Source organism: Shewanella benthica KT99 (assembly GCF_000172075.1).
Lineage (GTDB): Bacteria > Pseudomonadota > Gammaproteobacteria > Enterobacterales > Shewanellaceae > Shewanella > Shewanella benthica_A.
Genome location: NZ_ABIC01000017.1, coordinates 1 through 57,671, shown reverse-complemented (window position 1 = coordinate 57,671; position 57,671 = coordinate 1). Strand labels below are relative to the sequence as shown.

The following is a 57,671-nucleotide window of genomic DNA, read 5'->3' as shown; positions in this document are numbered from 1 at the left end:
CCCCGGCATCTATTACCAGAAGAAAACTTAACCGCGGACGGGACTCGTGCCGCTAGAGGGCTGACCCTTCTGTTCGGCATCCGTGCTTCTTCCATAAGCTTATGGCCCTACTAAGATGCCAGCTCTCTGGCTCGTAGGGCTTTCACTGGCTCATTTCTAGCAATGTTCACGTCAACAACAAAATACTCAGCTTCAAATGGTCGGCCAAGTTTGAACTTGTCAGTTTTCGGCCGTCCTGGTCACGAGTTTGTCAGAATCTAGCGGCTAATTATCCTTGTCGGTTACCATTTCCTTCTTTATGGCACAAGTATTGCTTTATTGTATGACATCGAGTTCAGGAGGCAATTTCATGGCGATTAATTTTGATAAGGCATTGGGTGTGCATCAATACACACTAGGGATCAGAGCCAAACGTGCTGAAGTCATCGCATCTAATATTGCCAATGCCGATACTCCCCATTATAAGGCTCGTGATGTTAACTTTGATAAGGCATTACAAGCCGCAACCAGTAGGCAAGGTGGCTTGGCTATGAGCCGCAGCGATAGTCGACACTTTGATCTGACAGCGTTATCACAACAAAATTATGGATATAGAGTGCCTAATCAGCCTGATACCGGGGATGGTAATACGGTTGATATGCAAAAAGAACAATCAGAATTTATGAAAAACGCACTCGAATATCAGATGTCACTCGGCTTTCTCGATGGTAAGTTTTCAGGTATGAAGAAAGCATTAAGAGGAAATTAATCATGAGTCTATTTAATATCTTTAATGTTGCAGGTTCCGGCATGTCGGCTCAATCAATAAGATTGAATACCACAGCTAGTAATATTGCCAATGCCGATTCTGTCTCAAGTAGTGTCGATAAGACCTATCGTGCTCGTCACCCCATTTTTGCAGCCGAGATGCTCAAAGCCAGCTATCAGCAGCAATCATCACCCTCTGTCGTGGTGAAGGGCATAGTAGAAAGTGATGCACCCTTGTTGAAAGAGTACTCTCCAAATCATCCTATGGCTGACGGGGATGGCTTTATCTATAAACCTAACGTCAATGTGATGGAGGAGATGGCTAACATGATTTCGGCATCCAGATCGTACCAAATGAATGTTCAGGTGGCTGAAGCAGCAAAGTCTATGCTTCAGCAAACTCTAAGAATTGGCAAACAATAGGAGGTAACAAGTGAGCCTCATTAACCCACTTAATAATCAACCCCTCGGTGGACAGTCTCAAATGTCGACTCAGTCGGTTGCACCGTCGAAACAAGCCACATCGGCAACTGTTCAAGCTGCTGCAACTCAGCAGACATCGACAACAGGGAATCCATTTCTCGATGCAATTCGTCTGCCTGAAGAGAAATCAATACCAGAGGCAAGTAGTCAAGGCTTGAGCCAAGATGATTTTTTCTCTCTCTTGAGTCAACAGTTGTCGATGCAAGATCCTTTTAAACCCGTCGATAACGACCAGATGATTGCACAAATGGCAGCATTTTCTACCGTTGACGGCATCAGTAAACTCAATGATGAGATTATCAATCTTAATGCCGTGATGACTTCTAGTCAGGCTTTGCAAGCTTCAGGTCTTGTGGGGCAGAAAGTATTGATCCCGTCGGACACTGGCTATCTGTCGGAAGAAGGCTCTGTGCTTAAGGGCGTCGTAAGCACGCCGGAGGCTATCGAGACCATAGTCGTACGTATCGAAGATGACAAAGGGCAACTGATCACCACGTTTAACATTGATGGTAGTCAAGGTGGTAATGTCGATGTGTCCTGGGATGGTTTGGACAACAATGGTGAGCCGATGCCAAGCGGCATTTACTCGATTAAAGCCAGCGGTAGAATCGATGGACAGAGTGAGGATCTGGTGGTGTCCACTTATGCTCATGTTACCAGTGTCTCTCTGGGGACGGCATCTACCGGTTCAATCTTGAATTTACGCGGTATTGGCGGCATTAAACTCGGCGATGTCTTGGCGGTTTCTGAGGTGTGATATCGCTTTTAGGCGTGCCGTAATGAATTAAATGTCAATGGTGTGTTTCATTGGCAGAAATAATAAAATGAATTTGAATCGAGGTGAATTATGTCGTTTAACATTGCATTGAGTGGCATCGCTGCTGCACAGAAAGATCTAAATACCACGGCAAATAATATAGCCAACGTTAATAGCATTGGCTTTAAAGAATCCCGTGCCGAGTTTGCCGATGTGTACGCGAATTCCATATTTGCTAACGGTAAAACGGCGGTCGGTGGTGGTGTAACCACCAGTCAGATTGCTCAGCAATTTCACCAAGGCAGTTTACAGTTTACCAATAATGCTCTGGATTTGGCGATCAATGGTGGCGGATTTTTCGTGACCTCGTCAGAGCTCGAAGCTAAAGACCACTCTTTTACCCGAGCGGGCGCATTTAAAGTCAACTCTGCCGACTACTTGGTGGACTCACAAGGCAATTATCTGCAGACATTCCCTGTAGATAAGGATGGAAACTCGACATCGGTTAGTTTAACCACCACTAAGCCGGTGCGGATCCCAGATACGGCGGGTAGTCCGCAGAAGACGGAAAACATTGGCATACAGATGAACCTTAATGCCGCCGATTCTTCGTTAGATCCCGCCTTGTTTGATGCTAATGATCGAGATACCTATAACAACTCCACCGCCGTGACCATGTATGACTCCCTGGGTGAGCCGCATATTCTGACCACCTATTTCGTGCGACCACCGAATGCGGCTTATATCGGTGAGAGCAATTGGGTGGCCTTCTATGCCGTAGATGGTCAACGAGTTGACTTGGCAGAGGCAGGAACATACGATCAAGATGACAACGGCGATGGCGTGGCAAATGTTAGAAGTACAGCTGCTGTTACTGCTGGCGGCTGGAAAGGCGCGGTGATCAAGTTCAATGATACGGGTGCTCATATCGCTACCAATCCTGATCCTATTTTAACTGTGCCGTTGGGGGTTGGCGTTGGTAGTGCAAACGTGCTGGGCCCCGGAACCGATGGCTCCCAAACTCTGACGATAGCGTTTAATAATCCGACTCAATATGCCTCGACGTTCGAGGTGACTGAGTTAAACCAGGATGGTACCACTGTGGGTCGTCTCACCAATGTCGAAGTCGGCGCAGATGGTTTGATCAATGCCAGTTACAGTAATGGCACAACAGTCGCTCTGGCTCGGGTGGCACTGGCGCGTTTCGCCAATGAGCAAGGTCTGACTCAAGTGGGCAACACTTCCTGGAAGGCTAGCCAAGATTCAGGCCAGGCACTGGCGGGTGAGGCAAATAGTGGTACTTTTGGCAGTATACGTTCATCTGCGTTAGAGCAGTCGAATGTAGACTTGACCACACAACTGGTGAATCTCATCTCAGCTCAACGTAACTTCCAGGCGAGTTCAAGAACACTGGAAGTCAATAATACCTTGCAACAGACAATATTGCAGATCCGATAAACTGGAAGTCAATAATACCTTGCACCAGGCAATACTAGACTGCAGATCCGATAACTAGTTCGAGGACACTGGAAGTCAACAATACAAAAAGGCATTGCCGCCCGGCAATGCCTTTCCGTTCTAAACCTTCTTTTTTTGTATCCCTCTTTATTCAAGCGCCAATTATTTGTTTTTATTCTGGCATGATGTTTGCTTTGTTTAGTTATCAACAAGTATTAAACAAATGATTGACGGAGGAACCCAGTGGATAAATTACTCTATGTCGCCATGAGTGGCGCAAAGCAGAATATGAATTCGCTGGCTGTACGCGCAAACAACTTAGCCAATGCCAATACCGATGGTTTCAAGGCGGATATGGCACAAGCTCGTTCGATGCAAGCCTTCGGTGAAGGCTTGCCAACGCGCGTATTTGCCATGACTGAGAGCCCATCGGCTGATTTTACCGCTGGGCCTATCAAGACCACAGGAAGAGATCTCGATATCGCCGTTAAAGGTGATGGTTGGATTGCGGTGCAGAGCGCCGATGGCGGAGAGGCATACACTCGCTCCGGCAGTTTAAGTTTTGACACTACAGGCTTACTGCGTAACGACCGGGGAAATCCCATCATGGGGGATGCCGGTCCTATCGTGTTACCCCTGCCTATCGAGAAGATAGAGATTGCTCAAGATGGCACCATCTCAGTCAGACCCTTAGGCGCTACGGCGGAAGTTATCGAAGTCGTCGGCCGCATCAAGTTAGTCAATCCTGGCAATCAGAATTTGATGCGCGGGGAAGATGGTCTGTTCAGATTAATATCCGGTGACAATGCCCCTGCGGATGCTTTTATTACCTTAGAGAGTGGGGCCGTGGAAGGCAGCAATGTCAATGCCGTCTCTGAGATGGTGGCACTGATTAGTATACAACGTCAATTTGAGATGCAGGTCAAGATGATGAAAACAGCAGAAGAGATGGACAAAGCCTCCTCTGCATTAATGCGTATTTAGCCAGGAATAATATTATGCAGGCAGCGTTATGGATTAGTAAGACAGGCTTAGATGCTCAGCAAACCAATATTTCGGTTATCTCTAACAACCTAGCCAACGCGAGCACGATTGGCTATAAGAAGAGTCGTGCGGTGTTTGAAGATCTCCTCTATCAAACGGTTAACCAAGCTGGCGGCATCAGTGCGTCTAATACCAAGTTACCTAATGGGTTAAATATCGGCGCCGGCACTAAGGTTGTCGCGACTCAAAAGGTGTTTACCCAAGGAAACATGCTGACGACCGATAACTCCCTGGACATGATGATCGAAGGTCCGGGATTTTTCGAGATACAACTCCCCGATGGCACCGCGGCTTATACCCGTAATGGTCAATTTACGTTAGATGACACCGGGCAAATTGTCACCTCAGGTTCGGGCTATGTGGTTCAGCCGGCAATTACCATTCCAGATAATGCCACCAGTATTACCGTGTCTGCCGAGGGGGAAGTATCGGTCAAAATGCCAGGAACCATAGAAAACCAAGTGGTGGGTCAGTTGAGCATGTCTGATTTCATCAATCCGAGCGGCTTAGATCCCATGGGACAGAATTTATACCTGGAGACCGGCGCCAGTGGCACACCCATTCAGGGAACGGCTTCACTCGATGGTATGGGGGCAATTCGACAAGGTGCACTGGAAACGTCGAACGTTAACGTGACCGAAGAACTGGTTAATCTTATCCAGAGCCAACGTATCTATGAGATGAACTCCAAAGTTATCTCGGCCGTCGATCAGATGCTGTCCTACGTGAATCAAAATCTGTAAAGGCAAGGTTATGCATAAACAAGCTTCATTATTAGCGTTATTACTGAGTTTCTTGTTGAGCGGGTGTACTTCGACCAGCGGTCAGAAACCGATCCCTGACGACCCGTATTACTCCCCCGTGTATCCTGAAGCGCCGCCAACTAAGATTGCCGCTACAGGTTCCATGTATCAGGACAGTCAGGCATCTAGCCTCTATTCCGATATTAAGGCACTAAAAGTCGGCGACATCATCACAGTGATTTTGATGGAGGCGACTCAAGCGAAGAAGAGTGCCAGTAATGAGATTAAGAAGGGGACAAATTTAACCCTAGATCCCATCTATGCCGGTGGCGGCAATATCACCATTGGCGGACAAGCCTTGGATCTGAGATACAAGGACAGCATGAATACTAAGCGAGAGTCTGATGCCGATCAGAGTAACAGCTTAACTGGCAGTATTTCGGCCAATGTGATGCAGGTGCTTAACAATGGCAACTTAGTTATTCGCGGAGAAAAGTGGATAAGTATCAATAATGGTAATGAGTTTATTCGCATCACTGGGGTGGTGCGCTCACAAGATATACGTCCTGATAACACCATCGATTCGACTCGAGTCGCTAATGCACGTATTCAATACAGCGGTACTGGCACTTTTGCCGATGTGCAACAGGTTGGCTGGCTCAGTTCATTCTTTATGAGCGGCTGGTGGCCTTTCTAAGCTTGCTATTGAGCCTAATCGTGATTAAGGAATTAACGCTATGAAATATAAATTTATCACTTTTTTATTACTGGTTTTTGTCGCCGCGCCCAGTCAGGCACAAAGGATAAAAGACATGGCCAACGTTCAAGGCGTGCGCCATAACCAACTCATCGGTTACGGTATGGTTGTCGGTCTGCCAGGTACGGGCGAGAAGACGCGTTACACCGAGCAGACGTTTAAGACCATGCTGAAAAACTTTGGCGTTAATTTGCCCGATAATTTTCGGCCCAAAATTAAGAATGTCGCCGTTGTCGTGGTGCATGCGGATATGCCGCCCTTTATCAAACCCGGACAAACGATAGATGTCACCGTGTCGAGTATGGGCGAAGCCAAGAGTCTGCGCGGCGGAACCTTAATCCAGACCTTCCTCAAGGGGGTCGATGGTCATGTCTATGCCATTGCTCAGGGTAGCATGGTGGTCAGTGGTTTCAGTGCAGAAGGTCTAGATGGCTCTAAAGTCATGCAAAATACGCCGACTGTTGGCCGAATTCCTAATGGCGCCATTGTCGAGCGTGCAGTCGCAACGCCTTTTTCTAGCGGCGACTACCTCACATTTAACCTACGTCGTGCCGATTTCTCCACGGCTAAACGATTAGCCGATGCCATCAATGACTTGTTGGGTCCGGGAATAGCAAGACCCTTAGATGCGGCGTCAATACAGGTGAGTGCGCCAAGAGATGTGTCTCAGCGAGTGTCGTTCCTGGCAACATTAGAGAATATTCAGGTTGAACCGGCTGAAGAATCTGCCAAGATCATCGTTAACTCACGGACCGGAACTATAGTGGTAGGCAAAAATGTGCGTCTGTTACCTGCGGCCGTGACCCATGGTGGCTTAACCGTTACGATTGCCGAAGCGACTCAGGTATCACAGCCCAATGCCTTGGCGGGAGGCCAAACCGTGGTGACCTCTGACAGTACCCTAGATGTCAATGAGTCAGACAGGCGGATGTTTATGTTTAATCCTGGCACGACACTGGACGAACTGGTTAGGGCGGTTAACTTAGTGGGCGCGGCTCCCTCAGATGTGCTGGCAATTCTGGAAGCCTTGAACGTGGCTGGAGCGCTGCAGGGGGAACTCATTATCATCTAGTTATCTGTTGTTTTGTTAGCTGCATATCTTTACAACTGGTTAGGGCTCGGTTCCAGGGCCTAACGCTTTCTCTTCATTAGTGTATTACTCTCCAATGCCAGCCTAATAATGCGATGTTTATTGAATTAACATTCAATCTATCGATGATCTGGCATGTGCCTTGCTTTATAAAAACCATACCGTCTGTTTATTGTCGGCACAACCGGGAACTTTTATGCAAAAGCTGTCAAATGCATCACACTTTTTGGACATTGCAGGCCTTGACTCGTTAAGAGCCAAGGCCCTGAAAAATGATAAGGCCGCTTTGAAGGAAGTTGCCCAGCAATTCGAAGGGATCTTCGTGCAGATGCTGATGAAAAGTATGCGTGCTGCCAATGCGGTATTCGAATCTGACAGTCCGATGAACAGCGAATACACCAAATTCTATGAGCAGATGCATGATCAGCAGATGTCTATCAACTTATCAGAAAAGGGCATGTTGGGTCTCGCCGATATGATGATGCAACAACTGTCTCCCGAAACCAGCAAGATCACACCTGCATCTGTGCTCAGAGGCAATATGCATTCTGGCATATCTCAAGCATCTTTAAAATCTCATGTAATGAATCGGGCAATAACGCCTGATGACGTCATCAAAACTGTGGAGAGTGCCGATGTTAGCCCCCTGAATCCTCTAGACAGTATTTTGACAGGCAAGAGTTTGCCATCCGCAGTGAGGCCGGCGGAAATGACCTTCACCGATAGAGATGACTTTGTCGCTAAGCTCTACCCCCATGCGGAAAAAGCGGCGCTTGCGTTAGGCACTAAGCCCGAAGTCTTGATCGCACAATCGGCGCTGGAAACTGGCTGGGGTCAGAAAATGATAAAAGGGGCTCGAGGCGAATCTAGCAACAACCTTTTTAACATCAAAGCGGATAAACGTTGGCAGGGTGATAAGGCTCTCGTCACTACGCTCGAATTCGAACATGGCATTGCGGTACAACAAAAAACCGATTTTCGTGTCTATGACAATATAAAGCAAAGTTTTGATGACTTTGTCAGCTTTATTTCTGCAGGACCTAGGTATCAAGAAGCGTTAAAGAAAGCCGCCAATCCCCACGAATTTATCAGAGCATTACAAGATGCTGGCTATGCCACGGATCCTAATTATGCCGATAAAGTGATTAAGGTGATGCAATCGATTAAGCCGGATCTTCGTCTACTATCTCTGGGAGTAAGGTAATGATTTTGATGGGTAACAGAGTTGAGTTTTCCACTATTCAGCAAGGCGTGCAGCAAAGTGTGCCGTTAGATGAGCCGCAATTAAATAGGAGTCGGGTGTAATGTCTATGGATCTGCTGAATATTGCCCGCACCGGTGTCTTGGCTTCTCAGGCTCAGCTTGCTGTGACCAGTAATAATATCGCTAACGTTAATACCCAGGGATACCACCGGCAAGTGGCCGAACAGTCCAGCCTGGAATCCCAGCGCCTTGGGGACCATTTTTATGGTGCAGGCACCTACATTTCCGATGTAAAACGCATCTATAATGAATATGCCGCTCGCGAACTGAGGATAGGTCAAACTGGTGCCAGTGAAGCGCAGACCACTCAAACTAAGATGAGTGAACTCGATCAACTATTTTCACAAATTGGTAAATCCATACCACAGGGTCTGAATGACTTGTTTGCCAGTTTAAATAGCTTAGCCGATCTGCCCGATGATATGGGCATTCGTGGCATGGTGTTAGGGTCTGCAGGCCAACTGGCGGATAACCTAAACCAGATGCAATCCCATCTAGATGGTCAGATGAAGCAGACCAATGATCAAATCGCCGGCATCACGGACCGAATCAATGAGATCAGTAAAGAGCTGGGTCAACTCAATCAAGAGTTGATGAAGTCTCAGGGTGAAGATGCGCAATTGTTAGATAGGCAAAATGCACTCATTCAGGAGCTGAGCCAATACGCGCAAGTGAATGTCATTCCACTGGATACTGGCGCTAAAAGCATCATGTTAGGTGGCGCTGTGATGTTGGTTTCCGCTGAAGTATCCATGTCCCTTGGCACTATGGTGGGTGACCCACATCCAGGAGAACTGAGAGTCGTGGCTAAGATAGGCAGCCAGAGCCAGGCCATAGATCCGGCAAAGATGGGTGGTCAGTTGGGGGCGTTATTTGCATTTCGTGATGAAACACTCATTCCGGCAGAACTCGAATTAGGCCAACTCAGCTTAGGTGTCGCGGATGCGTTCAATCAGGCCAATAGTCAAGGTTTCGACCTTAATGGTGAGATGGGCCAGAACATCTTTAAAGACATTAACGATGCGGCGATGTCTGTTGGCCGAGTCGGTGGTTTTAGTTCAAATGCAGGAACGGCTAACCTGAGAGTCAATATTGATGATGTCGGCCTCTTGTCCGGCAACAGTTTCGAATTGAAGTATACCGCCCCAGCAACCTATGAGTTGAAAGATACAGTCACTGGCTCTGTCACCCCGTTAACCTTAACTGGCACTCAGCTCGATGGTACTAATGGTTTCTCTATCCATATCGATTCAGGTGCATTTGCTGACGGCGATAAGTTTGAAATAAGACCCTCTTCTGGTGCAGCCGCTGGCATTTCGGTAGTGATGGCCGATGGTAGAGGGATTGCTGCTGCGGCCCCTAAGATCACTGCCGATACGGCCAACTCAGGTAACATCTCGGTAGAGATGGTGAGTGTTAACAGAGGGGATCCAGCTTTCCCTCCCACAGGCTCTGAGCTGACCTTCGAGATCAATACCACCACTAGCATGTTTGAAGTCTTCGATGCCAACGGCACATCACTAGGTGCGCCAGCAGCTTATGCTCCTCCTTCAATTAGTGCTCATGGTTTTAGTTTCGATGTGGCCACAACGGCTGGCGCGACAGATAGATTTACCTTCGATCTCTCTTTTGCCCCGGGTGATAACAGCAATGCGGTCACCATGGCGAATTTGAGTGAAGCCAAGTTGATGAACTCCGGCGGCTCGACATTGAGTGATGTGTACCAAGGCACCAAAATAAGCGTGGGTGGCAAAGCAAAAGCGGCCGACATCGCCGCCGGAACGGCGCAATCAGTTTATCTACAGGCCTATAACCGAGTACAGAGCGAATCTGGAGTGAATCTAGATGAAGAAGCGGCCAATTTAATGCGCTTCCAACAGGCCTATCAGGCATCGGCGCGGATAATGACCACGGCCAATGAAATTTTCGAGACATTACTCAATGCGGTTAGATAAGAGGGCGCGGATATGAGAATTTCAACGGCACAGATGTTCAATCAAAATATCAACAGTGTGCTCGACAGACAGTCCGCTACCAACAGTATCATGGAGCAGTTATCTTCCGGTAAAAGAGTCAATACGGCTGGAGACGATCCTGTTGCGGCCATAGGTATCGACAACTTGTACCAGCAAAATGCCTTAGTCGATCAGTTTGTCAAAAATATCGACTATGCGACCAGTCACTTGGCATTAACCGAGAGTAAGTTAGGCAGCGCTGAAGCGCTGGTGAGCTCAACTAAAGATCAGGTATTGCGTGCGATAAACGGCACAGTGACAGATAACGAGCGGCAAACCATTGCCGATGAATTGAGATCCAGCCTCGAAGAGTTGTTGGCAATCGCCAATTCGAAAGACGAATCGGGCAATTATCTGTTTTCTGGCTACGAAACTGGCACTCAACCGTTCGCGTTTAATACCAGCGGCAACATCGTTTATAGCGGTGACAGCGGGGTCAGACAGTCAATTGTGGCTTCTGGTGTGACGGTAGGCACTAATTCGCCAGGTGACAGTGCATTTATGAATGCCCCCAATGCGATGGGTGATTTTAGCGTCAATTATCTACCGGGCCAAAGCGGTGATTTCATTGTAGAAAGTGCCAAACTTGCCCCTCCAGCGGTTCATATACCAGTAGCGCCAGAAGGCTATACCTTTGACTTTACCGACAACCTTGCTGGTGGCGTACAGCTGGAAGTATTTGATTCGGCAGGGACTTCACTGCAAGTGGTGGCTAATTTTGATCCAAGCAGTCCGGTTGACTTTAACGGTATCTCAGTAAAGCTCGATGGCATGCCGGCTGCAAACGATTCATTCACCATGGCGCCCGCGACCGAAGTCAGCATTTTCGACACCCTTAATCAAGCCATTGCCATACTGGAAGATCCCACTAAGGTGAATACGCCTCAGGGAAACTCAGAGTTGGCACAGATATTGGATAGTATTGATAGTGGCAGAAACAGGATAGATTTTGACAGAGGTATTGCCGGTAATAGCTTAAAGAGCGTTGAGAGTTATAAGTCCGGCCATGCAGATGAAAAGTTAATTAACAGCTCAGCCTTGTCATTATTGGAAGATTTAGACTACGCCGCAGCGATCAGTGAATTTGAAAAACAGCAATTGGCGTTAAATGCAGTATCGACTCTGTTTAGCAGGGTGAGCTCGACCACCTTATTTGATTACATATAAAGGTAATCAACAAAAATGAATACAGCCGACAGTCCTAAGGGACTAGGGCTATTCACAGTTAACAAACTATAGCCAGGCTTGAGCCTTGGCAGTAACACATTAAAGAGGAACTCAAGATGGCTATTTCAGTTAATACCAACGTGACATCGATGAAAACACAGAGCAGTCTTAACCGCGCTCAGTCTAATTTAAGTACTTCGATGGAGCGTCTGGCTTCTGGTATGCGCATTAACAGCGCCAAAGACGATGCGGCGGGTCTGCAGATATCTAATCGTATGACCAGTCAGATAAATGGCATAGGTGTCGCCATGCGTAACGCTAACGACGGTATCTCTATCGCACAAACTGCCGAGGGCGCCATGGGTGAGTCGACTAACATCTTGCAGCGTATGCGTGACTTGTCACTGCAATCGGCTAACGGCTCCAACTCATCGGAAGACCGTGCGGCTATGCAAAAAGAGATTAACTCTCTGCAATCTGAGTTAACGCGTATCGCAGAGACTACCTCTTTCGGTGGTCAAAAATTGCTCGACGGCTCATATGGCACACAATCATTCCAGGTCGGCTCAGAAGCCAATGAGACTATCGATATCTCTTTGAGATCCATCGCCGCAACTAACATAGGTGCATACCAGAGTGATGCTGCGGGTAGTTTGTTTGGTGAAGATTTAGTTGCTGCTGCAGCGGGAACTAACGGCTCGGCCGGTGGTACTATGACTATCACTAAAGGCACCAGCACGACCAATGTAGTCACTGTTGCTAATGATACTGCAACTGAGGTTGCTGCGGCAATTAACCAAGCAGGCACGGGTGTCAAAGCCACTGCGGAGACAAATATTGAAGCTAATTTAACCGCGGCATATGATGTTTCCTTGGTGATGAATGTCGATGACGGTACTAGTACATCGGCGGTAGATTTGACCGGTATTACTAATAATAAAGATCTTGCTGCGGCGATTAATGATGTTTCTGGTGAAACAGGTGTCACTGCTAAAATAGATAACGGCACATTAACAATCACTAGCTCTACCGGTGCCGATATTAATTTCACAGAAGCAGGTAATGGCTCTGGTGGTATGACCCTTATTAACAAAGCTGCCGATGGTACAGCATCAGCCACGACTACTATGGCTAATGCTGGTACTACATTTGTTGCAGCCGGTGCAATTACACTGAGTTCACCTGCTGGTTTTACTGTTGCAGCTGGTATTAGTGCAGAAATAACCACTGAAGCAACCGGTGTGTTTGCCGGTGTCAATACGGTTGATATAGGCACTGCATCAGGTGCTCAGAATGCGATTGCTATCATCGATGGTGCCATTGCCGGCATTGATAGTTCACGTGCCGATTTAGGTGCGGTACAAAACCGTATGAGCTTTACCATCAGTAACCTGGATAATGTCAGGAGTAATGTGACCGATGCACGAAGTCGAATTCAAGATGTAGATTTTGCTAAAGAAACCGCCGAGATGACTAAGCAGCAGATTCTGTCTCAGACTTCTTCTGCAATGCTAGCCCAGGCAAACCAGTTGCCACAGGTAGCACTGTCGTTATTAGGCTAGTAGCAGACTCTAGTTCCTAGCAGAGCAGAAGTTCCTAGGATCAAAGAAGACTCTAGTCCCTAGGTAATAAGTTCTAGGCCCTGGATTTGTAAACCACTTAATTCTTTACCGAGTTAGGTGGTTTTTTGTTTTTATGGCTTCCATTTCCGGCTAGAACGGGTCGTTTTCTTATGTAGGAGCTGCTTTAGCTGCGATGTTTTGTTTTTCTCTGAATCAATCTTTGTTCTGTTTTAATCCTTAATCCCTCCCGGCTGAAGCTGGTCCTACAAAAGCCAGTCATACAACTTTCAATCGAATTGGAATATTTTTCTAAAAAACATTAAAGTAAAAAATAGTGCTGCCGTTAAATACACTGTAACCGAACAGATCCGCCTGGCTTAACGTAGACAGGCACTGTCTACAGTCAGGTATTAAGAGGAAACGAATTATGGCTATTTCAGTAAACACCAACGTCACGTCAATGAAGGCACAGAGCACCCTTAACCGCGCTCAGTCTAATTTAAGTACTTCGATGGAACGTCTGGCTTCTGGTATGCGCATTAACAGCGCCAAAGACGATGCGGCGGGTCTGCAGATATCTAATCGTATGACCAGTCAGATAAATGGCATAGGTGTCGCCATGCGTAACGCTAACGACGGTATCTCGATTGCACAGACTGCCGAAGGTGCGATGGGGGAGTCGACCAACATCTTGCAGCGTATGCGTGACTTGTCACTGCAATCGGCTAACGGCTCCAACTCATCGGAGACCGTTCGGCTATGCAAAAGAGATTAACTCTCTGCATCTGAGTTAACGCGTATCGCAGAGACTACCTCTTTCGGTGGTCAAAAATTGCTCGACGGCTCATATGGCACACAATCATTCCAGGTCGGCTCAGAAGCCAATGAGACTATCGATATCTCTTTGAGATCCATCGCCGCAACTAACATAGGCGCATACCAGAGTGATGCTGCGGGTAGTTTGTTTGGTGAAGATTTAGTTGCTGCTGCAGCGGGAACTAACGGCTCGGCCGGTGGTACTATGACTATCACTCAAGGTACCAGCACGACCAATGTAGTCACTGTTGCTAATGATACTGCAACTGAGGTTGCTGCGGCAATTAACCAAGCAGGCACGGGTGTCAAAGCCACTGCGGAGACAAATGTTGAAGCTAATTTAACCGCTGCATATGATGTTTCCTTGGTGATGAATGTCGATGACGGTACTAGTACATCGGCGGTAGATTTGACCGGTATTACTAATAATAAAGATCTTGCTGCGGCGATTAATGATGTTTCTGGTGAAACAGGTGTCACAGCTAAAATAGATAACGGCACATTAACAATCACTAGTTCTAAGGGTGCCGATATTAATTTCACAGAAGCAGGTAATGGCTCTGGTGGTATGACCCTTATTAACAAAGCTGCCGATGGTACAGCATCAGCCACGACTACTATGGCTAATGCTGGTACTACATTTGTTGCAGCCGGTGCAATTACACTGAATTCACCTGCTGGTTTTACTGTTGCAGCTGGTATTAGTGCAGAAATAACCACTGAAGCAACAGGTGTGTTCGCCGGTGTCAATACGGTTGATATAGGCACTGCATCAGGTGCTCAAAATGCACTTGCCATCATCGATGGTGCGATTGCTGGTATCGACTCTTCTCGCGCCGACTTAGGTGCGATACAGAACCGTATGAGTTTTACCATTAGTAACTTGAGCAACATTCAGAGTAACGTTTCTGATGCCCGTGGCCGTATTCAAGATGTAGATTTTGCTAAAGAAACCGCCGAGATGACTAAGCAGCAGATTCTGTCTCAGACATCGTCAGCCATGCTCGCTCAGGCTAACCAGTTACCACAAGTCGCATTATCTCTACTTTAATCGTCACTCTAGAGTATGAGTAAAGGCTATAGTAAGTAATAGAAAGGGTTATAGCTGGCGCTCATTAGAGTACAAGGAAGGGGAGATTCAGCTTTGAATCTTCCCTTTTGTTTAATCAATAGTTGAAGTAAAGTTTTAAAGTCGCAATAGCAAGGGATATGTGACCCACAGGAGGTTTAAGGCGATGGATGTTAATTTAATTAACACACCTTTTAACACAGGTGTTAAAAATGAGGTTATTACTCCGTTAAAAGCAACGACAGATGAGACGGCCGATACCGAGCCAAAAGCGCTAGTAAAAGCCGTTGAAGAGAGTGATAAAGCTGCAAAAGCTTCGCAAGAGCAAGTGGGCGAAGAAAGTCCTGAGAAATTACAGGAAGCCGTTGCCGAACTTAGTGATACCATGTCATTGATGAAGAAAGGCTTAACTTTTAAAATTGATGATACCTTGGGGATTTCAGTGGTCAATGTGATGGATATGGACTCGGGGGAGATGATCCGGCAGATCCCCACAGAAGAAGCATTAGAGTTGGCACAGAAATTGTTTGAAGTTTCCGGAATGCTGATGAAAACAGAAGCATGATGGTTTTTTGACGATGTTTAACGCGCGGAGCGAAAATCTCGGGGGCTTGCCCCCGTGCTGGATAGTATAGACTGGGCTTGTCTCAGTCTATATTATTCAATACATGGAACATCAGCGAAATTCACATCATATTTTCAGGTTAATGTATCACTTTGTGTGGATACCTAAGTATCGCAGAAAAGTGTTCTCAGACCCTTATCGTGAAACGATGAAAGCCATTATTCATAAAGCGGGCTACGATTACGATATTGATATCGTTGAATTAGAAATCCCTGAAGATCACATTCATATGGTTGTGAGAAGTGAGCCGAAGATATCACCAAGTCATATTATGTATGTGATAAAAAGCATTTCAGCCCGAGAATTTTTCAAATGCTACCCAGATATCAAAAGGCGGTATTTCTGGGGTGGTAAGCTTTGGACTCAAAGCTACTTTGTTGAAACTATTGGTAACGCAAATGAAGAGGCTATTCGTGAGTATGTTCAAAACCAGTTGATTGAATTAGATAGGAAAGAGAAAAATTCAGAGCAGCTAGGGCTCTTCTAAACTCGGTCGCTTGCGGCCGATTCTTTAATTGCTTATAGCTTATATATAGCTTATCCAGATTAGACTTAGAGGTTCCCATGGGATTAACGGCAGTTGGTATCGGTTCAGGCATGGACATCAATGGCATCGTTTCTGCGCTAGTTGGTGTGGAAAACGCGCCGAAACAGGCCAGATTTAATGCAGATGCAGGTAAAGTTACTGCCGAAATATCTGCTATTGGTGCGCTCAAGAGTGCCATGTCAGATTTCCAAAGTAAGTTAGACTTTCTCTCTAAACCTGAATCCTTTATCAGTAACAAGGCTAAACTCTCAAATAGCGATCATCTAAAAGCCACTGTCGATGAAACAGCCATTGGCGGCAGCTACAGCTTGATCGTTGATCAATTGGCTCAAAGTCAGAAGGTTAGCACTATCGCGGTCGCAGATAAAGAGGCTGCAATCGGTGAGGGGACACTGAGTTTCACGGTAGATGGTAGTAGCTTTAATATTGCTGCCGACGCCACTGACTCGTTGCAATCGCTTGTCGATAAGATTAATAGCGCCGAAGATAATGTTGGCATCACGGCAACGATAATTAATGATGATGACGGTGCTAAATTAGTACTAACCTCAACCAGCACGGGTCTTGACAATCAAATAAGTGTCACCGCCACCGATGTCGCTCCTGGTACAGCGCTTAACGATACGTTTACTATGAGCCAAGTACAGGAAGCCAAAGATTCTATCATCAAGATTGACGGTCTCACCGTCACCTCGAGTTCTAATACTGTATCTGATGCGGTAACGGGAGTGACGCTGACACTAACCGAGGCCGATCCCTCCAAGACGACGAATCTTACCGTCGAGCTCAATACTGGCTCTGTAAAATCAGGCATAGAAAGCCTTGTCGAATCCTATAATTCTTTAATGACCACCATAAAAGAGATGTCAGGTTATGATCCCGATACTAAAAAAACGGGTGTCTTACAGGGCGATTCACTCGTTCGTAGTATCCAGAATCAGTTACGTGGAGCCTTATCAGGTGTGTACAGCACATCAGAGGGTGATCTGACTCTAGGGTCAATTGGTGTAATCACGACCCGAGAAGGGTTACTGGAAGTCGATGGCGATAAACTCGATGAAGCGTTAACGGCAAACTTCGAGCAGATAAAGGAGCTTTTTAGTTCCGAAGATACAGGGCTGGCATCGAGTCTGGATAGCTTAATTGATGGCTATGTTCAAACTGGCGGAATTCTAGATGGCCGTGATAACACTTTAGATAACCAGTTAGAGAGAATACAAGAGAGCAGAGAGAGGCTAGCGATAAAAATGAAAGCCTATGAAGATAGACTCTATAAACAGTTCAATGCCATGGACCTCATTGTCGCGCAGCTAAATTCTCAAGGCAATATGTTGCTAGATAGGCTTGACTCCTTACCTGGAGTTGTGAGAAAGAACTCGTAATATTATTTTAACTAATTGATTAATATGATGGTCGTCGTAGAGATGGTGTTATGGAAAAACTGAATGCAGTCAACGAGAAATTTTCATCTGCTTTACTTCAACTCGATGAAATTGATGTAGATAGTGGAAAAGGTGATGAGTTGGTATCAGACTTGCATCGCTTATTAGGTGAGCGTCAAAAATTACTCGAACACCTTGTTTCAGATAGTGAGTTCGACGACAGAGAATATCTGGAAAAGCAATTATCGCTGACCCAGAAATATAAACTGCAAGCTAATAAAGTCATGAGACATAGGCAAAATTTGCTACACAGTGGCAAAAAAAGTCAACGCCAAATTAATGTATATAAGACTATAAGTTCAAATAAGTAGGTTTTTATGAGAAGGTCATTACAGTCATACCGTAAGGTATCTTTAGATAATGAGATTGGGGTTGCATCACCTCATAGAATTATTCAGATGATGTTTGAAGGGGCACTACAACGAATCGCCCAGAGTCGCTATGCCATTGAAAATGCTGATATTGCTAATAAAGGTGTCAATATTGGCAAGGCCATCGGTATTATCAGTGGACTTAACAGTAGCTTAAATATGGAAGAGGGTGGAGAGATGGTTAACAATGTTAGCGATCTGTATGATTTCATGCTCCGCCGTCTTTCTGAAGCCAATATAAGCAATGATATTAAAGCGTTAGATGATGTCAGTGAAATATTGAAAACAATTAAGGAAGGTTGGGATGCCATTCCAGCTGAAGATCATCATATTGTGTCACATACAGAAGCTGTTTAGTTTTAATTAATTTCGGGGCGGTGTAGCCCCAAATAATTGGCCTGAGTCAATTATTTGACAAATCATGAGGGTTTCGTTGGATTTATCAACTAGAATCAAATGAGTTAACTGAATATCTATCCAGTTAAGCATTAAATACCTCGGAGACTTGCTAATCGCTTGCTGATAATACACTATTCCTCATGGTAGTGATTTTGTTCAAATTTGTAATGGAAACACTACATCGCTTTTAAGCAACAAACACTAATAATTAATGGGAATAATAACGAGCGCTTTACGGCTTTTTTAATGATGCAAACAGATCAACGAATTCTACTTGTCGGTAACCAGTCTGAGCGAATTAATCGCTTGTCGTGTGTATTTGAGTTTTTAGGTGAGCAACTCGAGTTAGTCGCCATCGATAAACTTGAGTTGCAACTACGAAGTACTCGATACCGGGCCTTGGTTATTGCTGTTGACTCACAGTCGAAAGAGTTATTTCAATCCCTTGCGGGGAAACTGCCTTGGCAGCCTATTTTATTGCTGGGTCAGCAGGACGGCGTCAACGCCTCTAATATTCTTGGCTGTATTGAAGAACCGCTGAATTATCCCCAATTAACGGAATTACTGCATTTCTGTCAGGTCTTCGGCCAGGCAAGACGTCCAGAAACGCCCACCAGTGCTAATCAGACTAAGTTATTTAGAAGTATGGTGGGTCGAAGTGAAGGGATAGCGCAGGTCAGGCATTTAATTAGCCAGGTTGCCCCTTCTGAGGTTACTGTGTTGATTCTGGGTGAGTCGGGTACAGGTAAAGAGGTTGTCGCCAGAAATATTCATTATATTTCTGATCGGCGCGATGGTCCTTTCATTCCGGTTAACTGTGGTGCCATTCCAGCCGAGTTGTTAGAGAGTGAACTATTTGGCCATGAGAAGGGTTCATTTACCGGTGCTATCAGTGCCAGAAAGGGTCGCTTTGAACTCGCTGAAAAGGGCACGCTTTTCTTAGATGAAATTGGCGATATGCCATTGCAGATGCAGGTTAAACTACTTCGTGTACTCCAGGAACGAGAGTTTGAGCGTGTCGGAGGCACTAAGACCATCAAGGCCAATGTGCGTGTCGTAGCGGCAACCCACAGAGACTTGGAATTGATGATTTCCGATGGGGATTTCAGGGAAGATCTCTACTATCGTCTCAATGTATTCCCCATAGAAATGCCCGCCCTATGTGAAAGAAAAGATGATATCCCCTTACTCTTACAAGAGCTGGTGAGCCGAGTTTTCAATGAAGGCCGTGGCAAGGTTAGATTTACCCAACGCGCTATCGAGTCTCTCAAAGAGCACAGATGGGCCGGAAATGTCAGAGAGCTTTCCAACTTAGTCGAGCGACTCACCATACTTTATCCCGGCGGTCTGGTCGATGTGAACGATTTACCGCATAAATATCGCCATATTGATGTGCCCGAATACTGTGTGGAAATCAGTGAGGAGGAGCAGGAACGTGATGCCTTGGCGGCGGTCTTCAGTGATGAAACGTCGATAGAGATCCCCGAAACTCGCTTTCCGAGTGAACTTCCTCCGGAAGGGGTTAACTTGAAAGATCTTCTTGCTGAGCTTGAGATCGATATGATCAGACAAGCACTCGAACAGCAAGATAATGTGGTTGCCCGTGCTGCAGAAATGTTGGGGATCAGGCGTACAACCTTAGTCGAGAAGATGCGTAAGTACGGTATGGGTAAGGATTAAATAGAAGTTTCTAGTTTCTAGTTCCTAGGCCCCTAGGAACTAGCGCCTTCCCCCTTGTTGCAAATAGCCAGCTTTGCTGGCGTCTATTGGCTTGCCTATCTTCTTAGCTATTATCCTTAAGTGAGCTTGCGAACGTCCTCGCACTTATTTTTTCATTTGGCCCACTTCATGCATAACCCCCGTTAGCAGCAATTTTTTGACGGAGTCGATATGTCCGTAAGTCCTCAATTACACCTTAATCATTTGAAGCAAGATTCGCCTAAATACTTGGATACAGCGCCAGCTGCCAATATGTCGAATCGTATGGAGCATATTCTGCAGGCTATGCCATCGGGGATCATCATCATCAATGCAGATGGACGGGTCACCGATGCTAATCCGGTTGCTGTAGAGCTGCTAGGTTTACCCTTAGAAGGACTTAAATGGCTGCAGGTCATCAAGCGTGCATTCTCTCCTCGAGATGACGATGGTCACGAAGTCTCGCTTAAGAATGGTCGCCGGGTGAAGTTGGCCATTACCCCGTTAACTCCTGAGCCTGGGCAGTTGATTGTGCTTACCGACCTCACCGAAACTCGCTTGTTACAGAAGAATCTATCACACCTACAGCGTTTGTCGGCATTGGGGAAAATGGTGGCAACTTTGGCACATCAAGTGAGGACTCCGTTAACCGCAGCACTACTTTACGCTTCTAATCTGGCCAATACGAAAATATCGGCGCAAGCGAGAGCCCGCTTTCAGACTAAGCTAGTCGACAGGCTCAATGAGCTAGAACATCAGGTCAATGATATGTTGCTGATGGCTAAGGGTCGGGGACAAGATCAAGGCGAGGCACACAAGGTTGCAACGATTTTAGATCAGGTCATGGCCAATTGTGAGCCCATTGCTGAGCAAAACTTGTGTAAATTAATCCAAATTGATCATTCTGTTAGCGAGTTTCTGGCTAATTCCAGCACATTAAGTTCTGCAATTAATAACTTAGTGATCAATAGCATAGAAGCGGGGGCGACACTCATCGAGCTAAGGGGAAGTGAAACAGAGAGTCAAATTCAGATCCATGTCACCGATAACGGCAGAGGTTTAGATAAAGAGATGCAACAAAAAGTACTCGAACCTTTCTTTACCACTAAGCCCCAAGGCACAGGTTTGGGCCTTGCGGTCGTTCAGTCTGTAGTGGCCAATCATGGTGGGGAAATCCAATTGGGCTGTGAAAAAGGCAAAGGCTGTAAGGTATCTTTACACTTTCCTAAATTAAAAATATCTATGGTACAGCTCGGATCACGGCTTTCTGTGAAAAATGCAGTATCCGCAGCGGAGGGGCTAAATCATGTCTGAAGGTAAATTATTGCTGGTTGAAGACGATCATTCACTCAGGGAAGCTCTGCTAGACACCTTGTTGCTGGCGCAATATGAATGTGTCGATGTAGCTTCGGCCGAAGATGCGATCATTAAAATCAAGGCTGAATCTTTTGACCTTGTCATTAGCGACGTACAGATGGAGGGGATAGGCGGCATAGGTCTACTTAATTACCTGCGGCAGAACCAAGCTCAGCTGCCGGTATTATTAATGACAGCTTATGCCACCATAGATAATGCGGTCAAGGCCATAAAACTTGGTGCGGTAGATTATTTAGCCAAACCCTTCGCCCCCGAGGTGCTGTTGAACCAGGTTTCTCGATATCTGAAACCTAAGATAGTGCAGAACATGCCCATTGTCGCCGATGAAAAGAGTCTTGCCTTGCTCAATCTGGCTAAGAAGGTGGCTGCATCGGAAGCTTCGGTGATGATCATGGGACCGAGTGGTTCGGGTAAAGAAGTACTGGCACGATACATTCACCAACATAGCCGTCGTGATAATGGCCCTTTTATCGCGATAAACTGTGCCGCAATACCCGAAAACATGTTGGAAGCCACCTTATTTGGCTATGAGAAGGGCGCCTTTACTGGTGCGTATCAAGCTTGCCCGGGTAAGTTTGAACAGGCACAGGGAGGCACTATATTACTCGATGAAATTACCGAGATGGATTTAAGCCTTCAGGCTAAATTGCTACGGGTATTGCAAGAAAGGGAGGTTGAACGGCTCGGAGGACGTAAAAGCATCAAGTTAGATATCAGGGTGCTGGCAACGTCCAATCGTGATCTAAAAGCTGTGGTCGCGTCAGGGGAGTTTCGTGAAGATCTCTATTATCGAATTAATGTTTTTCCTCTCACTTGGCCGTCATTGAGTCAGAGGCCGGCAGATATTTTGCCTCTGGCCCGTCACCTCCTGAATCGCCATGGCGCTAAATCTGGATTATTGCAGATCCCTAGTCTGGATGAAACAGCCTGTAGACGATTGCTGACCTATAGATGGCCTGGCAATGTCAGGGAGCTTGATAATGTGATTCAACGCGCCTTGATCTTGATGACGGGAGAACAGATTGTGGGGGCAGATATTATTCTCGATACTCAGGAAGTACTCATTAGCCAGGTGCCGCTAGAGCAGCAATTACACTCGACGAATAAACCAGCAGAACTCGATGCGTTAGGCGATGAGCTTAAGGCACAGGAGCATGTGATCATTCTTGAGACACTAAACATGTGTCAGGGCAGTAGGAAACTGGTTGCCGAAAAACTGGGGATCAGTGCCAGAACCCTCAGGTATAAGATGGCCAAAATGAGAGACATGGGCATAGCGATCCCCGCCTAGAAAAACTTTTTCCTAGGTCCGAGATCACCGGTCCTAGGAACATTCCCACTTTAACTCTGTTTAACTGTTCTGGCTTACGGCTTACGGCTTACGGCTTACGGCTTACGGCTTACGGCTTATAATTCGATATCGTGTTGACGAGCCGATTCCTCTTCTTTAAACTTGGCAAACATTTTGCATATTTTCATCTAACAGTTAAGTTAGTCAACTAATCGTCACTTGGTGCGTTCAGCAAGACGATGGGGAGAAAAATATGCAGATTGGAGCCAACTCATTATTACAAGAGATGCAGTCTCTTAGTGGTGAAATTAAACCTTCTGGACTCAATTCCGGTTTCGGTTCACCGATCACCCAACAAGTCAGTAATACCTCTGGCAGTGATTTTGGTCAGCTGCTGTCTCAGGCTATCGGCAGCGTTGGCGAGCTTCAAGCAAATGCTGGCTCATTGGCCACTCGCCTGGATATGGGAGATACTAGGGTGACTCTTTCCGATACCGTCATCGCCAGAGAGAAGGCCAGTGTCGCGTTTGAAGCGACGATGCAAGTTAGAAATAAGCTCATCGAAGCGTATAAAGAGATCATGAGCATGCCTGTCTAGTGTCGGTTCACATGCTAAGCAATACATACGATAATTAATTAGAATAAACGGGTACAATTTTGAGCACAGACATGGTAGTAGGTTCTGAGTCTACGTTGGCAAGTGATAAGCTGGCGGGTGGAGTCCAGGAAGAAAATAAATCCGGTGGCAGTATGTTTGGCGGGGCCGATATGCTGCGCCAGATCACCATGATTCTCGCGCTCGCGATCTGTTTGGCATTGGCTGTATTTATCATGCTGTGGGCACAAGAGCCGGAATATAGACCGCTTGGGAAAATGGATACCCAAGAGATGGTAAAGGTTTTGGACGTCTTAGATAAAAACAAAATCGACTATCGGATCGATATCGATGTGATCAAGGTGCCTGAAGATCAGTATCAAGCCGTTAAGTTGATGTTGAGCCGTGAAGGAATCGATGGTGCTTCGCGCTCAAATGATTACCTGAGTCAAGATAGTGGTTTTGGTGTGAGCCAGCGAATGGAGCTGGCCAGGCTCAAGCACAGCCAAGAGTTAAACTTGGCCAGAGCAATTGAAGAGCTGAGAAGTATTAACAGAGCTAAGGTTATTTTGGCCATTCCCAAAGAGAACGTTTTCGCTAGAAACCGTGCCAAACCCAGTGCCACTGTGGTTCTCAATGTTCGTCGCGGCGGACTCGGTCAAGAAGAAGTCGATGCCGTCGTCGATATCGTCGCTTCTGCCGTTCAAGGCCTAATTCCCACTCGCGTCACGGTGACAGATTCAAATGGTCGGTTATTAAACTCAGGTAGCCAAGATGCGGTGTCGGCAAGAGCACGCAGAGAGTCAGACTTGGCACAGCAAAAAGAGGCAGAATACCGGACTAAGGTTCAATCAATTTTAATGCCTATTCTAGGGCCTGAGAATTTCACCTCTCAAGTCGATGTTACCATGGACTTTACCGCGGTAGAGCAAACTTCGAAGCGTTACAATCCAGACCTGCCAGCCCTTAGAAGTGAAATGATTGTCGAGAACAACTCAAATGGTGGCAGTGCATCCGGGATCCCTGGCGCCTTATCTAATCAGCCGCCCATGGAGAGTGATATCCCGCAGAATGCGTTAACTACTGACGCACAGTTAAATTCAGCACGTCGTGGCTCATCCCATAGAGAAGCCACCAGAAACTTTGAACTCAATACTACCATCAGCCATACTCGGCAGCAGGTCGGTACGGTAAGGCGTATCAGTGTGTCAGTTGCGGTGAATTATAAAACCGGCACCCTTGGAGAAGACGGTCAAATCAATCGAGTACCGAGAACCGAACAGGAGTTAGCCAATATTCGCCGCTTGCTAGAGGGAGCCGTGGGTTTCAGTACTCAACGAGGTGATGTGCTCGAAGTGGTCACCGTTCCCTTCATGGATCAGCTTATCGAAGAGTTACCCGCTCCTGAGCTGTGGGAACAGCCATGGTTCTGGCGAGCACTCAAGCTAGGCATGGGCGGGGTGATCATTCTTGCATTAATCTTGTTTATCGTTAGGCCCATGCTCAAACGTCTTATTTATCCCGCAAGCGTTAATATTCCCGATGAGCCTAAATTTGGTGATGAACTGGCTGAGATCGAAGATCAATTTGCATCCGATACCTTAGGAATGCTCAATCGCCCTGAAGCCGAATACAGTTATGCCGATGATGGTTCGATTTTGATACCGGATCTTCATAAAGATGATGATATGATTAAAGCTATTAGGGCGTTAGTCGCAAATGAGCCTGAGTTATCTACCCAAGTGATAAAAGGTTGGTTACAGCAAGATGAGCAATAAATCCGAGAATGACGCCAAAGCCGACAATGTCGACCAGCTAACTGGCACTGATAAAACGGCAATTTTACTCTTGAGCCTAAGTGAAGCGGACGCTGCGTCAATTTTAAAACACTTGGAGCCTAAGCAAGTTCAAAAGGTCGGCATGGCGATGGCTGCCATGACTGATTTTGGTCAGGAGAAAGTCATAGGTGTGCATAAGCTATTTCTTGACGAAGTTCAAAAGTACTCATCTATTGGCTTTAACAGTCAAGAGTTTGTTCGTAAGGCCTTAACGGAGGCGTTGGGTGAAGACAAGGCCGGAAATATGATCGAACAGATCATCATGGGCAGTGGTGCTAAGGGGCTGGATTCACTCAAGTGGATGGATCCTCGTCAAGTGGCGACCATAATACAAAATGAACACCCACAGATCCAAACTATCGTGCTTTCCTATCTGGAACCCGATCAGGCGGCAGAAATTATTGCCCAATCTCCGGAGAATACTCGTCTGGATCTTATGATGCGCATCGCAAATTTAGAAGAGGTTCAACCCGCAGCGCTGCAGGAATTAAATGATATCATGGAGAAACAGTTTGCCGGTCAAGGCGGTGCCCAGGCTGCTAAGATGGGCGGCTTGAAGGCGGCTGCAGATATCATGAACTATCTGGATACAGGTGTTGAGAGTCAGCTTATGGAGACCATGAGAGAGTCAGATGAAGAGATGGCGCAACAGATACAAGATCTTATGTTTGTCTTTGAGAATCTGAGTAGTGTGGATGACATGGGTATTCAAGTACTGCTTCGCGAAATTCAACAAGATGTGTTGATGAAGGCACTCAAGGGAGCCGACGATGTACTCAAAGATAAAATTTTGGGTAATATGTCTAAGCGAGCGGCAGAGTTGTTACGTGATGACTTAGAAGCCATGGGGCCTATCAGGATCAGTGAAGTCGAAGTTGCTCAAAAAGAGATCTTATCAATCGCCAAGCGCTTAAGTGACAGTGGTGAAATTATGTTAGGCGGTGGCGGTGGTGAAGAGTTCTTATAATGAAAACTGATAGTGAAGCTAAGCCGACAGAGAATGAGCCTGGTCAATCCGAGGTTGAGTTCACTCATTGGCAGATCCCTGATGTCACAGTTGCTGCTGCCGAAGGTGTGTCAAACTTGTTCGGTCGTAGAACTGTACATAAAGCCACCGTGGATGAACCCCAATCTATTTTACCCCCTACATTAGCAGAGATTGAAGAGATCCAAGCGCAAGCCGAACTAGAAGGCTTTGCCCAGGGGAAAGAGCAAGGTTTTCAGTCTGGCGCTGAATCGGGCCGATTAGAGGGGTTGAAATTAGGCCATGAAGAGGGGCTTAAACAAGGGATAGAGCAAGGTCATAGTGAAGGAATAGAGCAAGCCAAAGTGTTAATTTCACGATTCGAGTCCTTGCTGCAACAATTTGAAAAGCCCTTAGCCTTGTTAGATACCGAGATTGAGCAAGAGTTGCTCTCCCTGACGATGAAATTAACCCGTGCCGTGATTGGTCACGAGTTAAAAACTCACCCCGAGCACATATTGGCAGCATTGAGGCAAGGGGTTGATTCACTGCCGTTGAAGGAGCAAGGGATCACCATTCGCTTGCATCCCGATGATCATCACTTGGTTCAACAAGTCTATAGCGCCAATCAGTTGCAAAAAAACCGCTGGGAATTGGAAGCCGATCCGAGTCTTTCACCTGGTGATTGCGTCATCAACAGCCTGCGAAGCCGTGTCGATATGCGACTCGAGCAGAGGATAAGCACAGTTCTGCAGGAGATGGAGCATCATGTTCAACATCTCAATCAATCCCAAGAACAGCAACAGCAGGCCTTATCATCCGCCAGCCAAGATGCCAAACAGAATGTGACTGATGAAGCAGAGGAGCCATCCGAACTTGAGCCAGCTCCACAACAAGACGATGGTTTACCGATTCAACAGGGTAAAGAACAGCCTGAGGAGAGCAAGTCATCCGACGGTCTAGTGAGTGAGCCTAGTGCAGCCAAAGAGACAGTGAGCACTAATGAAGACAAGGTGTCAGCAGCTAAAGATTTAGAGGATGTAAAACAAGATGAGCAACCGCCAAAGCCAGTTACTGAATAAAATCAGACGGCAACATGATAGGGTTCATCCATTTGTCGCTGAGGCCAGTGGGCAGTTGATCCGCGTGGTAGGCTTAACGCTCGAAGCCATCGGCTGCCGGGCTCCGATAGGTAGCCTGTGTAGCATAGAAACCTTGGCTGGAGACATGGTCGCCGAGGTGATAGGTTTCGACGATGAATTACTCTATTTAATGCCTATCGAAGAGTTAAGAGGCGTCTTACCCGGCGCCAAAGTTACCCCCTTAGGTGAGCAAACCGGACTCAATGTTGGCCTGGCATTATTAGGTCGGGTGCTCGATGGCAATGGTCAACCCTTGGACAATCTAGGTCGATTACACACAGATCAAAAAGCACCAAGACATGCCCCTACCATCAATCCATTAGCCCGAAGAGCCATCACTGAGCCCTTAGATGTCGGGGTCAGGGCAATCAATGCCATGTTAACTGTCGGCAAAGGTCAAAGAATGGGACTGTTTGCCGGTTCCGGGGTGGGTAAGAGTGTGCTGCTGGGCATGATGACGCGGGGCACGACCGCCGACATCATAGTCGTGGGGTTAGTCGGAGAACGTGGCCGGGAAGTTAAAGAGTTTATCGAAGAGATCTTGGGCGAAGAGGGACGCGCCCGCTCTGTGGTGGTAGCTGCGCCCGCCGATACGTCGCCACTCATGCGTCTTCGAGCCTGTGAAACATCAACCAGAATTGCAGAATATTTTAGAGACCTAGGCTATAACGTATTGCTGCTTATGGATAGCTTGACTCGTTATGCTCAGGCACAAAGAGAAATAGCACTGGCCGTCGGTGAGCCTCCCGCAACCAAAGGCTACCCGCCTTCGGTGTTTGCTAAGTTACCTAAATTGGTAGAAAGAGCGGGCAATGGTGGTCCGGGTCAAGGTTCTATCACGGCATTTTATACCGTATTAACCGAAGGCGATGATCTTCAAGACCCCATTGCCGATGCGGCCAGGGCTATCTTAGATGGACACATAGTCTTGTCGAGATCATTAGCCGATTCAGGCCATTATCCCGCAATTGATATCGAAGCTTCTATTAGTCGAGTTGCACCTATGGTGATCAGCACCGAGCATTTGGAGTCAATGCGCCGTGTAAAGCAGGTATATTCGCTGTTTCAACAGAACAAAGATCTGATTTCAATCGGGGCATACACTCAGGGCAGCGACCCTAGAATCGATAATGCGATACGGCTGCAACCGGCGATGAACGCATTTTTAAGGCAAACGATGACTGAGTCACTCAGTTTTGATTCCAGTCAGCTGATGCTTTCTCAGTTGAGTGATCAGTGTAAGGTTTGATTTAAGTTCCTAGTTCCTTTCGCTTCGCGGACGGCTGCGCCTATTCGATGGGCTGCGCCCTCGGGAACTTACAGCTTACAACTTACAGCTTAACTCCTTCTTTTATCTCAGGAATAACTATGGCTAAGCGAGATCCCCTTCATACTGTATTGAAACTGACTAGCGAAGCGGAAGAACAGGCGGCACTGCAGTTGCAATCGGCGCAATTAGCACTGCAAAAATGCCAGAGTCAGCTTGAGGCGCTGCAAAACTATCGCTTGGATTATATGAAACAGATGGAGAGCCATCATGGAAAGAATATCAGTGCCAGTTATTATCATCAATTCCACCAATTTGTACGCCAGGTAGACGAAGCCATTACCAAGCAGCTTATCTCGGTCGCTGAAGCGGATACTCAGAGAAATTATCGGCAGCAGCATTGGCAAGAGAAACAGCAAAAACGTAGGGCGGTTGAATTACTGTTAGAACATAAGGCACAGAAGGCAAGAACAGCAGAGATGAGACTCGAACAAAAGATGGCGGATGAGTTTGCATCACAGATGTTTTATAGGAAAAAAGCTCGCTGAAATAAGATTTTTTTGATGCTATTACTTACCTAAATATCTCTGTGTATATTGGCACCTTTATTGCTTAATTTATCAATAACCTGTGGTCATTTAATTTTTTGGCCACTATTTTGACAAAACCGTTTTGACGAGATCGAGCTGGCGTCGGTGATTTATCGTAAAAAATAGCGCTTATCTTGATTGGATATCAGCCTTGTTGGAGGCTTAATGCAGAAAATGACGAATATATTCTTAGCGAACAAAGAAAACACATCCGCTGACCTCTCTGTCGGTGGAATCAAACAGGGTGATAAGAGTCGCACTCAATCATCTGAAAATAATGATTTTTCTGTGGCTTTAGCACAAGCTAGCATTCAAGCGCAAGAGTCAAATGGAGCTGAAAGTGTCAATATTGAAACCAGATCGGCTCAAGATGATCCAACACTAGCGGGATCGGGCGATGAGTCTGAGCGTGAAGCCCGAGTGGCTGACAAGGACATAGATGTCAATCATGTGCTGGCTCAAATAAATTGGGCCAGTAAGCTAGAGGGAAATACTCGCCTAGATAACCGCGGCGACACCTTGCCGCAGCAAGGCAATGAGCAAACGACAAGTGATGCAAGATTAGATGATTATTTGCTCAGTGTGGTCAATGATGCTGACAATACAGATTTCAATCTTGCAACTGATGAAGTGATAGCCGCTGACGTCGCGATTGAGCCATCGCAGTCGGCATCACGTATCGATGTAGAGACGTTAGCCATTGATGCTGATGCTCAGATTATAGATGCTGATGCTGAGATTATAGATGCTGATATTCAATTGTCACATCCAGATGCGCAACTCTTAGAGCCTAATACTCAACGGCCATTAGATAAAAACCTTATCGATAAGCTAGTGCAAACATCGGGTTTATCCGAGGCTGAATTAACACAATCCCCCCCTGAAAACTTAATTCAGCTCATCGCCACAGTGACAAACTCAGAGTTTCAGGCTGCCAGCGTGCGCTCTCCTGCTAGCGTTGGCGGTCGTGAGGGGAGCGAAAGCCGCAGTGCGGGTGTTACACAAGCGAATAATACCTTGCCACTGCCTGAGGCAGAAACCTCTGATAAGTCATCCGGGGTAAAGGATGTAGCCAAAGTGCCCCAGTCCCAACAAGCTGCTGGGCTTGATGTGTTAACCCGCACAGAAAATAAAATTGAGCAAGGTAAAGATAAGCAATCCAGCTCCATTCTAGGCGAGAAAACTCAATTGGAACCGTCATCTAAGCTTTCTGTTGCGGTGACGGTTAAGGCTGAGCAACAGCTTAAAGGGGCTGAGTTATCGGTGCAGCTCAATCCCTCGAAGGCCAATCTAGAGGCTTCTGCAACGCTAATGGACACGACATCCACGTCAAACGTAGACATTAAAACCTTAGCTGGGATGCAATTAGGCTCAACACCACAGAGTAAAGCTGACACTCCCCAGTTTCAGTTGCTATCAAGACAGAATAATGACACTCAGAGTCAGATGCAGGAGATGATCCAGCGTTTTTCTCCCGTCATGAAGCAGCAGCTAGTGACTATGGTGAGTCAAGGGACCTTGCATGCAGAAATCAGGTTAGACCCGCCTGAGTTGGGGCCATTAGTGGTGAGAATTCAGATTCAGGGCGACCAGACTCAAGTGCAGTTTCATGTGGTCCAGCCTCAGACCCGAGATATTATCGAGCAAGCATTACCTAAGTTAAGAGAGATGTTGGCCGAACAGGGCTTGCAGCTCACAGATAGCCAGGTTTCTCAGCGAGATTCGGGAAAAGATCAAGGTGAAGCAGAGCATTCGGAACGGTCACAAGAGGGTTATGACGTAGAACTGGATGAAATATCTGCAGATGAGTCACTATTAAGCTTAAATCAGCCATCTAGTTATCGTTCAGCTATAGATTATTACGCATAAGCAGGTAGTCTATAGCAAAATTAGATCCTTGATCCATTATAGCAAGATAGCAGCAGATTTAAGCCTAAAAGGGAAAGCAAATGGCCGAAGAAGAATCCTTAGAACTCGAAGAAAATGAATCGCCGAAAAGTAAGCAGAAATTGATTGTTTTCGGCGTTATCGGCCTGGTATTAGTGTTAATCATCGCCGCAGTTTTGTGGTTTTTCCTGGGAGCTAGCTCAGCGAACAGTGAAAATACCGATGCCGCCGCAGACACTCAAGAGTCGATGCATGTAGGCGAAGCTTTCTATGTGGGAATGCCCAGACCATTCCTGTTTAACCTCCCGGGGGCGACCCGCTCTAGGCTGGTAGAGATCAAGGTTCAGTTGATGGTGCGTGGTGCTGACGATGGGGTATTAATTAGGAAACACATTCCCTTGATTGAAGATGCACTACTGACGACGTTTAGCAGTGCCGATGTGCAAAAGTTAACTAGCTTAGCCGGTAAAGACGAGATGCGTCAATTGGCCTTACTCAATGTTCAGAATACGCTACAATCTGTGACTGGGCGTAAAATCGTTGAGAAAGTCCTGTTTACCGGTTTCGTTATGCAGTAGTACATGAGAGCGAACCCTGAATAATTTTTAGTTTCGATTTTATGCTAACTAGATCTCAAGTCACGCTTGTATCCGTTAGCCCGTTTCCCTATTTTTGTTTAATAAAGGCGTTATTGTGAGTGATCTATTAACCCAAGACGAAATTGATGCGTTACTGCATGGTGTCGATGACGTAGATGATGATGATGAAGAGAATGGATCCGAAGCTCGCTCCTATGATTTTTCTTCTCAAGATCGCATCGTTCGTGGAAGAATGCCTACCTTAGAGATCGTCAATGAAAGGTTTGCCAGACACTTGCGTATCAGCATGTTTAATATGATGCGTCGCGCAGCTGAAGTGTCGATCAATGGCGTGCAGATGATCAAATTTGGTGAATATGTTCACACTCTGTTTGTTCCTACCAGCCTGAATATGGTGAAATTTAGTCCGCTCAAAGGAACGGGGCTCATCACCATGGAGGCCAGATTAGTCTTCATTTTAGTGGATAACTTCTTCGGTGGGGATGGCCGTTTTCATGCCAAAATTGAAGGTCGTGAATTCACACCAACCGAACGACGCATAGTGCAACTATTGCTAAAAATAATCTTCGAAGACTATAAAGAGGCCTGGGCCCCGGTGATGGATGTCGAGTTTGAGTATCTTGATTCTGAGGTTAATCCGGCCATGGCAAACATCGTCAGCCCAACAGAAGTGGTCGTGGTCAGTTCTTTTCATATCGAAGTGGATGGCGGTGGGGGAGACTTCCACATCACCATGCCATATTCCATGATAGAGCCGATACGTGAACTGCTAGATGCCGGCGTGCAGAGTGATACTCAAGATACGGATAAGCGCTGGTCTATGGCGTTGAAAGACGAGATAATGGATATCAAGGTAGGCATAGATGCTACCATAGTGGATCAAGAGATCGCCCTTAAAGATGTGATGAAGTTTAGAGCAGGCGATATTATCCCCGTCGATTTACCTGAGCATATCGTGCTGCGCGTCGAAGATCTACCCACTTATCGATGTAAATTAGGCAAGAGCAGAGACAATTTAGCCTTGCGGATCATTGAAAAAATCCCCCGACCTAAAACAGTAAAAACAGAATTGAAATTGGTGACGCGTAAGAGTAAGAGTAAAGATATTTCTGAATTATAAATCCTATCTTAGTCAAGGAAAGAAACCACTAAGATATTACGCTAAATTAAGTAGTTAAGGTAATAACGATGAGTACAGAAGATACCGGTGACGATTGGGCCGCAGCCATGGCCGAGCAAGCGATAGAGGAGGCGCAGGCAGTCGAGCTTGATGAGCTGACTGATGAAAGCCAGGTCTTTCCTGCCGATGAAGCGGTAAAATTCGATACCATCATGGACATTCCTGTGACCATATCGATGGAAGTGGGTCGTAGCTTCATCAGTATTCGTAACTTACTCCAACTCAACCAAGGTTCGGTGGTGGAATTAGATCGCATCGCCGGAGAGCCTCTGGATGTGATGGTGAATGGCACCTTGATTGCCCATGGTGAAGTGGTGGTGGTGAATGATAAGTTTGGTATCCGTCTGACCGACGTCATTAGCCAAACTGAGCGTATTAAGAAGTTAAAATAAGGTAGATATGATTAACTCGTTGTTCGTAAGTGGATTGGCGGCATCCCCCACCGTCGCCTCAACGGTAGAGAAGGGATCGGCTATATCGACAATGACCAATATGTTAGGCGGGTTAATTGTTGTGCTCGCCATCATTTTTGTGCTGGCCTATATCGTTAAACGCTTAAAATTAGCGCCATCTAGCCACAGTGTATTGAAGACCTTGGCGGTTATGCCATTGGGACAGAAAGAGAAGGTGGTATTACTCGAGGTGGGTGGCCAGCAATATTTACTCGGTGTGACTGCCCAGCAAATACAGGTCATAGATAAATTAGACTCGCCCATCAGTATCGAGACCGAGTCTTTTGCTGAACGATTACGCCAAGCTAAGACGAATTCAATATGAAGCGATTATCCTATTGCTTCATCTTGAGTCTGTTGCTGATCTCACCGGGTGCATTCGCCCTCGATGGTGTCTTACCGGCATTGATTGTGACCACGACTGCCGATGGTGGGACTCAGTACTCTGTGACTATGCAGATACTGCTGTTGATGACGGCAATGAGTTTTCTGCCAGCCATGATCATCATGCTCACCTCATTCACGCGCATCATAGTGGTGTTGTCGATTCTAAGACAAGCCATTGGCTTGCAACAAACGCCGTCAAACCAGGTGCTTATTGGCATCAGTATGTTTATGACCTTCTTTATCATGGCACCTGTGTTCGATAAAATTTATGCTGAAGCCGTGCAACCCTATATCGCTGAAACCATGAATATTGAGCAGGCTTTCAATATTGGCAAAGAGCCAATCAAGACCTTTATGTTGGCCCAAACTAGAGTGACGGATCTGGACACTTTCATCGAAATCTCGGGTTATCAGAACATTAATTCACCCGAAGATGTGCCCATGAGCGTGTTAATTCCCTCATTTATCACCAGTGAGTTAAAGACGGCGTTTCAGATTGGCTTTATGTTATTCGTGCCTTTTTTGGTGTTGGATCTTGTGGTGGCCAGTATCTTGATGGCTATGGGTATGATGATGTTATCTCCCATGATCGTCTCACTGCCCTTTAAGATCATGTTGTTTGTGCTCGTCGATGGCTGGAGTCTGGTGATGGGCACTCTGGCCAATAGCTTCGCTGTCTAGGTGGGTTTATGAATCCTGAGTCATTAGTCGACATCTTCCGCGAGGCACTCTCTGTCATAGTGACAATAGTGTCGCTGATAATCGTGCCTGGACTCGTCATCGGCTTAGTGGTGGCTGTGTTCCAAGCGGCAACCTCAATTAACGAACAGACCTTGAGTTTCTTGCCTCGTTTATTGACGACCTTGTTTGCGCTGATGTTTCTGGGTCATACCTTGATCCAAACCATGATGGAATTCTTCGTACAGATGGTCAACATGATCCCCCAGGTCATAGGATGATGAAACACCAAATGATTCGAGTGATTAATATGATTCGAGTGTTTCGAGTGATTAATTTTATGAGTCAAATAGGCTAGCCTGATGGATATTCTGATGGCGACCATAATGGACACCATAGCCTCTTACATGTGGCCTCTGTTCAGGGTGTCTAGCATGTTTATGGTGATGGTTGTGTTCGGGGCTAATACCACACCTGTCAGAGTCAGAGCCTTGTTGTCGATGGCGATTACCTTCGCCATCGTACCGGTTTTACCCCCAGTGGAAAATGTAGCGCTATTTGCGGCGTCGGCGATTTTTATCACCTTGCAACAGCTGCTGATAGGCATCTCCATGGGATTTGTCACCTTGATGGTGATGCAATGCTTTGTACTTGCAGGCCAAATTATAGGCATGCAGACCAGTTTAGGTTTTGCCTCCATGGTTGATCCCTCATCTGGGCAACAAACACCGGTAATAGGTAACTTATTTTTGCTGTTAACCACCATGATCTTCCTCGCCGTAGATGGTCATTTGGTGATGATCCGTATGCTAGTGCTGAGTTTTGAGACGATTCCCATCTCGGATCAAGGTCTGAGTGTGACAAGTTATAGATTGTTGGCCGAGTGGGGGGGCTATATGTTTGGTGCGGCATTGACCATGTCTATGACCCCTATCGTTGCACTTTTGCTGATCAACTTGTCGTTCGGTGTCATGACCCGAGCTTCACCGCAATTGAATATTTTCGCCATAGGTTTCCCCGTGACCATGGTGAGTGGTTTAGTGATCTTGTGGTTGACCTTGACGCCGATAATGGAGCACTTTGGTGAGGTGTGGACGTCGGCTCAGCTGTTGTTATGCGATATATTGAAGCTGCAGTGTAATACCGATGGGACATTTTGATGTTGCAGCTTAAGCGACGGCAGCGTCTACCTAAGGGAGTGCGAGTTTATGGCTGAAAATGACAGTAGCCAAGAGAAAACCGAAGAGGCCACCCCCAGGCGATTAGAACAAGCTCGGGAGAAAGGCCAGGTTGCCCGCTCCAAAGAGTTAGGCACTTCGGCGGTCTTGGTGTCGGCCGCAGTGGGTTTGGCCATGGTCGGCCCAAGCATTGCCAGTAGTTTAGTGACCATAATGACCACCTTGTTTACCCAGGACAGGGAGCAGATTTTTGACACCAATCAGATGGTTCTGGTGTGGGGCATGATAGCGCGAGAGCTTGCCTTCCCTATGGCTAGCCTGATGCTTTTTATCGCTTTAGTGGCGTTTATCGGCAATATTTTATTAGGCGGTATCACCTTCTCTACCAAGGCATTTATGCCGAAAACTGAGAAGATGAATCCGATGAAAGGGTTAAAAAGAATGTTTGGCGTGCAAGCCCTGGTGGAATTAACCAAGGGTATCGCCAAATTTTTGGTTGTCGCATCATCGGCATATTTCATTTTGAGCTTCTTTTTTAATGAAATCTTGGCCTTGTCTCGGGATCATCTTCCTAGCAATGTATATCACGCACTCGATCTACTGGTGTGGATGTTCATCTTGCTGTGCTCGTCAACCATACTCATCGTGGTTATCGATGTGCCATTTCAAATTTGGAATCACAATAAGCAACTCAAGATGACCAAACAGGAAATAAAGGATGAATATAAGGACACCGAGGGTAAGCCAGAGGTGAAAGGTAAGATAAGGCAGATGCAAAGGGAGGTGGCACAGAGACGTATGATGGCAGAAGTACCCAGTGCCGATGTTATCGTCGTCAATCCGGAGCACTATGCTGTCGCGGTGAAGTACGACGCCATGAAGTCGACGGCGCCCTATGTGCTGGCAAAAGGCGTCGATGAAGTCGCTTTTAAGATTAGAGAGATAGCCCGTGAACATGAGATTGCTATTATCTCTGCACCGCCTCTCGCCCGCGCTATTTATCATACGACTAAGATAGATCAAGAGATCCCGGAGGGATTATTTACTGCCATCGCTCAGGTATTAGCTTATGTATTTCAATTACGTCAATATCAACAGCATGGAGGCCGGAGACCAACGACTATTCCGCTTAAACAGCCGATACCTGAGGATTTAACGTATTAATATACAGAGTGTTTTCTGCCTGAGTATGTTTAGTGTGTGGCAGCAGTTTCCACTAGATCAAGCTGATGCTTTCATGAAATTGTTTGACAAATACACACTTCAGTAGATAGTAGCCTAGGCTAGGCCAAGGAACATGCGTCATTACTTCAATGAGAGGGGCTCGAATTCAACTTAGATCCTCAGGATAATCTGGTCAACCCGCTTGAAAATATCACACTAAAGAGGCCGTAATTGAAAATAGAAATTGTAACAACAGCAAATGAGGGGTTGAAAGAAACTGGTTTTGGGTCACTTAAGGCGTGCAAGAGCGTATTTGACTCGATGGTAAAGGCCGGTTATGCCGTTAATCTTAATCTCTGTGTCAGCAGAGAAGATTTAGACGAAATTGTCGCAAGGCAACCGAGTCTGGTTGTTTTAGCGGTAAAGTATATTCCACTCGATAATGAAAATGATATTTGGTTGGCCGATTACTTCGCCGACCATGGAATCAATTTCACTGGCTCATCGAGAGATGTACTGGATTTTGATTCAAACAAAGTCTCTGCAAAAGATCATTTAAGCGCTAAAGGCATCGCCACGGCTAGGTATTTTACAGCGATCCCTGGTCAATACAAAAATGAACACGAACTGCCGATCACATTTCCCTTATTTTTGAAACCATTGGATGCCGCAAATGGAAACGGCGTTGACGATTCATCGTTCGTCACCAATTTTTTAGAGTTTGAAGCTAAAATAGCGTCTTTAGACAAAGAATTTAACCATCCTACTCTGGTTGAGGAATATTTGCCTGGTCGAGAATTTACCGTGGCAATAATACAAGCGTCAAATGGCCAATTGCTTGTTTCTCCCATTGAGTTGGTGCCACCTGAGTCAAAGAATGGGCTTAGAATTTTGGGGGCGAAAGTAAAAAAAGATGATTCGGAAGAACTGAAAAAAATTGATGATGATGCAATGAAAACCAGAGTGAAAGCACTCGCCATCGAATGTTTTGTTCACCTTGGTGTCAGGGATTATGGCAGAATAGATATTCTTGCCGATAAAAGTGGCCAATGTTTTTTTATTGAAGCCAACTTAGTGCCAGGCATGACATCAGGTTCTAGTTATTTTCCTCTTGCTTGTGAAATAGAACATCAATTAACCTACGATGAAGTGGTTAACTTGATCATTGAGCAAGGGCTGAGTAGGGCGGTCAAGGAGTCTCTGGGTTAGCAAAGTCTAGTCTTCTCTGACGGTGAAGATTCCTCGGCTGGGATTTATGCTCTGTGATGGCTGATGCCAAAGCCGGTGTGTGCTGGCTATAGTCCCGCTTAATGACGTCTTATATTGTATTTCTGCTGCAAATTTATTCAGTTGACTCCTTAGCCATTCATTTAACGTCGGTCTAACGGTATAGTGCCGACTTATAAAATAAAAACCATATTGATAACTTAGTTATTACTGACGGAAATTATTTCCACTACTTGGCTCGAAAATTGCTTTGTTTAAGGCTAGATGTCAAAAGTTTGGACTTTTTGAATGGATGTTAACGCACTACTCGGTCAACTGAAAAAAATAAAGCCTTCGAGTTTTAAAGGCATAGGCACGCCTGTGTTTGTTCTTGCGGCGTTAGGCATGATCATATTGCCTATGCCGTCATTCCTGCTGGATATTCTGTTCTCATTTAACATCGCCTTAGCCTTAGTGGTGTTACTGGTGGCTATCTACACCGACAGACCATTAGATTTCGCCGCGTTCCCCAGTGTGCTGCTTATTGCGACCTTACTGCGCCTAGCACTCAATGTGGCATCGACTCGTATCATCTTACTCGAAGGGCACAACGGTGGTGATGCTGCCGGTAAAGTGATTGAGTCTTTTGGTTCTGTGGTGATAGGCGGAAATTATGCCGTGGGTCTGGTGGTGTTCTTAATCCTTATTATCATCAACTTCGCCGTGGTCACCAAAGGTGCCGGGCGTATAGCAGAAGTTAGCGCTCGCTTTACCTTAGACGCCATGCCAGGTAAACAGATGGCTATCGATGCCGACTTGAATGCCGGCGTGTTAAACCAAGATCAGGCGAGAGAGAGGCGCGCCGAAGTCACCAAGGAAGCCGACTTTTACGGGGCAATGGACGGCGCATCTAAGTTTGTTAAGGGTGATGCGATTGCCGGGATCATGATCATGGTGATCAATATCTTGGGTGGATTCGTTATCGGCATGGTGCAGCATGGCATGGATTTTTCCTCTGCCGTCGAGGTCTATACTCTGCTCACCATAGGTGATGGACTGGTCGCCCAGATCCCGGGTCTGTTACTCTCTATTGCTGCGGCCTTGATGGTCACACGTCAGAACGAGTCCGGTGACATGGGGCAGATGATGATGTCGCAGATGCTTGACAATCCTAAGTCAATTACGATTGCTGCGGGTCTCTTATTTATCATGGGAATAGTGCCAGGCATGCCACATTTTGCTTTCATCTCTCTGGCATTAGTCATAGGTGCTGTGGCCTACTTCTTATATAGAAAACAAGCGCAGGAGCGAGAGGAATCACTGGCACTTACGCAGAAACCTGCCGTGGATAAGGCCGACGCTAAGCCTAAGGAGCTTAGCTGGGATGATGTGCAGCATGTCGATACCATAGGGTTAGAAGTGGGTTACCGGCTTATCCCATTGGTTGACAAAGGTCAGGGTGGTGAGTTACTTGGCAGGATAAAAGGGGTGCGTAAGAAGCTATCCCAAGAGCTTGGCTTTCTGGTGCCTGCGGTGCATATTCGCGATAACTTAGATCTGTCGCCAAATACCTATCGCATCTCCTTGATGGGAGTGGCTTGCGGCGAAGCCGAGATAAGACATGACTGTGAACTTGCCATCAACCCGGGGCAAGTATATGGCAAACTTGACGGCATAGAGACCAAAGACCCGGCCTTCGGATTAGAAGCGGTTTGGATAGCCCCTGAGCTTAGAGAACATGCGCAAACCTTAGGTTATACCGTGGTTGATGCTGCAACGGTCGTGGCTACTCACTTGAGTCAGCTGTTAACCAATAATGCGGCTAAGCTTCTCGGTTATGAGGAAGTTCAGCAGCTTATGGATATTTTGGCCAAAAATTCGCCTAAATTAGTCGATGGTTTCATCCCCGAGGTGATGCCCTTGGGAATCGTGGTTAAAGTCATGCAAAACTTGCTTAACGAAGGCGTTTCGATTCGCGATCTTAGGACCATAGTACAGACATTGCTCGAATATGGTCCCAAGAGTACCGATACCGAAGTATTGACCGCCGCCGTACGTATCTCGCTTAAACGAATGATAATTCAAGAGATCAGCGGGCCGGAAACTGAGATCCCCGTCATTACTTTGGCGCCAGAGTTGGAACAAATGTTGCATAAGTCAATGCAGACGACGGGAGGAGAGGGGCCAAACATAGAACCTAGCTTGGCCGAACGGATGCAAAAGTCTTTAGAAGATGCGACACAAAAGCAAGAGATGGTGGGGCAACCTGCTATATTACTCACATCGGGCATGTTACGTTCGACACTCTCTCGATTTGTAAAGCACACGATTCCTAACCTAAGGGTGATTTCCTATCAGGAAGTCCCCGATGAGAAACAAATTAGAATTGTTTCTGCTGTGGGTCAGTAGAGGGCATATAAGTGAAAATTAAACGTTTCTTAGCGAAAGATATGCGTACGGCATTGGCTCAGGTTAAAGAGACATTAGGCTCGGATGCGGTGATAATGTCGAATAAAAAGGTCACCGGTGGAATCGAGATCGTCGCTGCCGTGGATTATGATGAGCCGAAACCTAAGGCGCCAATAGCAGAAAAGTCAGCATCGTCCGCCACCTTTACTGAGCTGGCCGAAGAGAAAATCTCCCTCGGTCAAAAGCGGCCCGTTCGCGCCGAAGCAAGAGTCAAACCGGCGCCGGCAGCCGATTCACTGCAGGCCTTGTTAGAGAGACAGCAGAGTCGCGTCGAGCAACAAGTTTCTCAGCACTCCAGTGAAGAACTGGACATGCCCGAATGGGCAAAAGGTTTGCAGGCACCACAGTCATCTGCCAAATCGGCACCTGAGACAGCACATTATTCAAATAAGCCTTCAGCCGAGACGAAGGGGAAAGCTAGCCCTGAGCTTGAGATGATGCGAGAAGAACTGGCGTCCTTGAGAAGCTTGTTGACTCATCAAGTCACCGCCTTGATGAGTGAACAAAAAAGCCGGCTTGACCCCGTAGGTGCCATGCTAGAAAGTAAATTATTGGAGGCTGAATTTTCGCCTACGTTGGCAAAAAAGCTGTCTGAATTGAGCGAACACTATACACCGGCAGATCTGGTGCGAGCATTGCCTCGTAGTCTAGCCAATATGTTGGATAATCAAGGTGATGATATCGTGCGCCAAGGTGGTGTGGTGGCTTTTGTCGGACCAACGGGTGTGGGAAAAACAACGACGTTAGCGAAAATAGCCGCCAGATACGCAGCCCATCACGGTGTAGAGCATGTTGCTTTGGTTACAACCGATCATTATCGCATTGGCGCCTTTGAGCAATTGGCAACCTATGGCAAAATAATGGGGTGCCCGGTTAAGCAGGCTCATGATCTCAATGAGTTGGAACAAATACTGTATCAGTTCCGTAATCGCAAGTTAGTATTGATAGATACTGCAGGAATGGGCCAAAGAGACACACGCTTATTCCAGCAACTTGATAATTTAGCTGCAAATAGCAGATTACCTATTCGCAGTTATCTGGTACTGTCATCAACAGGTCAGAGAAGAGTTTTAGAAGAGGCCGTGACACAATTTAGTCGTATTCCATTATCTGGTGCGATATTGACGAAATTAGATGAATCTGTTTCCTTAGCCCCGGCCTTGAGTGTCTTGATACAAAGTGGGTTACCATTAAGTTATGTTACTGATGGGCAAAGAGTTCCAGAAGATATGCAAGTGGCCGATACATTCGCGCTAGCAAATAAAGCGCTGTCGGTGTTAGATAATAAACCAGTAGTCAGAAGTAGTGAAAGGTCAGATGAAAGGGCCTATGCATTTGAGTAAAGTAATGAGTCGGGATCAAGCAAGTGGTTTACGTATGATGAATCAACCTTATAATGAAAAAGTGAAAGTAATAGCCGTGTCGGGTGGTAAGGGAGGCGTGGGTAAAACCAGTGTAGCCATCAATACCGCCGTTGCGTTAGCCGAAAAAGGCAAGCGTGTACTCGTCCTGGATGCCGACTTAGGTCTGGCAAACGTGGATGTCATGCTTGGCCTGCGCACCGAACGTAATTTATCCCATGTTTTATCCGGTGAAACCGATTTAGACGATATCATAGTACGCGGACCTAAGGGGATAGGAATTATTCCTGCCACTTCGGGTACCCAATCTATGGTTGAACTGTCTGCGGCACAACATGCCGGGTTAATCAGGGCATTCAGTGAGATGAAAACGCAATTCGACATACTCATTATCGATACCGCCGCGGGTATTTCCGATATGGTACTGAGTTTCTCCAGAGCCTCACAGGATGTATTGGTTGTGGTTTGCGATGAACCTACATCGATTACCGATGCCTACGCGCTAATCAAGATACTGAGCAGGTCGCATGGTGTGTTTCGTTTTAAAATAGTCGCCAATATGGTCAGGAGTTTACGAGAAGGGATGGAACTCTTTGCTAAGCTGAGCAAAGTTACCGATCGTTTCTTGGATGTGGCACTCGAGTTAGTGGCTACCATTCCATTCGATGAGAACTTACGCAAGTCGGTGCGTAAGCAGAAATTAATCGTTGAAGCCTACCCTAAATCGCCGGCATCGATCGCTTACCATGGTTTAGCGAATAAGGTCATTAGTTGGCCAATACCGCAGCAACCGGGTGGCCATCTAGAGTTCTTTGCTGAGCGTTTGGTACAGCGAACTGAGTGTCAGGAGGATAGAGAGAGTGAGTAAAGCCTCTGCGTATACTTGTTTAGATAATAAAGCTTTAATCGTTGAACAATACGCATCGCTGGTAAAAAAAATAGCTCACCATTTACTCGCTCGTTTACCTGCATCGGTGCAACTAGACGATTTACTACAAGCTGGCATGATGGGGTTACTCGAAGCTTCAGCTAAGTTTGACGCTAACAAGGGGGCAAAGTTTGAGACTTTTGCGGGTATTCGAATCCGTGGGTCTATGCTAGATGATATTCGTCGTGGAGACTGGGTGCCGAGGTCTGTGCATAGAAACCAGAGACGAGTCGCTCAGGTTATCGATGAGCTTGAGCAGGAGCTTGGCAGGGATGCTAAAGATGACGAGATAGCCCAAAGACTGGAGATGACCTTAGATGAATATCATCATATTTTAAACAATGTTTCAGTAGGGAAAATAATAGGCATTGAAGATTTAGGCGTATCGGTCGATGTTATTAGTCACGATGATGGGGTTAAGGACGATACCTATGAATCGATTGCAGAAGATAAATTTCATGCTGCACTCGTCGCAGCAATCAAATTATTGCCTGAAAGAGATGGACTGGTTTTGTCGCTTTATTACGATGAAGCTTTAAATTTAAAAGAGATTGGGGCCATTCTAGAGGTTAGTGAGTCACGGGTTAGCCAGATTTTAAGTCAGGCTATGCTAAGGCTCAAAGCTAAACTTAAGCATTGGACAAAAAATAACGATTACATGAGCAATAATTAACAGTTCCGTGGAGGAAACTTTGGACAAGAATATGAAGATTCTTATTGTTGACGATTTCTCAACAATGAGACGTATCATCAAGAACTTGTTAAGAGACTTGGGTTTTAGCAATACCCAAGAAGCAGATGACGGTACGACAGCACTACCTATGTTACAGAAAGGCAATTTTGACTTTGTTGTGACCGACTGGAATATGCCTGGTATGCAAGGCATCGATCTTTTAAAAGCGATTCGTGCCGATGATCAATTGAAAAATATCCCGGTATTAATGGTAACTGCAGAGGCAAAGAGGGAACAGATTATCGCCGCGGCTCAGGCCGGGGTTAATGGTTATGTTGTTAAGCCCTTTACGGCAGCGACATTGAAAGAGAAGTTAGAAAAAATCTTTGAACGACTCGGCTAACCAAGGTAGTGATATGCAGGTGAAAACTTCAGGGCTCATTTCGTTAGAGCAGGCAAATAAGCTGGTAGACTTGCTGACGCAAGGCGAGCAGTTGCTTGCTGATGACTTAATCAGAGATATTGCTATGCCTATTCAAAAGGAGCTGTTTGATGAGGTCGGCAGGCTCACGCGTCAGCTTCATAGCGCGATCGTCAGTTTTCAGGTCGATGATCGACTGGTTGAGTTAGCTAACAAGGAGATCCCCGATGCTAAACAGCGGTTGAATTATGTCATCGATATGACAGAGCAAGCCGCGAATAAAACCATGGACGCCGTCGAAGAATGTCTGCCTTTAGCGAGTGCACTCACCACCAATATCCAAGCGGTTAAACCCGCTTGGAATCGTCTTATGAAACGTGAGATTGAACTGAGTGAATTTAAGACCCTGTGTCACGACGTTCAACAATTTATTGATCGTAGTGAATTAGATTCGATCCGTTTGAAAGAGCTGTTAAACCAAATCTTACTCGCCCAAGATTTTCAAGATTTAACCGGGCAGATGATAAAACGGGTGATTGATCTCGTTCGTGAAGTAGAAAATAATTTAGTCTCGATGCTGACGGTTTTTGGTGAACAAGCTGTCGGTGAAAATCCGACTATCATAGATAGCAGTGTCGAGGCTGAAGGGCCAATCATCAACGCGGAACAACGTGACGATATCGTCACCGGTCAAGATGAAGTTGATGATCTGCTGTCGAGTTTGGGGTTTTAATTAGGAGCCATATTAATGTCATTCGATGTTGATGAAGAGATACTGCAAGATTTTTTGATCGAAGCCGGTGAAATTTTAGAGCTTTTGTCTGAACAGTTGGTCACGCTAGAAAATCATCCCGAAGACTCGGAGTTGCTTAATGCGATTTTTCGAGGCTTTCACACCGTCAAAGGTGGCGCAGGATTTCTTAGCTTGTCTCCTATGGTCGATATTTGCCATGAAGCTGAAAATACCTTCGATCTGCTGAGAACCGGCAAACTAGAAGTCTCTGCCGAGTTGATGGATGTCATTCTGCAGGCGGTTGATGCCATCAACGTTATGTTTGCCCAGACTCAGGCTGGGCAGCAACAAGAGACTGCAGATGCGACCTTGTTGGCAAATTTGAAGTTACTGAGTTCGGCTTCTTCACTTCCAGTTGCAGCTGCAGCTGCGCCTAACGCGGCTTCGATTGAACTATTCGATCAGACGCCACTCGTGGGCGACTCAGGGATTGAACTGTTTGATTGTGCTCCTCAGCCAATATCGACTATTGCCGGTGAAGGCGGAATAGACGAAATCAATGATGATGAGTTCGAGGCGCTGCTCGATGCGTTACATGGTGGCGGTAACAGCCCAACTGCAACTCAGCCAGTAGCCGTCAGTGCGCCAGCACCGAGCCAATCTGATGACATTACCGACGATGAGTTTGAATCTTTACTCGATGAATTACATGGTTCGGGTAAATTTGACAAGCAAGCATCCAGCGCGAGTCTTGTCGATACTCCTCCAGCGGTAGATGCTGATGGTATCTCAGATGATGAATTTGAGAAGCTGCTCGATGAACTTCATGGCGCGGGTGCCGGACCCGGTGTTGGGTCTGCGGCAGTAGCCAACAAATCTGTGCCTGCGGTTAAGTCCGTGGCTCCTGCCACCCCTGTAGCGGCAAAAGCTGCAGCAAAAGCTGCAGCAAAAGCTGTTGTGCCGGCAAAGAAAGCGGTGGCTAAGTCAGCGTCGACCAATATTCCTCAGGCTGAAACAACCGTACGTGTCGACACTGCCAGACTCGATCAGATCATGAACATGGTGGGCGAACTCGTGTTGGTGCGTAATCGTTTACTCAGTTTAGGTGTCTCTCGTGATGATGAAGAGATGTCCAAAGCACTCGCCAACCTTGATTTAGTCACGGCGGACCTACAGGGCGCGGTGATGAAGACTCGCATGCAACCGATCAAGAAGGTCTTCGGTCGCTTCCCTCGTGTGGTAAGAGACCTTGCTCGTACCTTGAAAAAAGAGATTACCCTCACCATGATAGGTGAAGACACAGATCTCGATAAGAATCTAGTCGAGGCCTTAGCCGATCCCTTGGTTCACTTAGTGAGAAACTCGGTGGATCATGGTATCGAGATGCCGGCCGAACGTGAGGCGAGTGGTAAACCCAGAACCGGTACGATAACCCTCTCGGCGAGCCAAGAGGGCGACCATATCCTGCTTAAAATTGAGGATGATGGTGCCGGCATGGATCCTAATAAGCTCAAAGAGATCGCCATAGCTCGCGGCGTGCTCGATGATGAAGGGGCGGCCAGGATGTCCGATCAAGAGGCTTATAACCTCATCTTCGCCCCTGGATTCTCCACCAAAGTCGAGATTTCTGATATTTCAGGCCGCGGTGTCGGTATGGATGTGGTTAAAACCCGTATTGCTCAGCTGAACGGCACTGTTCATATCGACTCTATAAAAGGTAAAGGGACCGTATTAGAGATTAAGGTTCCCTTAACGTTAGCCATCATGCCGACCTTGATGGTAGAAGTGGCTTCTCAAGTGTTTGCCTTGCCACTGTCGAGTGTCAGTGAGATATTCAACCTCGATTTGACTAAGACCAATATCGTCGATGGCCAATTGACTGTGATTGTCCGACAGAAGGCGGTGCCGCTGTTTTATCTCGAGCATTGGTTGAGTCGAACCCCCTCTAATTTGAAGCACGGTGATAAGACTCATGGTCATGTGGTTATCGTCCAATTAGGCACCCAACAGATAGGCTTCGTGGTGGATTCATTGATTGGTCAAGAAGAAGTCGTTATCAAGCCTCTTGGTACCATGTTGCACGGCACTCCAGGTATGGCTGGGGCTACCATCACATCAGATGGTGGTATTGCTTTGATCTTAGACGTACCAGGTTTACTTAAGCATTACGCCAGAAAACAAACAAAATAAGCGGTATAGGAATTGGAATGGCCATTAAAGTTCTCGTAGTCGACGACTCTAGTTTTTTTCGTCGAAGAGTCAGTGAAATAGTGACTAAAGATGCTGATTTAGAGGTGATAGGTACCGCGGTGAACGGCGCCGATGCCGTTAAGTTAGCCGCTGAGCTCAAGCCCGATGTCATCACTATGGATATCGAGATGCCCGTCATGGATGGCATCACCGCAGTGCGTGAGATAATGGCCAAGACACCGACGCCAATCCTGATGTTTTCATCCTTGACCCATGATGGTGCCAAAGCGACGCTCGATGCCCTGGAAGCCGGGGCATTAGACTTCTTGCCTAAACGTTTCGAAGATATTGCCACCAATAAAGACGATGCGATTTTATTACTGCAGCAACGCATAAAAGCCTTAGGTCGTCGGCGCATATACCGGCCGATAGTAAGGCTAAGTACGCCTCACACCAAAGCTCAATTGACTAGCGGTTTATCGACATCGGTGCGCAGCGTCAGAGAGCCAGCCATCAGCCCGAGGGCGTCGAGTCGAGTACGAGCATCGGGTAAAAAATATAAATTGTTACTGATAGGCACCTCGACAGGGGGCCCGGTTGCTCTACAGAAAATCTTAATTAAATTACCTGCTAACTATCCTCATCCCATCTTGCTTATCCAGCATATGCCAGCGGCATTTACCCCGGCATTTGCCAGCAGACTGAATGGATTATGTCAGATTGAGGTAAAAGAAGCGCAATCGGGAGATCAGTTGCGGCCCGGTATGGCTTACCTCGCACCTGGCGGCATGCAGATGATGTTAGAAAGAGGTGGCGCCTACGGCAGAATTAAAGTACTCGCTGGCACCGCCGATATGAATTATAAGCCGAGTGTCGATATTACTTTTGCGTCGGCATCAAAAATTGCCGGGGGAGAGATCTTAGCCGTGGTGTTAACGGGTATGGGAGCCGATGGCAGAGAAGGTGCACGCATGCTCAAGAGCGCGGGTGCCACAATTTGGGCTCAAGATGAGGCAAGTTGTGTGGTTTATGGTATGCCACAAGCGGTGACTGCGGCGGGCCTATCGACTCAGTCTATAGGCTTAGAGGAGATGGCAGATTCCATTATTCGAGAGTCAGGTAATGGCTAAGTCGCAGAGGAAGCTAAGTCCCTCCTCTGTGCTGATCATTTTTTTGCTTGCACTCGCTGTGTTTGTTTTAAGCTCATTGTATCTTGAGACTCGTCATAAGAATGAACTGTTATTGTTAGACGTTGAGCGATTACAGCAAAGCCAGGTGCTACTTATGGTAGCCGATGAGCAAGCTCAAGTCCTGGCGACTTGGGTGGCACAGCACCCGGAAGCGACTCAGGCACTCCTCTCTCAGGTTAAGCAAGGTGAAAAGGTGACACTGGAAGTGGGTCTAGGCGTTAACAGCATAGACGTTCAAACGGTCAGTGCTGTCGCCGCTCCACTCGCGTTCGTAGACGAGGGCAATACTCGCTTGTCAGTGCCCCTGGCTTTGGAGCATGTGCCCTTGCCGCATGTGCCTTTAGACCCGGTGCCATCGAAGCTGAGTGCTAAACCGAGTGATGGGACTCACAAGCCGTCACCGGAGCGAGTCGAACAGGCTATGAGTTTGATCGCGAATGATTTAAGCTTGGATGACTTCAGTGGGACGTTAGCCAATGTTGTCGACACCATGCCAAAAGCGGTGACATTTTCAGTCGATGAAGATGGCGTCAAGGTTATCGGCCTACCTCATGGCGGAATAAGAATAACGACGCGAGAGAATAATTAGCATGTCGTTATCGGTAGATGTTAGGGGATTTTATTGAAAATCTGGACTATCGCGAACCAAAAGGGTGGGGTCGGTAAAACGACGACAGTTGTCAGCCTGGCCGGCTCTCTGGCCAAGCGTGGCCAACGTGTACTCATGATAGATACCGATCCTCATGCTTCACTGGGTTATTACTTAGGCATAGACTCTGAGGAAGTACCCGGCTCTCTGTATCATGTATTCTTAGCGTATAAAACGTTAAGTGCAGAGTTAGTAAAGCAACATATTATTCCCACAGTCGTTGCAGGGATCGATCTTCTCCCATCGACCATGGCGCTAGCGACAATAGATCGCTCCCTTGGACATCAGGAGGGTATGGGGCTGATCTTAAAAAAAAGCTTAAATCTGCTGCAAGATGATTATGACATCGCCTTGATCGATTGCCCGCCTGTATTAGGGGTGTTAATGGTCAATGCTCTCGCGGCAAGTGACCATATTATTGTCCCGGTACAGACTGAGTTTCTTGCGATTAGGGGACTCGATCGCATGATAAAAACCATGATCTTGATGGGACGATCTAAGAAGACGAAATACAGTTTTACCGTAGTCCCGACCATGTACGATAAGCGTACAAGAGCCTCTTCTCTAGCGCTTAAAAATTTAGGCGAAGAGTATGGCGAACACCTATGGCCGGATGTTGTTCCAATAGATACTAAATTTAGGGATGCCAGTTTGGCCCATCTTCCTGCTTCACATTACGCCCCCCATAGTCGCGGCGTAAAAGCCTATGAAAGGTTACTAAACTATCTGCTTGTTGGGGCGTTATCTCATGACAAGCTTAGTTGATAAAGCCGTATGCGATTACTTTAATATTTTGCTCACCGAAGTTGCAGAGCCCAGTCACTTAGATTCAACATTAACTCGGCCCAAGTTGAAAGAGTTTGAGCCTCAGCTAGATAAACAGGCCTTGGAGCAGCTACTGGCACCGGTGTTTAAGACTAAAGTGACAGCACAAATTGAAGTAAAAGTTAACGCACAAGTTAAACCCAAAGTAGAGATTAAACCAGTCTCTAAACCAGAGTCTAAAACAGAGACTAAACCAGCAGCGCAGATTAACCAAGAAGTAGAGACTAAGCCGCTGGTGGTGACTGCGGCAAAAGTCACCACAGATCTGTTGGAAAGCCTCGATGATGAGTTTCAGGTACTATTTTTTAAGGTCGCTGGATTAACATTGGCCGTGCCCTTGGTTAGCTTAGGTGGAATTGTTAAGTTAGAGCGGGTCAATCACATCATGGGTCGACCCGATTGGTATAAAGGTGTGCAAGCTCACCGGGGAGCACAGCTCAATGTCGTCGATACTTGTGCCTGGGTAATGCCGGAAAAGTATGATAGTGCATTAGCTGAAACCGTAAATTATCAATATGTTGTATTATTAGAAGACAGTAACTGGGGATTGGCTTGTGAATCATTGGTCAATGCGGTAAAAATTAACAAATCGGCGGTCAATTGGCGCAGTAATGCGGGAAAGCGTCCTTGGTTAGCTGGAGTAGTAAGAGAGCAGATGTGTGGCATTTTACATGTTCATGCACTTATAGAATTATTAAATTCAGGTCTAAGTAGTCAGGATACCCTAGGTTGAGGTAAATATGTCAAAAGCAAATAACGTAGCAGTAAACAAAGATGATGAAGTGTTGCAATGGGTAACCTTCAGACTCGATAACGAAACCTATGGCATCAACGTCATGCAGGTTCAAGAAGTATTGAGATATACCAATATAGCACCCGTACCTGGGGCTCCTCATTATGTACTGGGAATCATCAACCTTAGAGGTAATGTCGTCACTGTGATCGACACGCGTTCACGTTTTGGATTGGCAGCGTCCGATATTGATGATTCGACTCGAATCGTGATCATCGAAGCCGAGAAGCAAGTGATCGGCATTCTCGTCGACAGTGTCGCCGAAGTGGTTTATTTACGCGGTTCTGAAATTGACAGTGCCCCCAATGTCGGTACCGAAGAGAGTGCTAAATTTATCCAAGGTGTGAGTAACCGAGAAAATGAATTACTCATCTTGGTTGATCTCGATAAACTTTTATCCGATGAAGAGTGGATGGATGTGTCACAAGTTTAATGTCTATAATATTCCTAGTTCTTGGGAACTAGGAATACCTTTCCTATTTAAGAGTCTCATTCATGATCAGTGATGGAATTTTAATTGCGGCTTTAGTATACGTAATCGCTTGCCTTGGTCTGGTCTTGTATCAACAGAAGCAAACGAGTAAGTTGCGGGTGAAAGTTGCAGCCTTGACCTTATTAATAAAAGAAAGTGATCGTCAGCGTGAAACCGTCAAACGTGAATTACAAGAGTTAAGAAGTGGCACAATAGGTGTGGGGCGTCGAATGTTAGAGCTTGAAAAGCGCACCGCTAAACAAGACGCCAGACTCGATGAAGTGAATCAACAAGATCCCCAGGCAAGACTCTATTCCAGAGCGATGAAGATGGTTGATTTAGGCGCCAGCATAGATGAACTGATACAAGAGTGTGAGTTACCCAAGGCGGAAGCTGAGCTCATCATTCGGTTACATGGAAAAGGCTAGTTGTAGGACCGGCTTTAGCCGCGAGAGAACACTTACGGAACGCTGCGCTTACGGTTAAGCGATAACAGTTGACGGAACGTTCGCAAGCTCACTTACGGTAAAAGATGTAAGAGCGTACGCTTTGCGTGCTGTTATCTGTCAGGACGCAGTCCGTTCCGTAGCCGCTTGCGGCGTTCATGTGGCCGCAGGCCGTTCCGTGAGCGTAGCGTTCTACAGTCGCACCGCATCTTTATGTAGGAGCCGCTGCCGCGAGAGAACACACCCATAACCCATAACCCATCGGGCCTAAAGACCCTCCTACACCTAAAGCCCCCAGCTATAGGTACCGAGCTGAATGAGTCTGACATCGACAGCTGCCAAAATAATCATTTATAGTTACACTTTTTTTAAATTTAAGTTTGATCTATTTTTATTGCTAAGTATCCTTAGCGCTCTTGTAAACTAAAATCATACTCATAAGTCTAGTTAGTAACAGATGTATACAATTTTATCGGCTATATCTGCTTATCGACATATTTTGATGTGTCTTTAGCTTTATGTCGAAGCTGAAAAGGATTCAGCTGCATTATCGAAGAGAGAAATATGAAGCTTAAATGGATAGCATCGGTCGTAGTGGCATTCGGTCTAAATCATGGATTTAACGGATTAGTGTCTGCTACTGAATCAGTCACCGAGCAAGGCAAGAATTCCCCCCATGCAGCATTAACAGTAAACCCGCCTCAACAGCCATCTGAGCAGGCTCAGGTGGTGGTGCTTTATAATGATGACAGAGATCCATTCGAAGGCTTTAACCGTGCCATGTGGGACTTTAACTATCTGTTTATGGATAGGTACTTTTATCGTCCCCTTGCTCATGGATATAAGGACTATGTACCCAGACAGGTAAAAACCGGCATCAATAACTTGGTGACTAACTTCGAAGAGCCCAGTGCCATGGTTAACAATACCTTGCAAGGTAAGTGGGGATGGGCTGCTAATGCCGGTGGCCGTTTTACCATCAATACGACATTAGGCTTGTTAGGCGTTATCGATGTGGCCGATATGATGGGGCTGCCACGTAAACAAGACGAATTCAATGAAGTGCTGGGTTATTATGGGGTTGCTAACGGTCCGTATTTTATGGCTCCCTTTCTCGGGCCTTATGTGACCCGTGAACTGGCCTCTGACTGGGTTGATGATCTATACTTTCCATTATCAGAGCTTACAATGTGGCAGTCACTGGTTAAATGGGGACTGAAAAACCTACATACAAGAGCCGCTGCCATCGATCAAGAACGCTTAATCGATAACGCATTGGATCCATATACTTTTGTCAAAGAAGCTTATTTTCAACATATGGATTATAAAGTGTATGATGGAGATGTTCCGTTAGATCAAGATGAAGATGATCTGCTCGATGAATATATGCAGGAGTTAGATTAAAAGAAGACTCAATAACTACTAGTTTCACCTCGGTATAGTAGCCAGAGCCTTCTAAAAGGATCCTAGATGGCGCTAGAAGAGTTAGTGATATTACTTGTCGAAGACGATCCCGTTTTTCGGCGCATCGTTGCCGCCTTTCTCGACAGTCGTGGAGCTAAGGTCATCGAGGCCAATGATGGTGAGCAGGGACTGGATAAATTTAAGCAGTATGCATTCGATATAGTGCTTGCCGATCTGAGCATGCCTATCATGGGAGGCTTAGACATGTTGAAGAAGATGTCTGAGCTTAACCCTGACACCCCCGCCATAGTGATCTCCGGCAATCAAGTGATGGCCGATGTGGTCGAAGCCTTGCGTCTGGGTGCCTGTGATTATCTGGTTAAGCCGGTAGCAGATCTTTTTCTGATTGAAAATGCCATCAAGCAATGTTTAGCATCTAATGCCTCTAAAGAAGTCAATTTAGCCGATTTAGAAGAGTTATCCTACCAAGAGCTTCAGGATAATTTGGCGCTGTTAGAGCAAAATGAACAGGCTGCCAAGAGCGTACAACAGCAATTGTTTCCTCCCTCGCAGATAAACTACTTAAGCGCCCAGGTTGACTACAGCTTATATAAATCTGCTGAAGTGAGTGCTTACTTCATCGATACCGTGAATGTCGGCGATAACCATCTGGTGATGTATATGGCCCATTTTCATCCTCAAGATAATAGGGCGGCATTTGCCAGTGTGTTGCTTAAGAGCTTCGTTAACCAAAAATTGAAGTTATATCGAAATGGGACCAGCCAGGCTATTATCGAGCCATACAATATGCTCAGTTACCTTAACGAGCGTATGACTAAGTCTGGCTTAGATATCTGTATCGACATTGTCTATGTTGTCATCGAGTTGACTCACTACCGGGCATCGATTGCCCAAGCCGGTAATGGTCTTCGCTGTTACATTCGAAATCAACAAGGATTAACTCCCTTAGCCCTTCCTGACACCCTCCAGTTAGGCATTTTGAATTGGGGACACCCTAGTGCCCAATTTCGCACTTTAATGCCAGGAGAACGGCTCTGTATCGCCTCAAGTAAACCAGAACACAAGAAGATGTTATTAGATAATCAATTCCATGGCCTGGCCTACAATACAGAAATCCCTCCCGGCGGCTATATGCAGGTGTCGTTCTAAAGAAGGTTCTAGGCAGAGCATAACAATTCCTAGTTCCTAGGGAAGGAGTATCCGACAGGTTTTTGATAGAAGTCTGTGATGGGTAAACCCCCTGAACAAAAAATGGGTAATTAATTTTAGTTATCTTGTTAGATTTTTTAAACCATGGATGGTGATATGAGAAAATATGCTTTTGAACATCTTGATGTTTGGAGACGTTCATCTCGTTTGGCTTGTGATGTCTATTTATTATTTAATGGCTGTCGAGATTATGGCTTTAAAGATCAAGTAACCAGATCTGCTGTCTCAATCCCCTCAAATATCGCAGAAGGAGAGGAAAGGTCCTCATTCAAAGAATCTGCTCGCTTCCTTTATTATTCTAAAGGCTCTGCAGGGGAGTTAGTCACCCAATTGTATATAGCTATTGAAATTGGTTTAATTGATAGAGAAAAGGCATTAATTGTTATCGATGAAATTAAGCAGATATCAGCCATGTAGCAGCATTGATAAAAATAAGAAAAGGAGAAGTGAAGGAGCCTACAGTGGAATACAAGACTAAAAGTAACTGAGTTACTTCGATACTAGTTTATGAATAAATTTTCGATTTTATAGTGTTTGGAATAACTTAGCGGGTCTTGCTTCATATCTGTTGTAAGCCCTCGTACCTAGGAACTAATACCTAGGTGCTTCTTAACAAAAACGCCTCACTATCACTAGTGAGGCGTTTTATTTTGATTCCTAGAACCTAGAACCTGCTACGAATGCTTTATGCCTTCATGATCTGCAGTGACCGCCATCTCTTCTTCGAGTGCTTCCTCTTCAGTATGAGCATGATCGCCTTCGGCGCCGTGCATCCAACTTACTAGCTTATCAGCCATGAAGTAGAGGACGACACCTGAGATTGCCGATGTGATGGCGATACCGGCGAAGATAGACATAGCGTTAGCAAGTTGCTCTTCTCTTGGTCCATCGTGTCCGATGAATGAACCTATGATGCCACCTATCTTGTTAGCCGCGGCTATGAATAGGAACCAGGTACCCATCATAAGTGATGCGATACGCACTGGAGCAAGCTTAGTCACCATAGACAAGCCAATAGGAGATAAACATAGCTCACCCATGGTGTGGAAGAAGTAAGCACCGACCAACCACCACATGCTTGACTTAGCATCCGGATTGCCACCCATCTCAAGTACTGCACCCATCATAAATAGGAAACCAATACCGAGCAGGACAAGACCTAGGGCAAACTTAACCGGAGAATTCGGCTCATTCTTGCCTAAACGGATCCAGATAGAGGCGATAACAGGCGCGAAGATAACGATGAACATGGCGTTAAGAGACTGGAACCAAGTCGTCGGTACTATGAAGCTACCTATGGAACGGTCGGTAAATTCATTGGTGAACAGGTTCAGTAGACCACCGGCTTGTTCAAAACCAGCCCAGAAGATGATAGTAAATAGACCCATGACCATGATCACCTTAATGCGATCACGCTCGATTGCCGTTAAGGGTTTTTTTCTGACTTGACCTGTCGCTGCCGCCTTGTCTTTTTCTAACTTAGCTGCAGGGTATCGACCTATGTCGCCCAGTAGTTTCTGTGCGAAGAAATACTGGATGATGAGAGAGAAAATCATACCAACACCGGCACAGAAGAAGCCTGCCTGCCAGTTGTTAACAAAAATTTCTTTGCCTTCAAAGACAACGGTCTGACCGAAGGAAGTGTAAGCCCAAGCGACAACGAAACCTGCCAGCGCTGCACCTACGTTGATACCCATATAGAAGATAGTGAATGCACCATCACGGCGATGATCACCCTGTTCATACAGGTCACCCACCATGGTCGAGATGTTTGGCTTGAATAGGCCGTTACCTAAGATAAGGATGCCCAGGCCGATATAGAAAAATATAATTTCAGAGCCTGGCATCCAGCTGTGCGGCGCGGCTAGAGTAAATTGACCTATTGCCATCAAGGCGCCACCGATCATGATGGCGCGGCGTTGACCTAGGTAGGTATCGGCTAACCAGCCACCGATGAGGGGGGTTAAAAAAACCAGACCAGTAAAGGTACCATAGAGTGAGATGGCTTCGGCGCCAGTCCAACCTAAGCCGTGACCGCCTTCAGATTGAACTTTATCTACCAAATACAGTACCAAAATGGCACGCATCGAGTAATAACTGAATCGTTCCCATAATTCTGTTGTAAACAACAGAAACAATCCCTTCGGATGCCCGAGCATCGTCCCTTGGGGTTTTGCTACGCTCATTAAGTCTTCCACCTTGCTTGTGATTGCCTGCAGGACAATTGTCACCACAGAAAAATTGTTAGTGCTTTATTTTATAGTCTGGTAACTTCGCTTAGCGCTATCTAGTTAAGCTTATGATAAATTGTGACATAACAACTATTGTTAACAACAATTTAGCTACAGAATATTGTTATATTTTAATGTTTGGTGTCATATATTCTACGAAACACTACTTATATACCCTTTTCTTATTGCTAATGTCAATTTTGCAGGCTTGAATGCCGAGTTTTTAGACAAGTTAGAGTGTAAAGATGAGAAGCTGAGCATGTAGGAGGGGTCTTCAGCCCCGAATTAAGCCGCGCTGCGACTATGGAGTACGCTCACCGAACGGCCTGCGGCCTGACAGATAACCGTAAGCGCAGCGTTCATCTTGGCTCGAAGCTTTTACCGTAAACGTAGTGTTCCGTCATCCGTCATCCGTCATCCGTCATCCGTCATCCGTCATCCGTCATCCGTCATCCGTCTCCGCTTTTACCGTAAGTGAGCTTGTGAACGTTCCGTCAACCGTAATCTGGCTTTCCCCCCTTTTATTCTAAAAACAATTCTGCTACCATTTTCTCCCAGCGTAAGGAATTATGCACAGATACGTTTGTGTTGTCAGAGAGAATAAAGAGTCAAAATGAAAGCTTGGTACCTCCTTTATTGTAAACCCCGCGGTGAAGCAAGAGCCGTACATCACCTCACTTTACAAGAGATAGAAACTTATCTACCGACAATTGGAGAGGAGGAAAAGGTTAAGGGGCAAGTAATAGTCAAACGTATACCTCTCTTTCCAGGTTACCTATTCATTTATTTCGATCCACAAATAACCAGTGTTGCCCGCATACATTCCACCCGCGGTGTTGGACGTATCGTAGGGTGTAAAGAGTCAATGACCACGGTCGATGACAACATTATCCACAGTATCAAGATGCGTGAGCATAAACTCTTATCCGAGCTTCTTCCTGAGTACAAGGCTGAAGGCGCTGGATCTGACGAGTTACCAGTAACCGATATTGAGTTTACCCCAGGTGAGAAAATACGCTTCACCGAAGGCCCATTCGCAGAACTAGAAGGCATCTTCGAAGAGAAAAATGGCGACAAACGTTGTCATGTACTATTCGAAATCATGGGGCAACAGAAACGAATATCAGTGCCTAAAAAAAGCATCAAACCTATATAAGCTAGCGTCGCCAATGTTTCCCAGCCATCTTTGCTCATCAACCTGTAGGAGGGGTCTTCAGCCCCGATGCTTGTGGGTTTATTCCCTCCCGGCTAAAGCCGGTCCTACCATTAACCGGCTTACAAATTTGCCGAGTGCGTGTGTATTAATCGTTGTTTATTGTTGCCAGCTTAGTGGTTGTGAGTTAATTAAGGTGTTTGTTAGTGGCAAAGTTTTGCTCTGAAACACACTTGCAGTAATAATGAGCAGCAACAAAACAAAAAATCGAGTAGTATACGTCGCTTCATTCGATTGTGTTTCTATCCAAATCCGAATCGAGTCTATAACACACAAATGAAATTAAGGCTGTTTAAAGTCAATAGATAGTCAAAGTTCTTAGCAATGGAGTACAAGAGCTTCGAAGTAAATTTTAGCAAGTTAACTTCATTTCTTAATACCCCCATTCAGAACAAAAATATGAATTTACGTTACGGCGTAGGGCACTCTGGAAGCCGCAATCCATGGGCGGTAGCGTGTCTGAAAGACAAGGAGATGAAAAGTTTCATCTCCTTAGTGAAGCCGAAGGCCTCTGGCCGCCACGCGGATCGGTAGCGTGCCCGAAGGGCGAATTATCGCTCGCGATAGTGCTTATGAGCGAGAGGCAAGGATTCGA

At 46.2% G+C, this 57,671-nt stretch carries 55 protein-coding genes and 1 pseudogene (1 of these 56 running past the window's edge); 55 read left to right on the top strand and 1 reads right to left on the bottom strand.

All coding sequences use genetic code 11. The annotated features are described in order from the left end of the window. From KT99_RS09935 to KT99_RS09670, 54 genes and pseudogenes are all read left to right on the top strand, one after another. Positions 1–31 carry the 3' portion of a CheR family methyltransferase gene (locus KT99_RS09935; protein ID WP_198402013.1) on the top strand. The gene continues 809 nt to the left of window position 1, outside the view, so the window shows 31 of its 840 coding nt (coding positions 810–840); its start codon lies off the left edge, out of view; its stop codon occupies positions 29–31. Positions 32–349: 318 nt separating this feature from the next. Next, a complete protein-coding gene (flgB, locus tag KT99_RS09930; protein ID WP_005499561.1) occupies positions 350–748 on the top strand; it encodes a flagellar basal body rod protein FlgB in 399 nt (132 codons plus the stop codon). Positions 749–750: 2 nt separating this feature from the next. Next, positions 751–1,170: a flagellar basal body rod protein FlgC gene (gene flgC, locus KT99_RS09925; RefSeq protein WP_005499560.1), complete on the top strand. Its 420-nt coding sequence runs from the start codon at positions 751–753 to the stop codon at positions 1,168–1,170. Positions 1,171–1,180: 10 nt separating this feature from the next. Then, a complete protein-coding gene (gene flgD, locus KT99_RS09920; protein WP_005499558.1) occupies positions 1,181–1,987 on the top strand; it encodes a flagellar hook assembly protein FlgD in 807 nt (268 codons plus the stop codon). A 90-nt stretch (positions 1,988–2,077) separates the two neighbouring features. Beyond that, positions 2,078–3,445, top strand: coding sequence for a flagellar hook protein FlgE (flgE, locus tag KT99_RS09915; RefSeq protein WP_005499557.1), 1,368 nt, complete (start codon positions 2,078–2,080; stop codon positions 3,443–3,445). Positions 3,446–3,688: 243 nt separating this feature from the next. Further along, on the top strand, positions 3,689–4,429 hold the full coding sequence (flgF, locus tag KT99_RS09910) for a flagellar basal-body rod protein FlgF (protein WP_005499556.1): 741 nt from the start codon (positions 3,689–3,691) through the stop codon (positions 4,427–4,429). Positions 4,430–4,443: 14 nt separating this feature from the next. Beyond that, complete coding sequence (gene flgG, locus KT99_RS09905; protein WP_005499555.1) at positions 4,444–5,232, top strand: flagellar basal-body rod protein FlgG; 789 nt, start codon at positions 4,444–4,446, stop codon at positions 5,230–5,232. 10 nt (positions 5,233–5,242) lie between these two features. Continuing rightward, entirely contained in the window at positions 5,243–5,929 is a 687-nt protein-coding gene (flgH, locus tag KT99_RS09900; RefSeq protein ID WP_005499554.1) for a flagellar basal body L-ring protein FlgH, read from the top strand. 40 nt (positions 5,930–5,969) lie between these two features. Then, positions 5,970–7,061 (top strand): flagellar basal body P-ring protein FlgI, encoded by a 1,092-nt coding sequence (locus KT99_RS09895; RefSeq protein ID WP_005499553.1) that lies wholly within the window; start codon positions 5,970–5,972, stop codon positions 7,059–7,061. A gap of 214 nt (positions 7,062–7,275) precedes the next feature. Beyond that, positions 7,276–8,283 carry a flagellar assembly peptidoglycan hydrolase FlgJ gene (flgJ, locus tag KT99_RS09890; RefSeq protein ID WP_005499552.1) on the top strand — a complete coding sequence of 336 codons (1,008 nt, stop codon included), beginning with the start codon at positions 7,276–7,278 and terminating at the stop codon, positions 8,281–8,283. Positions 8,284–8,383: 100 nt separating this feature from the next. After that, on the top strand, positions 8,384–10,297 hold the full coding sequence (flgK, locus tag KT99_RS09885; protein ID WP_005499551.1) for a flagellar hook-associated protein FlgK: 1,914 nt from the start codon (positions 8,384–8,386) through the stop codon (positions 10,295–10,297). A 12-nt stretch (positions 10,298–10,309) separates the two neighbouring features. Continuing rightward, on the top strand, positions 10,310–11,524 hold the full coding sequence (gene flgL, locus KT99_RS09880; protein WP_005499550.1) for a flagellar hook-associated protein FlgL: 1,215 nt from the start codon (positions 10,310–10,312) through the stop codon (positions 11,522–11,524). Between the two features lie 116 nt (positions 11,525–11,640). Further along, positions 11,641–13,086, top strand: coding sequence for a flagellin N-terminal helical domain-containing protein (locus tag KT99_RS09875; RefSeq protein ID WP_005499548.1), 1,446 nt, complete (start codon positions 11,641–11,643; stop codon positions 13,084–13,086). Between the two features lie 427 nt (positions 13,087–13,513). Continuing rightward, a pseudogene (locus tag KT99_RS23285) lies at positions 13,514–14,953 on the top strand (flagellin N-terminal helical domain-containing protein). 184 nt (positions 14,954–15,137) lie between these two features. After that, entirely contained in the window at positions 15,138–15,536 is a 399-nt protein-coding gene (locus KT99_RS09865) for a flagellar protein FlaG (RefSeq protein WP_005499537.1), read from the top strand. A gap of 103 nt (positions 15,537–15,639) precedes the next feature. Further along, positions 15,640–16,083 carry an IS200/IS605 family transposase gene (gene tnpA, locus KT99_RS09860; protein WP_100067646.1) on the top strand — a complete coding sequence of 148 codons (444 nt, stop codon included), beginning with the start codon at positions 15,640–15,642 and terminating at the stop codon, positions 16,081–16,083. A 77-nt stretch (positions 16,084–16,160) separates the two neighbouring features. Next, positions 16,161–17,525, top strand: coding sequence for a flagellar filament capping protein FliD (gene fliD, locus KT99_RS09855; RefSeq protein ID WP_005499533.1), 1,365 nt, complete (start codon positions 16,161–16,163; stop codon positions 17,523–17,525). Positions 17,526–17,575: 50 nt separating this feature from the next. Further along, complete coding sequence (locus KT99_RS09850; protein WP_005499531.1) at positions 17,576–17,896, top strand: hypothetical protein; 321 nt, start codon at positions 17,576–17,578, stop codon at positions 17,894–17,896. 6 nt (positions 17,897–17,902) lie between these two features. Beyond that, on the top strand, positions 17,903–18,313 hold the full coding sequence (gene fliS / locus KT99_RS09845; RefSeq protein ID WP_005499529.1) for a flagellar export chaperone FliS: 411 nt from the start codon (positions 17,903–17,905) through the stop codon (positions 18,311–18,313). A 288-nt stretch (positions 18,314–18,601) separates the two neighbouring features. After that, the gene (locus KT99_RS09840; RefSeq protein ID WP_005499526.1) at positions 18,602–20,035 is read left to right on the top strand and encodes a sigma-54 dependent transcriptional regulator; all 1,434 of its coding nucleotides are present in this window, start codon (positions 18,602–18,604) and stop codon (positions 20,033–20,035) included. 210 nt (positions 20,036–20,245) lie between these two features. After that, positions 20,246–21,367: a sensor histidine kinase gene (locus tag KT99_RS09835; RefSeq protein WP_005499524.1), complete on the top strand. Its 1,122-nt coding sequence runs from the start codon at positions 20,246–20,248 to the stop codon at positions 21,365–21,367. Beyond that, a complete protein-coding gene (locus KT99_RS09830) occupies positions 21,360–22,721 on the top strand; it encodes a sigma-54-dependent transcriptional regulator (protein ID WP_005499517.1) in 1,362 nt (453 codons plus the stop codon). The genes KT99_RS09835 and KT99_RS09830 overlap by 8 nt, the downstream gene beginning before the upstream one ends. Before the next feature lie 253 nt (positions 22,722–22,974). Then, entirely contained in the window at positions 22,975–23,319 is a 345-nt protein-coding gene (fliE, locus tag KT99_RS09825; protein WP_005499516.1) for a flagellar hook-basal body complex protein FliE, read from the top strand. Between the two features lie 71 nt (positions 23,320–23,390). Next, the gene (gene fliF, locus KT99_RS09820; protein ID WP_005499515.1) at positions 23,391–25,094 is read left to right on the top strand and encodes a flagellar basal-body MS-ring/collar protein FliF; all 1,704 of its coding nucleotides are present in this window, start codon (positions 23,391–23,393) and stop codon (positions 25,092–25,094) included. Further along, a complete protein-coding gene (gene fliG, locus KT99_RS09815) occupies positions 25,084–26,121 on the top strand; it encodes a flagellar motor switch protein FliG (RefSeq protein WP_005499514.1) in 1,038 nt (345 codons plus the stop codon). The genes fliF and fliG overlap by 11 nt, the downstream gene beginning before the upstream one ends. Continuing rightward, a complete protein-coding gene (gene fliH / locus KT99_RS09810) occupies positions 26,121–27,200 on the top strand; it encodes a flagellar assembly protein FliH (RefSeq protein ID WP_005499513.1) in 1,080 nt (359 codons plus the stop codon). Before fliG ends, fliH begins: the two co-directional genes overlap by 1 nt. Then, positions 27,169–28,509: a flagellar protein export ATPase FliI gene (fliI, locus tag KT99_RS09805; RefSeq protein WP_005499512.1), complete on the top strand. Its 1,341-nt coding sequence runs from the start codon at positions 27,169–27,171 to the stop codon at positions 28,507–28,509. The genes fliH and fliI overlap by 32 nt, the downstream gene beginning before the upstream one ends. A 119-nt stretch (positions 28,510–28,628) precedes the next feature. After that, positions 28,629–29,075: a flagellar export protein FliJ gene (fliJ, locus tag KT99_RS09800; protein ID WP_005499511.1), complete on the top strand. Its 447-nt coding sequence runs from the start codon at positions 28,629–28,631 to the stop codon at positions 29,073–29,075. Positions 29,076–29,282: 207 nt separating this feature from the next. Then, the gene (locus KT99_RS09795) at positions 29,283–30,986 is read left to right on the top strand and encodes a flagellar hook-length control protein FliK (RefSeq protein WP_232504280.1); all 1,704 of its coding nucleotides are present in this window, start codon (positions 29,283–29,285) and stop codon (positions 30,984–30,986) included. An 80-nt stretch (positions 30,987–31,066) separates the two neighbouring features. Then, positions 31,067–31,582, top strand: coding sequence for a flagellar basal body-associated protein FliL (gene fliL, locus KT99_RS09790; protein WP_005499509.1), 516 nt, complete (start codon positions 31,067–31,069; stop codon positions 31,580–31,582). Positions 31,583–31,697: 115 nt separating this feature from the next. Continuing rightward, positions 31,698–32,723 (top strand): flagellar motor switch protein FliM, encoded by a 1,026-nt coding sequence (gene fliM, locus KT99_RS09785; protein ID WP_040571837.1) that lies wholly within the window; start codon positions 31,698–31,700, stop codon positions 32,721–32,723. 68 nt (positions 32,724–32,791) lie between these two features. Beyond that, positions 32,792–33,175, top strand: coding sequence for a flagellar motor switch protein FliN (gene fliN, locus KT99_RS09780; protein WP_005499506.1), 384 nt, complete (start codon positions 32,792–32,794; stop codon positions 33,173–33,175). 7 nt (positions 33,176–33,182) lie between these two features. Continuing rightward, entirely contained in the window at positions 33,183–33,560 is a 378-nt protein-coding gene (fliO, locus tag KT99_RS09775) for a flagellar biosynthetic protein FliO (protein WP_005499504.1), read from the top strand. Next, on the top strand, positions 33,557–34,303 hold the full coding sequence (fliP, locus tag KT99_RS09770) for a flagellar type III secretion system pore protein FliP (protein ID WP_005499502.1): 747 nt from the start codon (positions 33,557–33,559) through the stop codon (positions 34,301–34,303). The genes fliO and fliP overlap by 4 nt, the downstream gene beginning before the upstream one ends. Before the next feature lie 8 nt (positions 34,304–34,311). After that, positions 34,312–34,581, top strand: coding sequence for a flagellar biosynthesis protein FliQ (gene fliQ / locus KT99_RS09765; RefSeq protein WP_005499500.1), 270 nt, complete (start codon positions 34,312–34,314; stop codon positions 34,579–34,581). Between the two features lie 81 nt (positions 34,582–34,662). Further along, entirely contained in the window at positions 34,663–35,460 is a 798-nt protein-coding gene (fliR, locus tag KT99_RS09760) for a flagellar biosynthetic protein FliR (RefSeq protein ID WP_005499497.1), read from the top strand. Positions 35,461–35,508: 48 nt separating this feature from the next. Next, on the top strand, positions 35,509–36,642 hold the full coding sequence (flhB, locus tag KT99_RS09755) for a flagellar biosynthesis protein FlhB (protein WP_005499495.1): 1,134 nt from the start codon (positions 35,509–35,511) through the stop codon (positions 36,640–36,642). Positions 36,643–36,873: 231 nt separating this feature from the next. Continuing rightward, complete coding sequence (locus tag KT99_RS09750; RefSeq protein ID WP_040571836.1) at positions 36,874–37,851, top strand: D-alanine--D-alanine ligase; 978 nt, start codon at positions 36,874–36,876, stop codon at positions 37,849–37,851. A gap of 306 nt (positions 37,852–38,157) precedes the next feature. After that, positions 38,158–40,257: a flagellar biosynthesis protein FlhA gene (gene flhA, locus KT99_RS09745; RefSeq protein WP_005499491.1), complete on the top strand. Its 2,100-nt coding sequence runs from the start codon at positions 38,158–38,160 to the stop codon at positions 40,255–40,257. Positions 40,258–40,268: 11 nt separating this feature from the next. After that, positions 40,269–41,660, top strand: a complete 1,392-nt coding sequence (gene flhF, locus KT99_RS09740) for a flagellar biosynthesis protein FlhF (RefSeq protein WP_005499490.1) — start codon at positions 40,269–40,271, stop codon at positions 41,658–41,660. Between the two features lie 4 nt (positions 41,661–41,664). Further along, positions 41,665–42,546 (top strand): MinD/ParA family protein, encoded by an 882-nt coding sequence (locus tag KT99_RS09735; protein ID WP_040571841.1) that lies wholly within the window; start codon positions 41,665–41,667, stop codon positions 42,544–42,546. Continuing rightward, the gene (locus KT99_RS09730) at positions 42,539–43,279 is read left to right on the top strand and encodes an RNA polymerase sigma factor FliA (protein ID WP_005499488.1); all 741 of its coding nucleotides are present in this window, start codon (positions 42,539–42,541) and stop codon (positions 43,277–43,279) included. The genes KT99_RS09735 and KT99_RS09730 overlap by 8 nt, the downstream gene beginning before the upstream one ends. A 19-nt stretch (positions 43,280–43,298) precedes the next feature. Then, on the top strand, positions 43,299–43,682 hold the full coding sequence (gene cheY / locus KT99_RS09725) for a chemotaxis response regulator CheY (protein WP_005499487.1): 384 nt from the start codon (positions 43,299–43,301) through the stop codon (positions 43,680–43,682). A 13-nt stretch (positions 43,683–43,695) separates the two neighbouring features. Continuing rightward, positions 43,696–44,433, top strand: a complete 738-nt coding sequence (locus KT99_RS09720; protein ID WP_040571840.1) for a protein phosphatase CheZ — start codon at positions 43,696–43,698, stop codon at positions 44,431–44,433. Between the two features lie 15 nt (positions 44,434–44,448). Continuing rightward, on the top strand, positions 44,449–46,623 hold the full coding sequence (locus tag KT99_RS09715) for a chemotaxis protein CheA (protein ID WP_005499482.1): 2,175 nt from the start codon (positions 44,449–44,451) through the stop codon (positions 46,621–46,623). Positions 46,624–46,640: 17 nt separating this feature from the next. Then, complete coding sequence (locus KT99_RS09710) at positions 46,641–47,753, top strand: protein-glutamate methylesterase/protein-glutamine glutaminase (protein ID WP_005499481.1); 1,113 nt, start codon at positions 46,641–46,643, stop codon at positions 47,751–47,753. Next, on the top strand, positions 47,746–48,402 hold the full coding sequence (locus KT99_RS09705; RefSeq protein WP_005499479.1) for a hypothetical protein: 657 nt from the start codon (positions 47,746–47,748) through the stop codon (positions 48,400–48,402). The genes KT99_RS09710 and KT99_RS09705 overlap by 8 nt, the downstream gene beginning before the upstream one ends. Before the next feature lie 33 nt (positions 48,403–48,435). After that, complete coding sequence (locus tag KT99_RS09700; RefSeq protein ID WP_005499476.1) at positions 48,436–49,227, top strand: ParA family protein; 792 nt, start codon at positions 48,436–48,438, stop codon at positions 49,225–49,227. After that, positions 49,211–50,020, top strand: a complete 810-nt coding sequence (locus KT99_RS09695) for a chemotaxis protein CheW (RefSeq protein WP_005499474.1) — start codon at positions 49,211–49,213, stop codon at positions 50,018–50,020. Before KT99_RS09700 ends, KT99_RS09695 begins: the two co-directional genes overlap by 17 nt. A 7-nt stretch (positions 50,021–50,027) precedes the next feature. Then, positions 50,028–50,513: a chemotaxis protein CheW gene (locus tag KT99_RS09690; RefSeq protein WP_005499472.1), complete on the top strand. Its 486-nt coding sequence runs from the start codon at positions 50,028–50,030 to the stop codon at positions 50,511–50,513. A 62-nt stretch (positions 50,514–50,575) separates the two neighbouring features. Beyond that, complete coding sequence (locus KT99_RS09685; RefSeq protein WP_005499465.1) at positions 50,576–50,980, top strand: DUF2802 domain-containing protein; 405 nt, start codon at positions 50,576–50,578, stop codon at positions 50,978–50,980. A 582-nt stretch (positions 50,981–51,562) separates the two neighbouring features. Next, positions 51,563–52,402 (top strand): MlaA family lipoprotein, encoded by an 840-nt coding sequence (locus tag KT99_RS09680; protein WP_005499464.1) that lies wholly within the window; start codon positions 51,563–51,565, stop codon positions 52,400–52,402. A 66-nt stretch (positions 52,403–52,468) separates the two neighbouring features. Continuing rightward, complete coding sequence (locus KT99_RS09675; RefSeq protein ID WP_005499461.1) at positions 52,469–53,572, top strand: response regulator; 1,104 nt, start codon at positions 52,469–52,471, stop codon at positions 53,570–53,572. Between the two features lie 156 nt (positions 53,573–53,728). Then, the gene (locus KT99_RS09670; protein WP_050774345.1) at positions 53,729–54,049 is read left to right on the top strand and encodes a four helix bundle protein; all 321 of its coding nucleotides are present in this window, start codon (positions 53,729–53,731) and stop codon (positions 54,047–54,049) included. A gap of 257 nt (positions 54,050–54,306) precedes the next feature. On the opposite strand, the gene KT99_RS09665 is transcribed toward KT99_RS09670, so the two are convergent. Further along, positions 54,307–55,818: a peptide MFS transporter gene (locus KT99_RS09665; RefSeq protein ID WP_040571834.1), complete on the bottom strand. Its 1,512-nt coding sequence runs from the start codon at positions 55,816–55,818 to the stop codon at positions 54,307–54,309. Between the two features lie 658 nt (positions 55,819–56,476). Between KT99_RS09665 and rfaH the strand changes: the two genes are divergently transcribed. Next, positions 56,477–57,019, top strand: coding sequence for a transcription/translation regulatory transformer protein RfaH (gene rfaH, locus KT99_RS09660; RefSeq protein WP_005499453.1), 543 nt, complete (start codon positions 56,477–56,479; stop codon positions 57,017–57,019). Positions 57,020–57,671: the final 652 nt, after the last annotated feature.

Excerpts from the sequence above, each read along its gene's own strand:
- flgB (WP_005499561.1), top strand. The coding sequence starts at position 350 with ATGGCGATTAATTTTGATAAGGCATTGGGTGTGCATCAATACACACTA.
- flgC (WP_005499560.1), top strand. The coding sequence starts at position 751 with ATGAGTCTATTTAATATCTTTAATGTTGCAGGTTCCGGCATGTCGGCT.
- flgE (WP_005499557.1), top strand. The coding sequence starts at position 2,078 with ATGTCGTTTAACATTGCATTGAGTGGCATCGCTGCTGCACAGAAAGAT.
- flgG (WP_005499555.1), top strand. The coding sequence starts at position 4,444 with ATGCAGGCAGCGTTATGGATTAGTAAGACAGGCTTAGATGCTCAGCAA.
- flgH (WP_005499554.1), top strand. The coding sequence starts at position 5,243 with ATGCATAAACAAGCTTCATTATTAGCGTTATTACTGAGTTTCTTGTTG.
- KT99_RS09895 (WP_005499553.1), top strand. The coding sequence starts at position 5,970 with ATGAAATATAAATTTATCACTTTTTTATTACTGGTTTTTGTCGCCGCG.
- flgJ (WP_005499552.1), top strand. The coding sequence starts at position 7,276 with ATGCAAAAGCTGTCAAATGCATCACACTTTTTGGACATTGCAGGCCTT.
- flgK (WP_005499551.1), top strand. The coding sequence starts at position 8,384 with ATGTCTATGGATCTGCTGAATATTGCCCGCACCGGTGTCTTGGCTTCT.
- flgL (WP_005499550.1), top strand. The coding sequence starts at position 10,310 with ATGAGAATTTCAACGGCACAGATGTTCAATCAAAATATCAACAGTGTG.
- KT99_RS09875 (WP_005499548.1), top strand. The coding sequence starts at position 11,641 with ATGGCTATTTCAGTTAATACCAACGTGACATCGATGAAAACACAGAGC.
- KT99_RS09865 (WP_005499537.1), top strand. The coding sequence starts at position 15,138 with ATGGATGTTAATTTAATTAACACACCTTTTAACACAGGTGTTAAAAAT.
- tnpA (WP_100067646.1), top strand. The coding sequence starts at position 15,640 with ATGGAACATCAGCGAAATTCACATCATATTTTCAGGTTAATGTATCAC.
- fliD (WP_005499533.1), top strand. The coding sequence starts at position 16,161 with ATGGGATTAACGGCAGTTGGTATCGGTTCAGGCATGGACATCAATGGC.
- KT99_RS09850 (WP_005499531.1), top strand. The coding sequence starts at position 17,576 with ATGGAAAAACTGAATGCAGTCAACGAGAAATTTTCATCTGCTTTACTT.
- fliS (WP_005499529.1), top strand. The coding sequence starts at position 17,903 with ATGAGAAGGTCATTACAGTCATACCGTAAGGTATCTTTAGATAATGAG.
- KT99_RS09840 (WP_005499526.1), top strand. The coding sequence starts at position 18,602 with ATGATGCAAACAGATCAACGAATTCTACTTGTCGGTAACCAGTCTGAG.
- KT99_RS09835 (WP_005499524.1), top strand. The coding sequence starts at position 20,246 with ATGTCCGTAAGTCCTCAATTACACCTTAATCATTTGAAGCAAGATTCG.
- KT99_RS09830 (WP_005499517.1), top strand. The coding sequence starts at position 21,360 with ATGTCTGAAGGTAAATTATTGCTGGTTGAAGACGATCATTCACTCAGG.
- fliE (WP_005499516.1), top strand. The coding sequence starts at position 22,975 with ATGCAGATTGGAGCCAACTCATTATTACAAGAGATGCAGTCTCTTAGT.
- fliF (WP_005499515.1), top strand. The coding sequence starts at position 23,391 with ATGGTAGTAGGTTCTGAGTCTACGTTGGCAAGTGATAAGCTGGCGGGT.
- fliG (WP_005499514.1), top strand. The coding sequence starts at position 25,084 with ATGAGCAATAAATCCGAGAATGACGCCAAAGCCGACAATGTCGACCAG.
- fliH (WP_005499513.1), top strand. The coding sequence starts at position 26,121 with ATGAAAACTGATAGTGAAGCTAAGCCGACAGAGAATGAGCCTGGTCAA.
- fliI (WP_005499512.1), top strand. The coding sequence starts at position 27,169 with ATGAGCAACCGCCAAAGCCAGTTACTGAATAAAATCAGACGGCAACAT.
- fliJ (WP_005499511.1), top strand. The coding sequence starts at position 28,629 with ATGGCTAAGCGAGATCCCCTTCATACTGTATTGAAACTGACTAGCGAA.
- KT99_RS09795 (WP_232504280.1), top strand. The coding sequence starts at position 29,283 with ATGCAGAAAATGACGAATATATTCTTAGCGAACAAAGAAAACACATCC.
- fliL (WP_005499509.1), top strand. The coding sequence starts at position 31,067 with ATGGCCGAAGAAGAATCCTTAGAACTCGAAGAAAATGAATCGCCGAAA.
- fliN (WP_005499506.1), top strand. The coding sequence starts at position 32,792 with ATGAGTACAGAAGATACCGGTGACGATTGGGCCGCAGCCATGGCCGAG.
- fliO (WP_005499504.1), top strand. The coding sequence starts at position 33,183 with ATGATTAACTCGTTGTTCGTAAGTGGATTGGCGGCATCCCCCACCGTC.
- fliP (WP_005499502.1), top strand. The coding sequence starts at position 33,557 with ATGAAGCGATTATCCTATTGCTTCATCTTGAGTCTGTTGCTGATCTCA.
- fliQ (WP_005499500.1), top strand. The coding sequence starts at position 34,312 with ATGAATCCTGAGTCATTAGTCGACATCTTCCGCGAGGCACTCTCTGTC.
- fliR (WP_005499497.1), top strand. The coding sequence starts at position 34,663 with ATGGATATTCTGATGGCGACCATAATGGACACCATAGCCTCTTACATG.
- flhB (WP_005499495.1), top strand. The coding sequence starts at position 35,509 with ATGGCTGAAAATGACAGTAGCCAAGAGAAAACCGAAGAGGCCACCCCC.
- flhA (WP_005499491.1), top strand. The coding sequence starts at position 38,158 with ATGGATGTTAACGCACTACTCGGTCAACTGAAAAAAATAAAGCCTTCG.
- KT99_RS09735 (WP_040571841.1), top strand. The coding sequence starts at position 41,665 with ATGAGTCGGGATCAAGCAAGTGGTTTACGTATGATGAATCAACCTTAT.
- KT99_RS09720 (WP_040571840.1), top strand. The coding sequence starts at position 43,696 with ATGCAGGTGAAAACTTCAGGGCTCATTTCGTTAGAGCAGGCAAATAAG.
- KT99_RS09715 (WP_005499482.1), top strand. The coding sequence starts at position 44,449 with ATGTCATTCGATGTTGATGAAGAGATACTGCAAGATTTTTTGATCGAA.
- KT99_RS09710 (WP_005499481.1), top strand. The coding sequence starts at position 46,641 with ATGGCCATTAAAGTTCTCGTAGTCGACGACTCTAGTTTTTTTCGTCGA.
- KT99_RS09705 (WP_005499479.1), top strand. The coding sequence starts at position 47,746 with ATGGCTAAGTCGCAGAGGAAGCTAAGTCCCTCCTCTGTGCTGATCATT.
- KT99_RS09695 (WP_005499474.1), top strand. The coding sequence starts at position 49,211 with ATGACAAGCTTAGTTGATAAAGCCGTATGCGATTACTTTAATATTTTG.
- KT99_RS09690 (WP_005499472.1), top strand. The coding sequence starts at position 50,028 with ATGTCAAAAGCAAATAACGTAGCAGTAAACAAAGATGATGAAGTGTTG.
- KT99_RS09685 (WP_005499465.1), top strand. The coding sequence starts at position 50,576 with ATGATCAGTGATGGAATTTTAATTGCGGCTTTAGTATACGTAATCGCT.
- KT99_RS09680 (WP_005499464.1), top strand. The coding sequence starts at position 51,563 with ATGAAGCTTAAATGGATAGCATCGGTCGTAGTGGCATTCGGTCTAAAT.
- KT99_RS09675 (WP_005499461.1), top strand. The coding sequence starts at position 52,469 with ATGGCGCTAGAAGAGTTAGTGATATTACTTGTCGAAGACGATCCCGTT.
- KT99_RS09670 (WP_050774345.1), top strand. The coding sequence starts at position 53,729 with ATGAGAAAATATGCTTTTGAACATCTTGATGTTTGGAGACGTTCATCT.
- KT99_RS09665 (WP_040571834.1), bottom strand. The coding sequence starts at position 55,818 with ATGAGCGTAGCAAAACCCCAAGGGACGATGCTCGGGCATCCGAAGGGA.
- rfaH (WP_005499453.1), top strand. The coding sequence starts at position 56,477 with ATGAAAGCTTGGTACCTCCTTTATTGTAAACCCCGCGGTGAAGCAAGA.